We start from the raw sequence: 57671 nt of genomic DNA, 5'->3' as shown, positions 1-57671 counted from the left end.
TGCCTCGACGGTATGCCGCCGGGCGCTCGGGTTCAACGTCGGGAAGATGTACGGGTGTTGGTCGTGGCGACAACGTGAGGGTGGCGGCCGGGACGACGACGTAGGGGCGTGGCCGGGGGTGACGACGCAGGGTTCGTGGTGGTGGCGGCGGCCACGCCGGGGTCGTGGCCGGTGCGGCGTAAGGAGTGTGGCCGGAACGTGTCGCCGTCCGGGCTGCCGGTGTCAGTTGGCCCGGAGGCGCTCCTCGTCACTCCGGTTCACGTCCCGCAGCAGGCAGGTCAGCCGCGCGCTGCACACGCGCCGCCCCTGCTCGTCGCTGATCACGATCTCGTACGTCGCCGTCGAGCGCCCCCGGTGCAGGGGTGTGGCCACGCCGGTGACGAGGCCGGAGCGGACGCCGCGGTGATGGGTGCAGTTGAGGTCGACGCCGACCGCGATCTTGGAGCTGCCGGCGTGCAGCATCGACCCGACCGACCCGAGCGTCTCGGCGAGCACCGCGGAGGCGCCGCCGTGCAGCAGCCCGTACGGCTGGGTGTTCCCCTCCACCGGCATGGTCCCGACGACCCGCTCGGCGGAGGCTTCCACTATCTGGACACCCATGCGGGTCCCGAGGTGTCCGGCGGAGAACAGGGCCGGCAGGTCGACGCCGAGCGCGGCGTACTCGTCGATGACCTCTTGCGGGAACTTCACGTGCTGCTGCTCGCCCATGGGCCGGCTCCGTTCGTCGTGCTCCGTCGGTACGGGTCGACTGAGCAAACGCTCAGTCGGTGGCCGATTGTTCCAGACGCACGACGACGGACTTGCTGGCCGGGGTGTTGCTGGTGTCCGCGGTGGCGTCCAGGGGGACCAGGACGTTGGTCTCCGGGTAGTACGCGGCCGCGCAGCCCCGGGCCGTCGGATAGTGCACGACCCGGAAGCCGGGCGCCCGCCGCTCGATCCCGTCCTTCCACTCGCTCACCAGGTCGACGTACGAGCCGTCGGCGATGTTCAGCCGCTCTGCGTCCTCGGGGTTGACCATGACGACCCGGCGGCCGTTCTTGATGCCCCGGTAGCGGTCGTCGAGTCCGTAGATCGTGGTGTTGTACTGGTCGTGCGACCGCAGGGTCTGCAGCAGCAGCCGTCCCTCGGGCACCTTCGGGTACTCGACCGGAGCGGCCGTGAAGTTGGCCTTGCCCGTAGCGGTCGGGAAGCGGCGCTCGTCGCGCGGGGCGTGCGGGAGCGTGAAGCCGCCCGGGCGGGCCACGCGCGCGTTGAAGTCCTCGAAGCCGGGGATCACGCGTGCGATGCGGTCCCGGACCGTCGCGTAGTCCTTCTCGAACTCCTCCCAGGGCGTGCGGCTGCTCTCGCCCAGCACGCGGCGTGCCAGGCGGCAGACGATGGCCGGTTCCGACAGCAGGTGCGGGCTCGCGGGCTCCAGGCGGCCCCGGGAGGCGTGCACCATGCCCATGGAGTCCTCGACCGTCACGAACTGCTCGCCGCTGCCCTGGAGGTCACGCTCGGTGCGGCCGAGAGTGGGCAGGATCAGCGCACGCGCACCGGTGACCGCGTGGCTTCGGTTGAGCTTCGTCGACACGTGCACGGTGAGCCGCGCGCGTCGCATGGCCGCCTCGGTGACGTCGGTGTCCGGCGTGGCGGAGACGAAATTGCCGCCCATCGCGAAGAAGACCTTCGCCTCGCCGTCGCGCAGCGCGCGGATGGCCCGTACGACGTCGTAGCCGTGCTCGCGCGGCGGCGCGAACCCGAACTCCTTCTCCAGGGCGTCCAGGAACGCCGGGGCGGGCCGCTCGAAGATGCCCATGGTGCGGTCGCCCTGCACGTTCGAGTGACCGCGCACCGGGCACACGCCCGCACCCGGGCGGCCGATGTTGCCGCGCAGCAGAAGGAAGTTGACGACCTCGCGGATGGTCGGCACGGAGTGCTTGTGCTGGGTGAGGCCCATGGCCCAGCAGACGATGGTGCGCCGCGAGGCCAGGATCATGGCCATGGCCTTGTCGATGTCCGCGCGCGTGAGGCCGGTCGCGGTCAGCGTCTCGTCCCAGTCGGCGGCACGGGCGGCCGCGGCGAACTCCTCGTAGCCATGCGTGTGGTCGCGGACGAACTCCTCGTCGACGGCGCCCTCGGTTTCCAGGATCAGCTTGTTGAGGAGACGGAAGAGGGCCTGGTCGCCGCCGATGCGGATCTGCAGGAAGAGGTCGGTGAGGGAGGCGCCCTTGAGCATGCCCTGCGGGGTCTGCGGGTTCTTGAAGCGCTCCAGGCCGGCCTCGGGCAGCGGATTGACGCTGATGATCCTCGCGCCGTTCGCCTTGGCCTTCTCCAGGGCGGAGAGCATGCGCGGGTGGTTGGTACCCGGGTTCTGCCCGGCGACGATGATCAGGTCGGCCTTGTAGAGGTCCTCCAGCAGGACGCTGCCCTTGCCGATGCCGATGGTCTCGGAGAGGGCCGACCCGGACGACTCGTGGCACATGTTCGAGCAGTCCGGCAGGTTGTTGGTGCCCAGCTCGCGCGCGAAGAGCTGGTAGAGGAACGCGGCCTCGTTGCTGGTGCGCCCGGAGGTGTAGAAGACGGCCTCGTCGGGGGAGCCGAGCGCGGTGATCTCCTCGGCGACGATGTCGAAGGCGCGCTCCCAGGTGACCGGCTCGTAGTGCGTGCCCCCTTCGGGGAGATACACGGGGTGGGTGAGCCGCCCCTGCTGCCCCAGCCAGTAGCCGCTGCGGGTCGCGAGGTCGGCGACGGAGTGCGCGGCGAAGAACTCCGGGGTGACCCGGCGCAGGGTCGCCTCCTCGGCCACGGCCTTCGCGCCGTTCTCACAGAACTCCGCCTTGTGCCGGTGATCCGGCTCCGGCCACGCGCACCCCGGGCAGTCGAAGCCGTCCTTCTGGTTGACGCTGAGCAGCGTCAGCATGGTCCGCTTCACGCCCATCTGCTGCTGGGCGATGCGCAAGGTGTGCCCGATGGCCGGCAGCCCCGCAGCCGCGTGCTTCGGCTCGGCGACCTGCGGCGCGTCCTGAACCGGATCACCCTTGGGCGGCTTGGTGGCCATCGCGCACTCCTCTTTGTGTACACGTGTGAGGTACATCTCCGATCCTCGCACGTGGGACGGACAGCGAGGGGAGTGGGCAGGGGAGGGCGGACGGAGGAGGGCCGGGGGTTGTGGGGAGGGTGTGTAGGAGTGGGGGGCGGTGGTGGTGAGTGGGCGTCCCGATCGGGGAGATCAGCCGGGGGGCGCCGCGATCACCGCCCTCGCCCGCCGGGGTGCGGATGGTGACGGACGCCTGGACCCGGAGCCGACGGAGGAGAGGCGGGCGGCGTGCGCGCGATCCCGTCGGCGCCCGGTCACCACCGCCGTCCGCGCCTGCCCCGATCTTCGCTGCTGTACCTGCCCCGGCCTGCGCTGCTTCGGCGGCGCCGACCTTCACGGCTCTGCCCGCAGAGCCCGCGCTGCTCCGCTTCCTTCTGCGGCCTGCTCTTGCTCCGTCACTCTCTTTTCTTCCGCCGCGTCGGCGATCGACCTCACGGCGAAGCCGACGGAGCCCGCCGGAGTCCAGCCGTGCCCGACCGGACGGAACCCCCGATGGGGACCGACTGTCAGTGGGGCGTGGCAGGATCGGGGGCGTGGCAGAGACAGCATCGAAGCAGACCGACAACAGCCCCGGCGGCAGCCGGCCCCGCCTGATGCTCATGGACGGGCACTCGTTGGCGTACCGCGCCTTCTTCGCGCTGCCCGCGGAGAACTTCACGACGGCGACGGGCCAGCCGACGAACGCGATCTACGGCTTCGCGTCGATGCTGGCCAACACGTTGCGTGACGAGGCGCCCACCCACTTCGCCGTCGCCTTCGACGTGTCCCGCAAGACGTGGCGCTCCGAGGAGTTCACGGAGTACAAGGCGAACCGCTCCAAGACCCCGGACGAGTTCAAGGGCCAGGTCGAGCTGATCGGCGAGCTGCTCGACGCGATGCACGTCTCGCGGTTCGCGATCGACGGCTTCGAGGCCGACGACGTGATCGCCACGCTCGCCACCCAGGCCGAGGCCGACGGCTTCCAGGTGCTGATCGTCACCGGCGACCGCGACTCCTTCCAGCTGGTCAGCGAGCACACCACGGTGCTGTACCCGACGAAGGGCGTCTCCGAGCTGACCCGGTTCACGCCGGAGAAGGTCTTCGAGAAGTACGGATTGACGCCCGCCCAGTACCCCGACTTCGCGGCCCTGCGCGGCGACCCGTCCGACAACCTGCCGGGCATCCCGGGCGTCGGCGAGAAGACGGCCGCGAAGTGGATCAACCAGTTCGGGTCGTTCGCGCAGCTGGTCGAGCGGGTCGAGGAGGTCAAGGGCAAGGCCGGCCAGAACCTCCGCGACCACCTGGAGGCCGTCAAGCTCAACCGCCGGCTGACCGAGCTCGAGCGCAATGTCGAGCTGCCCAAGACCGTCGCCGACGTCGCGCGCGTGCCGTACGACCGCAAGGCCGTCGCGATGATCCTGGACACGCTGGAGATCCGTAACCCGTCCCTGCGCGAGCGGCTCTTCGGCGTCGATCCCGGGGCCGAGGAGGCCGAGGCCACCCCGATCTCGACCGACGGCGTGCAGCTGGACGGCTCGGTGCTCGGCACCGGCGAGCTGGCCCCCTGGCTCGCCGAGCACGGCGGCGAGCGGCTCGGCGTCGCCACGGTCGACGCCTGGGCGCTGGGCACCGGCTCGGTCGCCGAGGTCGCGCTCGCCGCGGCCGGGGGAGCGGCGGGCTGGTTCGACCCGTCACAGCTGGACGAGGCCGACGAGAAGGCGTTCGCGGCCTGGCTGTCCGACGCCGACAAGCCGAAGGTCTTCCACAACGCCAAGGGCGCGATGCGGGTCTTCGCCGAGCACGGCTGGAGCATCGAAGGCGTGCGCATGGACACCGCGCTCGCCGCCTACCTGGTCAAGCCGGGCCGCCGCTCCTTCGACCTGGACGCGCTGTCCCTGGAGTACCTCCACCGCGAGCTGGCCCCGGCCGCCGCGGCCGACGGCCAGCTGGCCTTCGGCACGGACGACGGCGCCGAGGCCGAGGCACTGATGATCCAGGCCCGCGCGGTCCTCGACCTGGGCGAGGCCTTCGAGAGCCGCCTCGAGGAGGTCGGCGCCGCCGATCTGCTCCGTGACATGGAGCTGCCGACCTCGGCCCTGCTGGCCCGGATGGAGCGGCACGGCATCGCGGCCGACCGGGCCCACCTGGAGGCCATGGAGCAGATGTTCGCGGGCGCCGTCCAGCAGGCCGTGAAGGAGGCGCACGCGGCGGCCGGCCACGAGTTCAACCTGGGCTCGCCCAAGCAGCTCCAGGAGGTCCTCTTCGGCGAACTTGCCCTGCCCAAGACGAAGAAGACGAAGACGGGCTACACGACGGACGCCGACGCCCTGGCCTGGCTCGCCACCCAGACCGACAACGAACTGCCGGTCATCATGCTCCGCCACCGCGAGCAGGCGAAGCTGCGCGTCACCGTCGAGGGCCTGATCAAGACCATCGCGACGGACGGCCGTATCCACACGACCTTCAACCAGACGGTCGCGGCGACGGGCCGCCTGTCCTCCACGGACCCGAACCTGCAGAACATCCCCGTCCGCACGGACGAGGGCCGGGCGATCCGCCGGGGCTTCGTGGTCGGCGAGGGCTTCGAGTCCCTGATGACCGCGGACTACAGCCAGATCGAACTGCGCGTGATGGCCCACCTGTCCGAGGACGAGGGCCTGATCGAGGCGTTCACCTCGGGCGAGGACCTGCACACGACGGCCGCCTCGCAGGTGTTCGCCGTGGAACCGGCCGCGGTGGACGCCGAGATGCGCCGCAAGATCAAGGCGATGTCGTACGGCCTCGCCTACGGCCTGTCGGCCTTCGGCCTCTCCCAGCAGCTGAACATCGACGCGGGTGAGGCCCGCGCCCTGATGGACGCCTACTTCGAGCGGTTCGGCGGCGTACGGGACTACCTGCGCCGCGCGGTCGACGAGGCACGGGCGACGGGCTACACGGCGACCCTCTTCGGCCGCCGCCGCTACCTCCCCGACCTCAACAGCGACAACCGCCAGCGCCGCGAGGCGGCCGAGCGCATGGCCCTCAACGCCCCCATCCAGGGCACCGCGGCGGACATCGTCAAGATCGCCATGCTCAAGGTCGACCAGGCCCTGCGCGAGGCGAACCTCACCTCCCGCATGCTCCTCCAGGTCCACGACGAAATCGTCCTGGAAATCGCCCCCGGCGAACGCGAGGCCGCGGAGGAACTGGTCCGCCGGGAGATGTCCAACGCCGTCCACCTCAGGGTCCCCCTGGGCGTCTCGGTGGGAGTGGGCCCGGACTGGGAGTCGGCAGCGCACTAGCAACTCCGGCGGCTGGGCCGTATGGGGAGCTGAGTGCCGGGTGAACCGTTGGCGAACCCGGCACTCAGCGTGCCGAGGCCGAGTGATCGGTGCAGACAGGCGTGGGGAGCTGTAGCTCCCCAGGGGCGCGGGGAACTGCGCGACCAGCCACGGACAAGCCCGCAGCCCCGAAGCCACAGCAACCAGGCAGACGCTCAGGCACTCAGCCCCCACCACCCGCAGCCCCGAACACCACCGCAACCCGGCACACGCAGAGGCCCGGCCCCACCCCCGGAGGGACCCGTCACTCGCGTGGCCCCCGCAAAAGCGCCCCCGGCACCCGCCGCCCGTAAGGATGGCGGGCATGGGTATACGCACGCTCCACCCCGGGACGGCCCCGGCACAGGCGAACGTGAGCACCGAAGACGCCCTCTCCACAGCGCCGCCCTCGGTCCCGCCCTTCGCCGAAGGCGCCGGCACCGCCCGCCTCCCCGCCGATCTGATGGGGACACTCCAGCACACGGCGAGAACGCTCCGGCACCGCCTCGCCCACCGGGCGCAAGGACTGGCCGAACTCACCCGCAGCTACCTGGCCCTCGCCCTCACCGCGCTCCCACGCCCCCGCCCCGTGCGCACCGTCACCGTGTTCGCCGCCGGCGCCGCGGGCCCCGTCACCGAGCCGCAGGCCGGCTCGACTCCCGACCGGCCCCACCCGCAGCCGCGTCCGCATCACCAGGGCCCGGCACCGGACGCCACACCCTGACCCCCACGGCGTACAGCAGCAGCCCCAGCACGAGCCCCGCGCCCGCCCCGAAGCACAGCGTCGGAATCAGCTCCCAGTACTTGGCGGTCGACCCCCAGTACTCCCACCACCGCGAGGCCCGCTGCACGGCCGCCACCGCGGCGATGCCGCCGATCACCGCCAGGGCCCACCACCGGTCCCGTACCGAAAGCACCGGAACCCCGACCGGCGTGACCGCGGGGGCCCGCCGTAGCGCCACGACCACGAACGCGGCGATGACGACCGCCGCCACCGCCGAACCGCCGTACTGCAGATACCAGTACAGCGGCGACCCCGCGATCTCCTCGCCCAGTACGGGAAACACCCGCATCCCCCAGCGGTCGAGATGCGTGAACGCGTCCCACACGACATGCGTCAGCGCGCCGAGCGCGGCCGAGACGTACCACCGCACCGCGAGCGACGGCCGTACACGCGCGCGTGGCGCCCCGCAGCGCAACAGCGTGGCCACCCGCGCCTGTCGCCGTGGCGGCAGCAGCGCCACCAGTGGTTCGCGCAGCAGGAGCCACAGGCCCACCAGCGCCCAAGCGACGACCACGTCGACCGTGAACACGCCCGCGAACGAGTGCGTGACGTCTCCGAACTCCATCGCCCCGGGCAGGACACTCGCCGCGTAATAGGTCATGTCGGGAGAGAAGGAGCCCGCCACCAGGACGGCCGGTACGAGTGCGCCTCGGCCGGTTCCGTCGGTGCGTACGGCAGGCAGTACGGCCGCCGCATGGCTCAGCGTGAACGGCAACGGGGCTCCTTGTGCGGGGTGTTGGCGGGATCGGTGGTCTCGGTCGCCGACCAGGATCGCATACGGCCAACTGGTAAAAATCGGGCACCAACGGGTGCCGGTGCAAAGGAAGTTGTCGTAGGGTCGCCTGGGTCACCGCGCGCGGCGCGCGGTCGAACACGCGAACAGCGCATGAAAATGCGCCGCGGGGGCAACTGTCGCGGCGAGTCGATCGTCACAACAGGGGCGGGCTCATCACGCCGAGCCCGACAGACAGAGACGGGCGCTCGGGCGTCCACGGGAGGGGTTCACTCTATGGCGGCGCAATTCGGCAGGCTGCGCAAGGGGGCGGTGAACACCACGGTGGCCGCGGTCGTGGTCGCGGCACTGGCCGCGTCACAGGCTCCGGGAGTGACGACCGACGACGCCGGCAGAAGAGTCACCACCGGAACCCAGCCCTCACCGGACACGCCCGCCGAGGACAGCGCGACCGGCAACTCGCCCTACTACACGGACCTGCCGCCGCTCAACAGCCCCAGCCCCTCGCCGTCCGCCGATACCCCCGTCAACCCGGGCACCGGCGAGGCGGGCATCCCCGCGACCGTGCTCGACGCCTACAAGAAGGCCGAGGCCGCGCTCCGGGAGGCCAAGCCCGGCTGCAACCTGCCCTGGGAACTCCTCGCCGCCATCGGCAAGGTCGAGTCCGGCCAGGCCCGCGGGGGTCGCGTCGACGCGAACGGCAACACGCTCTCGCCGATCCTCGGCCCGCAGCTCAACGGCAACGGCTTCGCGAGTATCAGCGACACCGACGGCGGTGCCTACGACGGGGACAGCGCGTACGACCGTGCCGTCGGCCCCATGCAGTTCATCCCCTCCACCTGGGCGTGGGCCGGCCGTGACGGCAACGGCGACGGCGAGAAGAACCCCAACAACATCTACGACGCCGCGCTCGCCGCCGCCCACTACCTGTGCCGCAACGGCTGGGACCTGTCCACCCAGGGCGACCTCGACCGCGCGATCCTCAGCTACAACAACTCGCAGGACTACCTCAACCTCGTCCTGTCGTGGCTGGAGTACTACCGCAAGGGCACCCACGAGATCCCCGACGGCACCGGCTCCCTCCCGTCCGGCCGCAGCGACGACAACGCCGGGGCCAGTCCCTCGCCGTCGCCCACGCCGCCCAAGAAGCCGACGACGCCCAGCACCCCCGCCAAGCCCGGCGGCAACGGCGGCGGTTCCACGAGCCCCAAGCCGACGCCGCCGCCGAGCACGACCCCGCCGAGCACGCCCGCGCCCACCCCCACCGACACGGTGGACCACCTGGAGGACGCGGGCACGGCGAAGCTCACGGCGATGGCGGGCGACGCCTTCACCGAGAAGGTCAGCGCCCGCGCCGAGACCAAGGCCGGCAAGGGCGTCGCCAAGGTCCGGATCCGCTTCACGGTCATCGGCGACACCGACGCCGCCTTCAGCACCGGCGAGAAGTACGCCACCGCCCTCACCAACAGCGCCGGTGAGGCAGTGGCACCGGCGCTCAAGGCGGGCGAGAAGACGGGCGAGTTCGTCGTCCGGGCCACCGTCGTCGGCCGTATGATCGCCGGCCTCGACTACACGGCCACGGTCACCGAGCGCGCCGCCGACACCCTGACCCGCACCAGCGACACAGCGCTGACCTGCACCCCGGGCGGCGAGTTCGCCGACCAGGTCGAGGTCAAGGCGACCTACAAGGGTGCCGTCGCGGACAAGGTCGCGGCCACCGCCACCCTCATCAAGTCGGCGGACGACCCGGCCGAGAACGACAAGGGCCCGTACTTCAAGGACGCCGACGGGAAGGCCGTACGCACCCTGACCGGCCTGAAGACGGACGCCAACGGTCTGCTCAAGCTGCCGAAGCTGTACGCCGACGACACCGCCGGCACGTTCCTGCTCCGCATCAACACCGCGGGCGGCGCGACGCTGACCGTCGAGCTGAAGGTCGCGGCGGCCGAGACGTCGCCCAGCCCGACCCCGTCGGAGTCGACGTCCGGGTCGGCATCGCCGAGCCCGACCGCGTAGGCGCGGCACGACCGACGAAGGGCGCCCTTCCGCCACGGCGGGCCGGGCGCCCTTCGTTGTGTGTGCAACGTGTTCTCATCTCGCCCGCCCGTTGCTACGGTGCCGAACCTGACGATGTATCAGTTCCGGGTTCCGGGAGGCCCGTATGCGCGCCCTGATCGCCGCCGCGACCGGACTCGCCGTCGCGCTCGCCCTCGTGTTCACCCTCACCGCACTCGGCAGCCCGGCCGGAGAGACATCCCCCAAGCCGCTGCTGACAACAGTGCCCGCACACCCGTAACCGCGTCCGCCCGTCCGGGAGGGAGGCCGAGATGCGCCGCAAGGCCGGTCTGATCCTGCTCGCCCTCGCCGTGTTCTTCACGGCCCTGTCCCCGCTGCTGCGCTGGTACGCCTTCCCGCGCCTGGCCAAGATCCCGGCGAACCAGTACCAGGACATGGTCCTGGAGGCCAAGGACGCGACCCTTCTCGACTACGGCACGATGAAGGCCCGCAAGGTCCCCAAGGTCACCATCGTGCAGACGCTCAAGGGCAATGTCGAAGCCTCGGAGAAGATCGAGAGGACGGCCGGGAGGGACGTGGTGGTCTGGGACGGCCTGTCGTACGTCGTCGGCCCCGACGGCAAGATGGTCTCCAGGATCCCCGAGCGCTACATCTTCGACGCCCACACCCAGGAACCCGTCCACGCCACCGGCGAGGCGGTCGACGGCGATCCGGTGAAGCGGGAGGGCATCGAGTTCAAGTGGCCGTTCCTGACGGAGAAACGGGACTACGAGTACTTCGACGCCCAGACCCGCACCAGCGCGCCGATCCACTACAAGGGCACCCAGGACTTCCGCGGCGTCGAGGTCTACTACTTCGAGCAGACCGTCCCCTGGACCAAGGTGAAGTTCCCCAGGACGATGCCGGTCAAGGGCATCACCCCGGAGTCGGTGGCCAAGACCGGCACCACCCGCTGGTACACGACCGTCCGCAAGTTCTGGGTCGAACCCCTCACCGGCGCACCCGTCTACGGCGAGGAGATCCACAAGGAGGAACTGCGCGGCGGCACCCTCCTCGGCGACCGCGAGAAGGTGACGGCGTTCGCGGGCCACGTGAAGATGCGCGAGGACTACATCGACCACACGGTCGACCTGGTCAAGTCGAACCGCACCCTGGTCCTGCTGATGACGTCGTACCTGCCCTGGGGCTTCCTGACCCTGGGCGTGCTGCTCCTGTCCCTGTCCCTCTACCTGGAGGCACGCGGCCGCCGTCCCGGCGACCCGACGCCGGCCCAGGACGCCGAACCGGAACCGGTCACCGCCTGAGCCGGGCGTTGGTGTGCCGGGTCGGCTCGGCGGTGGCGGGGTCCTCGGGCCACGGATGCCGGGGATAGCGGCCGCGCAACTCCGCCCGTACGCCCTTGTAGCCGTCCTTCCAGAAGGAGGCGAGGTCGGCGGTGACGGCGGCGGGGCGCCCGGCGGGGGACAGCAGATGGACGAGGAGCGGCACCCCGGCGACGCGGGGCGACTCGTGCAGCCCGAACATCTCCTGCAACTTCACGGCGAGGACCGGCTGTTCGGGATTGCCGTAGTCGATCCGGATCCTGGACCCACTCGGTACGGCGATCCGCTCCGGGGCGAGCTCGTCCAGCCGCCCGGCGTCCCCCGAGGTCCACGGGAGCAGCCGGGCGAGCGCCTGCCCGGCGTCGATCCGCCCCAGGTCGGCCCGCCGCCTGGCTCGGCTGAGCTCGGGCTCCAACCACTCGTCCACGCGCGCGTGGAGAGCGGCGTCGGAGACGTCGGGCCAGGGCTCGCCGAGGTGGCGGCGCAGGAAGGCGAGCCGCTGCCGCAGGGCGACGGCGTCGGGCGACCAGCGCAACAGGCCGAGCCCGTCCTGCCGCAGGCCTTCGAGGAGGGCGTCGCGTACGAGTACGGGGTCGGGGCCGGCCGGGGGCCGCACGGCCAGCTCGACGGCCCCGAGCCGCTCCACTCGCCGGGCGACGACGTCCCCGTCGGCCCAGTGGATCTCGTCCCGCTCGTCGAGCAGGGCCCCGGCCGCGTACCGGGCGACCTCCTCGTCCACGACGGCTGCAAGCCGCACGCGCGCGTGCCCTTTGCCGAGTGGCCGATCGGCCACGGCGACGGCGATCCAGGGGGCACCGCGGAGTCCGGTGCCTTCGGCGAGCTCGGCACGGGTGCCGGAGACCATGAGGTACGAGCCGCCGTCGGCCTTCGCGACACGCTCGGGGAAGGCGAGAGCGGCGACGAGCCCGACGCGGCCGTCCTCCCCGGCGCCCGCCCGACCCGTACCGCCACCCGCGGCGCCCGGCGAGGCTCCGACGTTCACTTGTGGGGAATGAGAGCCAGGGGAATGAGAGTCACGGGTGGGCGGGTGGGCGAACTCCGCGGCGACGGCCCGCAGCCGCCGCGTCTCCGCCCGCCACCGCCCCGCGTAGGCGTCACCCCCACGCCGAGCGGCCCGCAACGCACCGGCGAGATCGTCCCCGTACTCCCGCGGCGCTTCCTCACTCAGCAGTGCCACAACCTCCGCGGCCTGGTCCACGCCGACCAACGGAGCCGAGTCCATCAGCGCCCGCCCCAACCGAGGGTGCAACCCCAGCCGAGCCAACCGCACCCCTCGCTCCGTCGCCCTCCCGGCCGAGTCCACCGCGCCCACGCCGGCGAGAGCGTCCCTCGCCGCCGCCATCGCCCCGCCCGGCGGCGGATCCAGCAGGGCGAGCCCGGTGGCCTCCGGATCACCCCAGCACGCCGTCTGCAACGCGAACGCCGTCAGGTCGGCCACCTTGATCTCCGGCGCGGGGAAACGCGGCAGACGCGCGTCCTCGGCCTCCGCCCAGCACCGGTACACCGCACCCGGCGCCTCACGCCCGGCCCGCCCCGCCCGCTGCCGCCCCGCCGCCTGCGAGGCCCGCACGGTCGTCAGGGCGCTCAGCCCGCGCGCGTGGTCGACGCGAGGTTCCCGTGCGAGCCCCGAGTCGACGACGACCCGCACTCCGGGAACCGTCAGCGACGACTCGGCCACGGCCGTCGCCAGCACGACCCGTCGCCGCTCCCCGCCGGCCAGCACCGCGTCCTGCACGGCGGCCGGCGCCCGCCCGTGCACCTGGAGCACCTCGACATCACCGAACTCCGCCAGACCCCCCAGCTGCCCGGCCACCCGCGCGATCTCCCCCACGCCGGGCAGGAAACACAGCACGTCCCCCGCCCGCTCGGCCAGTGCCCGCCGCACTGTCGACGCCACGTGCGTCAGCAGCGCCGGATCGACACGCATGCCGTGCGGCGGCCGTACGGGGCGTGTCGGCGGCGCCCACACGACCTCCACGGGGTGCGACACGCCCGCCGCCTCGACCACCGGCGCGTCGCCGAGCAGCCGGGCCCACCCCTCGGCGTCGGTCGTCGCGGACGCGGCCACCAGCCGCAGCTCCGGCCGCAGCGTCTGCCGTACGTCCCACAGGAACGCGGCCACCGCGTCCGCGTCCAGATGCCGCTCATGGCATTCGTCGACCACCACCACGTCGACGCCCGCGAGCTCCTGGTCGCGCTGCAGCCGCTGGAGCAGGACACCGGTCGTGACGACCTCCACGCGCGCGTGCCGCCCGACGACCCGCTCGCCGCGCACGGTGTAGCCGACGCTCTCGCCGACCTTCTCGCCCAGCAGCCACGCCATCCGCCGCGCGGCGGCCCTGGCCGCGATCCGCCGCGGCTCGGCGACGACGACCCGCCGGGCCGGCCCCTCGCCGAGCAGCCCCGCCAGCACGAGCGGCACCAGGGTCGTCTTACCGGTGCCGGGAGGCGCGACGAGGACGGCGGTGCCGTGGCCTTCCAGGGCGTCGTTCAGACCGGGCAGGGCACTGCGTACGGGCAGTGCGTCCAGGGCGTCGTAACGGATCACGCTCTCAGTCTCGTACGCACACGAAGATCGCCGTCCCCGGGATCAGGTTCCCGCGCAGCGGCGACCAGCCACCCCACTCCGAGGTGTTCCAGGCCGGCCACTCCGGCTCGACCAGGTCCACCAGCCGCAGGCCTGCCGCCACGACGTCCCGCACCCGGTCGCCGATCGTCCTGTGGTGCTCGACGTAGACCGCCCGGCCCACCCCGTTCTCGATGTACTGCTCGACGTACGGCGTCCGGTCGAAGTACGAGGCGGAGACCGACAGGCCCTCCGGGCCCGGCTCGTCCGGGAACGCCCAGCGGATCGGATGCGTCACCGAGAAGACGAACCGCCCGCCCGGCCGCAGCACCCGCCGCACCTCCCGCAGCACCAGCACCGGGTCGGCGACGAACGGCAGCGCGCCGTACGCCGAGCAGGCCAGGTCGAAGGAGGCGTCGGCGAAGGGGAGGGCGCCGGCGTCCGCACAGACCAGAGGGAACGATCCGCCGATGCGCAGGGCGTGCTGGAGCTGGCGGTGGGAGATGTCCAGGGCGACCGGGCGGGCGCCCTGCGCGGCCAGCCAGCGCGAGCACTGGGCGGCACCGGCGCCGATCTCCAGGACGTCCTTGCCCTTGAGGCCCTCCGGTGGGCCGAGCAGCTCGGCCTCGATCTCGTCCAGGCCTTCGGGGCCCCACACGAAGCGGTCGTCGCCGAGGAACGTGCCGTGCTCGACCTGGTACTCGTCCGCGTTGCGGTCCCACCAGCCCCGGTTGGCCCGGGAGCTCTCCACGACACCGGCGTCACGTCGGGTGGCTTCGGGTTCGAACGCTTCCGGCTCTTGGATGATCGGCTCCCTCGTCGTACTCTTCCGTCCAGCTCTTCCCGGTGGTGCCACGAAAGGGACGTCACGGCGTCTGCGTGGCCTCGGAAGACAGGACTTGTGCCGGGTATGCGGCGATCCGCCCCGCGTGGGCGGCTTCGCGCATTGACCATGTCCGGCTGCCCCCGTATGCTACAAGTTGCGCTGCGGGCCTGCGCACCTCAGACGTAGCAGGCTGCGCTCGCATCTGTTGTATGTCCCCTCGGTTGTCGAGGCGCCACCAGGATTTTCGTGTGGCGCTTCCTTGGCTGTCCGGCTTCTGCAGAGCGAAACGGGCTCCCGGCGTAAGCAGTACCTACGACTTCAATGTCCGTACCGGAGCCCTTTCCCACATGACGAGCAGCACCGAGACCACCGCCACCACCCCGCAGGTAGCGGTCAACGACATCGGTAACGAGGAAGCCTTCCTCGCCGCGATCGACGAGACGATCAAGTACTTCAACGACGGCGACATCGTCGACGGCGTCATCGTGAAGGTCGACCGGGACGAGGTCCTGCTCGACATCGGTTACAAGACCGAAGGCGTTATCCCGAGCCGCGAGCTCTCGATCAAGCACGACGTCGACCCCAACGAGGTCGTCGCCGTCGGTGACGAGATCGAGGCCCTTGTTCTCCAGAAGGAGGACAAGGAAGGCCGCCTGATCCTCTCGAAGAAGCGCGCCCAGTACGAGCGTGCCTGGGGCACCATCGAGAAGATCAAGGAAGAGGACGGGATCGTCACCGGTACCGTCATCGAGGTCGTCAAGGGTGGTCTCATCCTCGACATCGGCCTCCGTGGCTTCCTCCCGGCCTCCCTGGTCGAGATGCGCCGCGTTCGCGACCTCCAGCCCTACGTGGGCAAGGAGCTCGAGGCCAAGATCATCGAGCTGGACAAGAACCGCAACAACGTGGTCCTGTCCCGCCGTGCCTGGCTGGAGCAGACCCAGTCCGAGGTCCGCCAGACGTTCCTCACCACCCTCCAGAAGGGTCAGGTCCGTTCCGGCGTCGTCTCCTCGATCGTCAACTTCGGTGCCTTCGTGGACCTGGGTGGCGTCGACGGTCTGGTCCACGTCTCCGAGCTGTCCTGGAAGCACATCGACCACCCGTCCGAGGTTGTCGAGGTCGGCCAGGAAGTCACCGTCGAGGTCCTCGACGTCGACATGGACCGCGAGCGTGTCTCCCTGTCGCTGAAGGCGACCCAGGAAGACCCGTGGCAGCAGTTCGCCCGCACCCACCAGATCGGCCAGGTCGTGCCCGGCAAGGTCACGAAGCTGGTTCCGTTCGGTGCGTTCGTCCGCGTGGACGAGGGCATCGAGGGTCTGGTCCACATCTCCGAGCTGGCCGAGCGCCACGTGGAGATCCCGGAGCAGGTCGTCCAGGTCAACGACGAGATCTTCGTCAAGGTCATCGACATCGACCTCGAGCGTCGTCGCATCAGCCTCTCGCTGAAGCAGGCCAACGAGTCCTTCGGTGCCGACCCGGCCTCGGTCGAGTTCGACCCGACCCTGTACGGCATGGCCGCGTCCTACGACGACCAGGGCAACTACATCTACCCCGAGGGCTTCGACCCCGAGACCAACGACTGGCTCGAGGGCTACGAGAAGCAGCGCGAGGAGTGGGAGCGCCAGTACGCCGAGGCGCAGGCCCGCTTCGAGCAGCACCAGCAGCAGGTCATCAAGAGCCGCGAGGCCGACGCTGCCGCTGCCGCCGAGGGTGGCGACGCTGCCGGTGCGGCTCCGGCCGCGGGTGGCGGTTCGTACTCCTCCGAGGGTGCGGACACCTCCGGTGCGCTGGCCTCGGACGAGGCGCTTGCCGCGCTGCGCGAGAAGCTGGCGGGTGGGCAGAGCTGACGCCCACTGAGCTCTAGCTCTTGACTGAGGGGCCGCACCTTTCGAGGTGCGGTCCCTCAGGCGTTTGTGCGTTGTCTTTCGGCTGCGGGCCGGTGGGGGCTTGTCGCGCCCATGCGGCGGAGCCGCATATCGATACAGTCCCGCGCCCCTTGGCGGCGTTGTCCGACCCGGCAAGATCACGAGCCGCTCTTCTTCGGGAATGCCCACGCCCGTAAGGGCGTTGTCACGTACGGACACGAGGAGGAGCGGTCACAGTGCTTGATCCGCAGGGTTTGTACACGTGGGAGCCGAAGGGGCTGGCCGTCGTCGACATGGCGCTGGCCCAGGAGTCGGCCGGTCTTGTCATGCTCTACCACTTCGACGGATACATCGACGCGGGTGAGACCGGCGACCAGATCGTCGACCGGATTCTCGACTCGCTGCCCCATCAGGTCGTCGCCCGCTTCGACCACGACCGGCTGGTGGACTACCGTGCCCGCCGCCCGCTGCTGACCTTCAAGCGGGACCGCTGGACCGATTACGAAGACCCCGCCATCGAGGTGCGGCTCGTGCAGGACGCCACCGGGGCGCCCTTCCTGCTGCTGTCCGGGCCCGAGCCGGATGTGGAGTGGGAGCGCTTCGCCGTGGCCGTGAAGGAGATCGTCGAGCGGCTCGGCGTACGGCTGTCGGTGAACTTCCACGGGATTCCCATGGGTGTCCCGCACACCCGTCCGGTCGGCCTCACCCCGCACGGCAACCGCACCGACCTCGTCCCGGGCCACCGCAGCCCCTTCGAAGAGGCGCAGGTGCCCGGCAGCGCGGAGTCCCTCGTCGAGTACCGGCTGATGGAGGCCGGGCACGACGTCCTGGGCGTCGCCGCGCACGTGCCGCACTACATCGCCCGCTCCCCGTACCCGGACGCGGCCCTGACCGTCCTGGAGGCCGTCACGGCGGCGACCGGGCTGGTCCTGCCCGGCGTCGCGCACTCCCTGCGCACCGACGCCCACCGGACGCAGAACGAGATCGACCGCCAGATCCGTGAGGGCGACGAGGAGCTCACCAACCTCGTCGAGGGCCTCGAGCACCAGTACGACGCCGTCGCCGGCGCCGAGACCCGGGGCAACATGCTCGCCGAGCCGGTGGACATCCCGTCGGCGGACGAGATCGGGCGCGAGTTCGAGCGGTTCCTGGCGGAGCGGGAAGGCGACAGCTGAGGGCCGACCGGGCCTGCCGGGTGGTGATGTCAGTGGCAGGCCCTAAGCTGCGGCTCATGTTGAAGGTGGGCCTGACCGGCGGCATCGGCGCCGGCAAGAGCGAGGTGTCGCGGCTGCTCGTGGAGCACGGGGCCGTGCTGATCGACGCGGACCGGATCGCGCGGGAGGTCGTCGCGCCCGGTACGCCCGGTCTCGCCGCCGTCGTCGAGGCGTTCGGGGAGGACGTGCTCACCGAGGACGGCAGCCTGGACCGGCCCAGGCTGGGCTCGATCGTCTTCGCCGACCCCGAGCGGCTCGCCGTACTGAACTCGATCGTGCACCCCCTCGTCGGCGCCCGCTCCCGCGAGCTCGAAGAGGCCGCCGCCGAGGACGCGGTCGTCGTCCACGACGTCCCGCTCCTCACGGAGAACGGCCTGGCGCCGATGTACGACGTCGTGGTCGTGGTCGACGCCAGTCCCGAGACCCAGCTCGACAGGCTCGTCCGGCTGCGCGGTATGACCGAGGCGGACGCACGCGCGCGGATGGCCGCGCAGGCGACGCGGGAGAAGCGCCGGGAGATCGCGGACATCGTCATCGACAACGACGTACCGCTGGAGGCGCTCCAGCGGCGTGTGAAGGACGTGTGGGAGGAACTCGTGCGCCGGGCCCACGGGGCACAGGGGAGCCCGCAGCCCCAGTCGCCCCAGGAATAGCTGCACGCCGTTCGCGCGTTGAACCGCTGCAGTGAGGGAAGGACTTTGCCGTGCCCGAGACCAGCGGTTCGACCGGACGTACTCCGGAGACGCATGTCATCGACTTCCGCGCCGCCGAGCAACTGCTCGCCGCGCGGGACCCGCGGGGTGCGGTGAAGCTGCTCGACGGGGTCATCGCCGCGCACCCGGAGAACACCGCGGCCCGGCTGCTGCGCGCGCGTGCCTTCTTCGCAGCGGCCCAACTGCGTCCCGCCGAGCTGGAGTTCACCATCGTCCTGGAGCGCGAGCCGGACAACGCCTTCGTGCACTTCGCGCTCGCCCGGACCTATCAACGCCAGGGGCGGCACGACCAGGCCAAGCGCCACTTCCGGCTGGCGGCGGCGCTCGACCCGAACCCGGAGTACGTCAAGGCGGCACGGTTCGACGTGTGAGCGGGGTCGGCGACCGGGGGTGACGGTACTCCGGTGCGCCTAGGGGTGGCGGTTCCGCGGCGGCGGGCGATAGGGGCGGTTCTCGGGCGGGCGGTACGGGGGTATGTCGCGGCCCGGCTGGTAGTGCGGGCCCTGGCGGATGTGCCGGAGGACCATGGCCATGTCGATCGTGATCACCAGCCACAGCACCCCGCAGGCCACCGCCCAGCCGGGGCGGCCCGCGAGCGCGAAGGCGACGGTGCCGAAGACCGCCCAGACCACGCCCCACACGCACAGCCAGAAACGGGCGCGCAGTGCACTGCGCGCTGTCGTAGGCTCACTGCCCGTACGCATCGGAATCACCACTCTTCCTTGAAACGTACTCCTCGTACTCCTCGCAGGGGGCTCCGTGCTGCCGGACACCGATGACCTGGCCGAAGTGCTGCTCGACCTCGGAGTACCCCACGAGGACATCAACGACCTCGTGCGGATGGGCCGGCGGGTGACGGACGACCCGGAGCTGCGGCAGTTCCTGGAGGCCTCGGTCGAGGAGCTCGTCCGGCGGATGGGCGAGCTCGGCGGCGACCCGGTCGACCTGCCTGAACCCGACTGGGCGTCGGGCCCCTTGCAGCGCTGTTTCCCCGTGTACGTGTTCGTCGCGACGCTGCCGTACACGCGCGCCTACCACCGGGAGCGGGGCGTCCCGGCCGACGTGTCCCGGCGCACCTTCGCCGACCTCGGACGGAACATGGCCGTGCACCGCAGGCGGTACGGCCGGGCGGGCGTGCAGTCTCCGCGGTGGCTCACCCATCATTTCCGCGGAGCGCTGTACCAGCTGGGACGGCTGCAGTTCGAGCGGACGCGGTACGGGCCGTGGAACAGGCGGACGCTGGTGGCGGCCGGACTGGACGCGGCCTCCGGCACGCCCTGCCTGGGTCTCCACATTCCCGACTTCCTCGGTCCACTGTCACCGGACTCCTGCGACCGCGCGCTCGCCCTGGCCGGACAGTTCTTCGCCCGGCACTTCGCGGAGGATCGGTACCACGCCGTGCTCTGTCACTCCTGGCTGCTCGACCCGCAACTGAAGGAGTACCTGCCCGGGAACTCCAACATCGTCCGGTTCCAGGAGCGTTTCCGGGTGGCTCCCCAGGACCCGGAGCCGGCCGACACCGAACCGGTCCAGTTCGTGTTCGGCGACCCGGAGTTGCCCGTCGAGAGCCTGCCGCGCCGTACGGCAGTGGAGCGGGCTGTCGGGGACCACCTGCGGGACGGCGGCCACTGGTACATCGGGCACGGGTGGCTGCCGTTCGAGCGAAGTGGATGAAAAGCCTTCGCGCAGCGATGAGTTCCGGAGCGGGCCCCGGTCTACCTCTGTGACAGCACCACGGACCACTGCTTCACACAGGAGAACCCCATGTCCGAGAGCACCGTCCCCGTCACGTCCGCCTCCGTCTCCACCGGCGCCGTCGTCGCCGGGTCCACGACCACCCGCGGGCGCCGGGCCCGTATCGCCCTGCGCGGTCTGCAGGTGCTCCTCGCACTCTTCATGGGCATCGCGAGCGCCCTTCCCAAGCTGATCGCGCACTCCTCGGCCGCAGACATGTTCGACGAGCTCGGCTGGGGCAGCGCGGGCATGTACACCATCGGTGTCCTCGAACTGGCCGGAGCCGTCGCCCTGCTGATTCCGGTGCTGCAGTCGGTGGCTGCCATGGCGTTCATCGGGCTGATGGTGGGCGCGTTCGTCGTCCAGATCGCCGCCTTCGACGCACAGTACGCCGCGACACCGCTCATCCTGATCGTGCCGTTCGCTCTGATCGCCTGGGCGCGGCGCGGTTCCAACGCGGAGTTGCTCCGGCTGCTGCGCCGACGGGACTGACGGGTCCGTACTCGCTGAGTGGCGTCCGGTGGGCCAAGCGGCCCGGGCCGGACGCCACCGTCGTATGTCACTGTCCGCGCGGTAGTCCCCCGCCGCCGCCCATGATTCCGCGCAGCCGTTCCATCTCGCGGCGGTCCCGCTTGGTCGGCCGGCCCGTGCCGCGGTCGCGGATGCCGGCGGGGGCGACGGCCTCGCGCGGCGGGGGAGGGGGCGAGTTGTCGACGTAGCACTGGACGGCCACCGGTGCGCCCACCCGCTTGCGGATGAGCCGCTTGACGACGACGATCCGCTCCCGGTTCTCCTGCCGCAGCCGCACCTCGTCGCCGATGCGCAGGGCGTGGGAGGGCTTCACGTTGTGGCCGTTCACGCGCACGTGCCCGCCCTTGCAGGCGGTGGCGCCCATGGAGCGGGTCTTGACCAGGCGTACGGCCCAGATCCAGCTGTCGATCCGTACGCTCTCGCCGTTCTGCGGACCGGCGGCCTCGGCGGCGGCCAGGGCGGCGGCGATCTTCGGGTCGACAGTTTCCTCCGTCGGGCCCGCGCCCGTCTCCGCGTCCTGTTGCGCCGCGTCCGTCGTTCGCTCGGCCGTACTGCCGATCTCGTCCTCACTCCCGGAAGCCATGCCCCGACCTTAGTCTCCGTTCGGCACCGACGCGGCCGTACGGTGGACTGATGGACGCCCTCGCTGATCTCGACCGACGGATCGCGGGCTGCCGGGCCTGTCCGCGGCTGGTGGCCTGGCGGGAAGAGGTGGCCCGCACCAAGCGCGCCGCCTTCGCCGACGAGACGTACTGGGGACGGCCGGTGCCGGGGTTCGGCCCGCCCGACGCCCGGCTGTTGATCGTCGGGCTCGCCCCGGCGGCCCATGGCGGCAATCGCACCGGCCGGATGTTCACCGGCGACCGGTCCGGAGATGTGCTGTACCAGGCGCTGTACGACGTGGGCCTCGCCTCGCAGCCCACGTCGGTCGCCGCCGACGACGGCCTGGCGCTGTACGGCGTCCGCGTCACGGCCCCCGTGCACTGCGCCCCGCCCGCCAACAAACCCACCCCGGGGGAGCGGGAGACCTGCCGGTCCTGGCTCGTGCAGGAGCTGAGGCTGCTGCGGCCGACGCTGCGGGCGGTCGTCGTCCTGGGCGCCTTCGGCTGGCAGGCGACCCTGCCCGCGCTGGCGGAGGCGGGGTGGCGGGTGCCCCGGCCGCGGCCCGCGTTCGCACACGGGGCGCGGGTCACGCTGGACGGCCTCGAAGGTCACGACGGCTTCGAAGGTCGCGATGGCCTTGAAGGTCACGACGGCTTCGAAGGTCACGACGGCCTTGAAGGTCACGACGGTCTTGGAGGCCATGGCGGCCTCGCGCTCTTCGGCTGCTTCCACGTCAGCCAGCGCAACACCTTCACCGGCAGGCTCACCCCCGCGATGCTGCGGGAGGTGCTGGGCGCGGCGGCGGAGGCAGCCCGGCTGAAATGAGGGGACGGGGCGGTCGTACGGACGTTACGGTGCCCGGATGGCTGTCATCCACCACACCACGCTCAAGCCGACCAAGCTGGAACTGCTCACCTCCTGGCTGCCCACCCGCCCCTGGTACCGGGCAGGCGCGGGCGAACTCGAGTTGGTCAAGGCAGGCGGCTTCCGGCTGGACGACCCGGAGGGCGAGGTGGGGATCGAGTTCATGGTGGTCACCGATGCCTCCGGAGCCACTGTCCCCGAAGCCGTTCCCGCCGCCTACCTGGTGCCCCTCACCTATCGCGGCGCCCCGCTCGGCGACGCGAAGCACGCCCTGGTCGGGACCACGGAGCACGGTGTGCTCGGACAGCGCTGGGTCTACGACGGGTGCCACGACCCGGTGCTGGTCGCCCAGTTGCTCGCTCTGATCGAGGGCCGGGTCCAGGCCCAGGCGCAGAGCCTCAGCGACACACCCGACCGAGAGGTCGGCCGTTCGTACACCGGCGACGGCGCCGTCCCGTCGGACTTCACCGCCCCGGTCACCGACGACCAGGAGGCCACCGAACTGCGGGCACCGGACGGTGCCACCCTCCGCCTGCACCGGGTCCTGCGGCCCGCCCCCGACGGCTCACCCGTCCCGCCGCCGGGAGCGACGGGCCATGTCGCGGGCGCGTGGGACATGCCGGACGGCACCCGCGCCCGGGCCCTGTTCGCCGCCTTGTACGCCGCGCCCGGGTCCTGACGGCCGTCCCCTCGGTCGCCACCCCCGCATGGCCTCGTCGGCAGTAACCACAGGCGGGCCCGGAGAGTTGTCGGCAGCGTGCCCCAGCCGAATGACCACGCGCGTCCGATGTCCGATGCCGCCGCGGAGGGCTCCCTGCCCCTCGCCTCTCCCGCCCCGCCCGGGCCGGAGGCGCACGGCGGCGGAGCCGTCGCGGTGGTGGGTGTCGGGTTCCGGCTGCCCGGGGGGATCCGGTCGCTCGACGGGTTGTGGGCGGCGCTGGCGGAGGGCCGGGACCTGGTCGGGGAGGTGCCGGGCGACCGGTTCGACGTGACGCGGTTCGTGTCGGCGGACGGACGACCGCGCACAGGCCGCATGTACACGGCCGCGGGTGGCTTCCTGGACGACGTGGCCTCCTTCGACGCGGAGTTCTTCGGCATCTCGCCGAAGGAGGCCTCCCGGCTGGACCCGCAGCAGCGGCTGCTCCTGGAGTGCGCGGTCGAGGCGTTCGGTGACGCGGGCATCGATCCGGCGACGCTGGCCGGCAGCGACACGGCGGTGATCGTCGGCGTGTCCTCGCACGGGTACGGCGATCTGCAGCAGCGCCGGCCGCGCACGACGAACGCCTATTCCATGAGCGGCACGGCGGCCTGCAACACCGCGAACCGGGTGTCGTACGTCTTCGATCTGCGCGGGGCGTCCTTCGCGGTCGACACGGCGTGCTCGTCGACGCTCACCGCGGTGCACCAGGCCTGCCAGGAGCTGCGGTCGGGGCGCAGCGCGCTCGCGCTGACGGGCGGGGTGAACGTGCTGCTCAACCCGTGGGAGAGCGTCGGGTTCGCGCAGGCGTCGATGCTGTCGCCGAGCGGGCGGTGCCATCCGTTCTCCGAGCACGCTGACGGCTATGTCCGTTCCGAGGGCGCCGGTGTCCTCGTGCTCAAGCCGCTGACGGCGGCGCTGGCGGACGGTGACCGCATCCACGGGGTGATCCTCGGCAGCGGCGTCAACGCGGACGGCCGTACGGCCGGGCTGGCGCTGCCGAGCGCGCGCAGCCAGGCCGCGCTGCTGGAGCGGGTGTACGCCGAGACGGGCATCGGCGCGGACGAGGTGGCGTACGTCGAGGCACACGGCACCGGCACGCAGGCCGGGGATCCCGTCGAGTGTGCGGCACTGGGGGAGGTGCTCGGACGACGGCGTACGCCGGATGCGCCGCTGCCGATCGGGTCGGTGAAGTCGAACCTGGGGCACCTGGAGGCGGCGGCCGGTGTGCCCGGGCTGCTCAAGGCGCTGCTGGTGCTGCGGGAGCGGCGGATTCCGGCGACTCTGCGGACGGTTCCGCCGAGTACCCGGATCGACTTCGGCGGGCTGGGGCTGGAACCGGTGGTCGAGACGCGTGGCTTGTCGCAGAAGCGGCCGGTGGCCGGGGTGAACTCCTTCGGGTTCGGTGGGGCCAACGCCCATGTGGTGCTGGGCGCCGCCCCGGACGCGTACGGCCGGTCCGGTTCGGATCGCGCGGACTCCCTTCGGGACGACCGGTCGCGTTCCGGCTGCTGCGACGGCCCGCTCCCGCTCGTCGTGTCCGCCCGTACCCCGCAGGCGCTGGAGGCCGCCGCCGTCCGGTGGGCCGAGCACCTGGAGGATCTGGCCCCGGACGTCTTCTACGACACGGCCTACACGGCATGCCGTCGCCAGGCTCGGTACGAGCATCGCGTCGCGTTGCTCGCCGAGGACCCGCCGTCGGCGGCACGTGCGTTGCGGCGCGTGTCGCAAGGTGAGCCGGCGCCGGGCGCGGCCCGTGCGGTCGGTGTGGAGCGGGGCCGTATCGCACTCGTCTTCAGCGGCAACGGGTCGCAGTGGGCCGGGATGGGCGCGGAACTCCTCGGCGCCGACGGCCACTTCACGGCCGAGGTCGACGCCGTCGACGAAATGTTGCGCCCGCTGCTCGGCTGGTCGGTCCGCGAGGAGATGGCCGCGCCGCGCGGGCCGGAGGTGTGGCGGCGCACCGAGGTCGCCCAGCCGATGCTGTTCGCCCTGCAGGCCGGGCTGGTGGCGGCCCTCACCGCACGCGGGTTCGCTGCCGCCGCGGTCTGCGGGCACAGCGTGGGCGAGGTCGCGGCCGCCTACTGCGCCGGGGCCCTGGACCGTGCGGCCGCCTGCCGGGTGATCGCCGCGCGGAGCCGCGCCCAGGGCACGACCGCCGGGTGCGGGAGGATGGCGGCCGTCGGGCTCGGCGCCTCGGACGCCGAGAAGCTGATCGCCGAGACCGGGCAGGCGGAGCGGCTGGTCGTCGCCGGGATCAACAGCGCCCGGGACGTGACCGTCGCGGGGGACGCCTCGGCGCTCGCCGCGCTGGGTGAAGTGCTGGGCGAACGGGGCGTGTTCTTCCGTGACCTCGGGCTGGACCACGCCTTCCACAGCCCGGCCATGGACGCGTTGTGCGGGCCGCTCGCAGCCGCGCTGTCCGGGCTGCCGGCGCGGCCCGCGCGCATCGCCCTGGCCTCCACGGTCACCGGGCGGCTGAGCGGTGACGCGGCCCTCGACGCCGACTACTGGTGGCGCAACGTCCGCGCGCCCGTACGGTTCGCCGAGGCGGTGGACGTCCTCGTCGGCGAGGCCGGCTGCGACGTCCTGGTGGAGATCGGCCCCCATCCCGCGCTCGGCGCGTATCTGCGGCGCGGGACGACGGACGCCGGACGGCCCGTCGCCGTGATCCCCACGCTCACCCGCACCGCCTCCGGCCCCGGCGCGCTCGACGGCACCGTGGCACAGCTGCTGGCGTGCGGAGCCGACACGGACTGGAGCATCCCGTTCCCGCGTCCGGGACGGGTCGTCGACCTGCCCGCCTATCCGTGGCAGCGCCAACGCCACTGGAACGGCGGTCCCGGTTGGTGGCCGGAGACCGTGGCCGAGGACGACGGCGAGCCGGGACAGTCTCCCCACGCCCTGCTCGGCGTACGGCTGCCGGGGGCGCGGCCGGCCTGGCAGCAGGAGCTCTCCTCCGGCGTGCCGGTGTGGCTGGCCGACCACCTCGTCGGGGAGACGGTGGTCGTGCCGGCGGCCGGGTACGCCGACATGGCCCTGACCCTCGGCCAGGCCGTGCACGAGGCGCCCGTCGAGGTCCTCGGTCTGTCGATCGGCCGTGCGCTGAGCCTGCCGGGCGACGACGAGGACCGCACCGTGTCCGTCCACACGGCACTGGAACGCGACGGCGCCTTCACCGTCTCCAGCCGTGACGGTGGCGGGGGTCGTGGCGGTGGCGGGGGTGGCGGTGCAGGTGGTGGCGGTGCAGGTGGTGGCGGTGGCGGTGCATGGACCGAGCACGCCCGCGGCAGAGTGCGGCAGCTGCTGCGCGCATGCCCGCCCGGCGCCGACCCGCACGCACTGCGCACCCGGCTGCCCCGCGAGATGAGCGCGGCCGACCACTACGCCCTCTGCGCCCGCGCCGGACTGCCCTACGGCCCCGCGTTCCGCACCCTGACCGGCCTGCGCACCGACACCGGCGACGGCCGTGAGGTGCTCGCCTCCTACGCCGCCACCGTCGACCCCGCCGACGCCCCCATCGCCCACCCGACGCTTCTCGACGGCGCAATCCAGGCGGGGCTCCCACTGCTCACGGCAGCGACGGACCGGGAAGGGGCCGGCACCGACCGCGCCCCGGCCGCCTTCCTCCCCGTCGGCATCGACGCCGTGCGCTGCTGGCAGCCGCTGCCCCGCACCGGCCTGATCCATGTGCGCCTGCGCAGCCGTACCCCACGCGAAGCCGTCTGGGATCTGACCGTCATGGCCGACGACGGCACTGTCGCCCTGGAAGCGCTCGGCTGCCGACTGCGCCGCTTCGACGCCACCCGCACCCCGGCCCCTCAGCAGCTGGCCGAGGTCCTGCGCGCCGCCCCGCTGCCCACGAGCCCCGCCACCCCGTCGCCCTGGCCCGCACCCGCGGACACCCTCGCCGCCTGCGCGGACGGACTGGCACGGGCCGAGCGCAGATGGCGGACCCACCCGTACGGCCGCGCCCGCGCCGAGGCCCTGCGCCTCAACGCGCACCTGACCGCGGCCGCCGTACGCGAACTCCTGCCGGAAGCAGGCGAGTTCACGCTGGACGATCTGATCGCGGCCGGAGTGCGGCCCCGTCATCGCAGGCTGCTCACCGCTCTGCTCGAGTACGCCGTACGGCAGGGCGTCCTGACCGCCGAGGGGGACGGCCGGTGGCGGGTGGCCGAGGAGCCGCAGCCGCACCGGCTGTTCCGGGAAGGGCTCCTGGCCTTCCCGGCCGAGGTCACCGCCGCGCAGATCTACGGTGTCTGCGGGCTGCATCTCGCGGACGTGCTGCGCGGACGCACCGACCCGCTCGCGCTGCTGCTCGCCGAGCCCGACGCCCTCGCCGCGCGCTTCTACGACAGCACGCCCGTCATGCAGCACCACTACCGCGTCGCCCGGCTCCTGCTGGCCGCGGCCGTCGCGGACCGGCCCGAGGGGCGGCCGCTGCGGGTGCTGGAGGTCGGCGCCGGAACCGGCGGGCTGACGGCCGCGCTCCTGCCGCTGCTGCCGGCCGACCGTACGCACTACACCTACACCGACGTGTCCTCCGCCTTCTTCCCGGCGGCCCAGGACCGCTTCGCCGACCACGACTTCGTCCACTACCGCTGCCTCGACCTCGACGCCGACCCCGCCGCCCAGGGCTTCACGCCCGCCTCCTACGACCTCGTCGTCGCCGCGAACGTGCTCCACGCCACCCGGGATCTGCGGCGTGCCCTGCACCGCATCGGCGACCTGCTGGCCGACGGCGGACAACTGCTCGCCGTGGAGAGCCACGACCCGGCCGGGCTCACTCCGGTGTTCGGGCTGCTGGACTCCTACTGGAGTGCCGAGGACACCGATCTGCGGCCGAACGGGCCGCTGCTGGCGCGTGACCGGTGGCCCGGGCTGCTGGAGGAGTGCGGATACACCGGCACCGTGCAGCCCGGCGACGCCGCACAGCCCGGGTACGACGACTACTCCGTCATCCTCACCGCCCGGGTCCCTCGCCCCACGCCGGCGACCGCCTCGCCCGGGCCGCGTCCCGTACGCCCGCCCGCGGTGGCCGACCTGACGGGCGGGCCGCTCGCCACCGCGGCCGCGACGGCCCTGGGCGCTGACGTCCGTCCCGCGAGCGACAGCCCGCAGTCGTGGTCCGAACTCCTCGCGGAGTCGGATGACTTGGTCCTGCTGGCCGAGGGAGGCGGCCCCGATGGCGCCGCGGCCATCCTCACGGAGACAGCCGTACGGCACTGTGCCGTACTGCGTGCGCTCGCGACCGCCACCCGGCAGCTGCCCGAGGACCGGCAGGTCACCGTCTGGGTCGTCGCGTGCGGTGCCCGCGGCATCCCGCCGACCACCGCCGCCGCGGCCTTGTGGGGAGCAGCCCGGAGTCTGGGCAACGAGCAGCCGCGGCTGACCGTCCGGCGCATCGCCCTCGCGTCCGGCGCCGAGGACAGGCTCGCCGAGGAGCTGACCGCCCGCCCGGCCGACGACGAGGTGCTGCTGACCCGGGAGGGGCGGTTCGTGACGCGGCTGCGTCCCTACGCTCCGGGTCCGGTTACGCCGTCGACGGCAGGGACGTACACCCCGTACACCCTGACCGTCGACGAGCCCGGTCTGCGCTACCGGCTCGGCTGGCGTCCGGCGCGGATGCCGCGGCCGGGAGAGGGCGAGGTCGTCGTCGAGGTCGCGGCCGCCGGGCTCAACTACCGCGATGTCATGGCCGTCACCGGACTCGTACCGCCGCCGCAGGCGCCGCACGGGCTCGACGCGGAGCCGATCGGCCTGGAGTGCGCCGGCACGGTCGTCGCCGTGGGCGCGGGTGTCGAGCACATCGGTGTCGGTGACCGCGTGGCCTGTCTGAGCCTCGGCTGCTACGGCTCGCATGCGCGGGCCCGCGCCGACCGGGTGGTGCCGCTGCCGGACGGCATGGACTTCACCGAGGCCGCCACACTGCCGACCGTCTTCCTGACCGTCCAGCACGCCCTGGGCCACCTGGCCCGGCTGCGGCCCGGCGAGACGGTGCTCGTGCACGGCGCGGCCGGGGGTGTGGGCCTCGCCGCCCTGCAGTACGCCGGGCACGTCGGCGCCCACGTCATCGCCACCGCCGGTACCCCCGCCAAGCGTGACCTTCTGCGGCTGCTCGGCGTCGAGCACGTCCTCGACTCGCGCACCCTGCGCTTCGCCGACGAGATCGACGCGCTCACCGAGGGCCGCGGCGTGGACGTCGTCCTCAACTCCCTGGCCGGCGAGGCCATGGACCGCAGCCTGCGGGTCCTGGCGCCGCACGGCCGGTTCGTGGAGCTCGGCAAGCGGGACTTCCTCGCCGACAACTCCCTCGCCCTGGCGCCGTTCCGTGCCAACCTCTCCTTCCACGGCGTGGACGTGGCCGCTCTGCTCACCGAGGCGTCGTCGCTGGCCGACACCCACCTGACGGACATCAGCCGGGCCGTCCACGCGGGCACCTACCGCCCCTTGGCCCATCGCGTCCACCCGGCCACGAGGATCCGCGAGGCGTTCGCGGCCGTGCAGCACTCCCGGCACATCGGGAAGGTCGTCGTCACCTTCGACACCGGCGACCCCGTGCCGGTCCGCCCCGCGGCCACCGACCTCGTGCTGGACCCGGAGGCGAGTTACCTGGTCACCGGCGGGCTCGGGGGCTTCGGCGCCGCCACCGCCCGCCACCTGGCCGCCCGCGGGGCCCGCCATCTGACGCTGCTCGGCCGACGCGGCGCGGGCACGCCGGGCGCGGACGGGCTGACCGCCGACCTCGCCTCGCTCGGGGTGCGCGTGAACGCGTACGCCGCCGACGCGGCCGACCGGGAGGCGATGCGCCGCATCCTCGCCGGCCTCGACGTCGAGGGGCGTCGCCTCGCCGGAGTCGTGCACGCCGCGATGGTGCTCGACGACGCCCCGCTGCACGAACTGGACGACGCACGCGTACGGGCCGTACTCACCCCCAAGATGACGGCCGGGCACGTGCTGGACGAGCTGACCCGTGACCGCCCGCTCGACTTCTTCGTCGTCTACAGCTCGGTCGCCGCCGTCGCCGGCAACCTCGCGCAGTCGTCGTACGCGGCCGCCAACCTCGCCCTCGAAGCCCTCGTACGCGACCGGCGCCGGGCCGGACTGCCCGGGCTCGCGGTGCAGTGGGGCGCGATCGCCGGAGCCGGCTATGTGCATCGCACCGAACGCGACGACGAGATGACGGTGCTCGGCCTCGGCGGACTCGCCACCGCCGACGCGTTCGCCGCCCTCGACCGGCTCCTCGCGGACCCCGACGCCACGGTGGTCGCCGTGGGCCACGTCGACTGGGGACGACTGCACCGCTTCCTGCACACGCTCACCGCACCGCGTACGGCCGCGCTGCTGCCCCCGGCCGAGCACACCGACGCGGCGGAGCGGCTGCGGCAGGCGCTGGAGGAGGCCACGTCCGACGAGGCCGCCGTCCTCGTCGAGGACGTCCTGGCCGAGTTGCTCGCCCATGTCCTGCAGACCACGCCCGACCGCGTCGACCGGACCCGGCGCCTGGACCAGCTCGGCGTGGACTCCCTGCTGGCCGCCGAACTCGCCACCCTGCTGCAGCAGCGGCTCGGCTGCGAACTGCCCACCGTGGAACTCGCCGGCACACCGAACCTCGCCGCCCTCGCCCGGAGGGTCCTCGCCCGCCTCGACTCCACTCGGCGACCCGTCTGATGAGTACGGCTCAGCTGGTGACCGGGGTGGTGGGGGTGGGGGGCTCGTCGACCGCTGTGGTGACGGCCGTTCGTTCGCCGGTCAGCTCCGCTCACCCCTCCCCGACGACCCCGATGAGGACCGCCCCCGTGCCCGAACTCGTCTCCCTCGCCCGCCGTCCCGAGGCCGCCGTACGCCTGTATTGCCTGCCGCCCGGCGGTTCCGGGCCGGAGGTCTACCAGCCTTGGGGCGACCTGCTGCCGGCCGCAGTCGAGCCGTACGCCGTCGCGTTGCCCGGTCGCGGCAGCCGCCGTGACGAACCGTCGTCGACCGACCCGCGCGCTCTCGCCGCCGCGCTCGCCGCCCTCGTCGACGACGCCGCCGAACCGCGGCCCTTCGCCCTGTTCGGCCACAGCCTCGGCGCCCTGCTCGCCTACGAGACCGCGCGCCGCCTGCGCCGCACCGGCCGGCGCGAGCCCGTACTCGTCGCCCTCTCCGCCCTGCCCGCACCCCACCGGGGCGACCTCGAACGGCTCCTGGCCACCCTGCTGACCTCGGGCCTCGACGCGTTCACCGACATGGTGGGACCCGTGCCCGCCGAGCTCCTCGAGGATCCGGTGACCGTGACGCGGCTGTGCACGCCGTTCCTCGCAGACCTGGTCCTCGCCCTGCACCACCGCCATCACGACGAACCGCCTCTGGAGGTGTCCCTGGCCCTGTACGGCGGCACCGCGGACCCCCTCGTTCCGCCGGACTGCCTGGAACGCTGGAACGACCTGTTCACCACACCCGCCACGCCCTGTCTCTTCCCCGGCCGCCACACCTACCCGCAGGACCCGGACCAGGCGCCGGCCCTGGTGCGGCAACTCGCCAAGGACCTGCAGACCGCGGCCCGATGACCCGCGACCGTGCGCGCTGGGCGGCCGCCGTCGTTGTCTGTCTCGGGCTGTTCCTGCTCGGCATGGACCTGACCGTCCTCAACGTCGCCGTGCCCGACCTCCAACGTGACCTGGGCCCCTCCATGGCTCAGGTCCAGTGGATCGTCGACGCCTACGCCCTGGTCCTCGGCGGTCTCGTGCTGACCGCAGGAGCCCTCACCGACCGGATCGGCCGGCGCCGCGCCTTCACGATCGGTCTGGCGGTGTGCGGCACCGCCTCCGCGCTCGGCGCCCTCGCCGAGGAACCGGGCCCGGTCATCGCCGCGCGCTGCGGCATGGGCGCCGGGGCCGCCCTGCTCATGCCCGCCACCCTGTCGATCATCGGCAACCTCTTCACCGAACCGGCGGCGCGGCGCCGGGCGATCGCCCTGTGGGCCGCTGTCCTCGGGCTGGGCGGTATGACGGGACCCGTGCTCGGCGGAGCCCTCGTCGAGGGCTTCTCCTGGCGCGCCGGGTTCTGGGTGAACGTCCCGTTCGTGGCCGTGACGCTGGTCCTCACCGCGCTGGTCGTGCCCGTTGTACCGGTCGAACCGGTCGTGCCGGGGACGGGGCCCGGCCGTACCGGGCGTCGTGACTACCTCCACGCCGAGGGCCGCTGCGGGCAGCGGGTCGACCTGCCCGGGGCGATGCTGTCGGCGTGCGGACTGCTCACGCTCGTCTGGGCGGTGATCGAAAGCCCGGTGAAGGGGTGGACGAGCACACCCGTGCTCACCGGGTTCGCCCTGGCCACCGTCCTGCTGACCGCGTTCGTCGCCCACGAGAAGCGCCGCGCCGGGCACGCGATGCTGCCGCTGCCCCTGCTGCGCCGGCCCGGCGTGCCGCTCGGCGCCGTGTCCCTGGCGCTGCTGTCCTTCGCGCTGTACGGGGCGCTGTTCGTCGTCACCCTCTATCTGCAGGGGGTCCTGGGCTACACACCCTGGCAGGCGGGCGTGCGCACGCTGCCCCTGGCCGCGGCCCTCGCCGTGGGCTCACTGGTCGCGCCGCGCATGCTGGCCCGCCATGACGAACGGACCCCGATCGCGGCCGGACTCGCCCTCGTCACCGTCGCGTTCGCGGTCCTGGCCCACACGCGGGCGGCCTCCGGCTACGGGCACCTGATGCTCTTCGAGGTCATCGCCGGACTGGGCGCCGGACTCGCCGCGGTCGCCGGCACGGAGTCCGTCATGGGCGCGGTTCCGCTGTCGCGCGCCGGACTGGGCTCGGCGGTGAACGACGCCACCCGCCAGGTCGGAGCCGCTCTCGGCGTCGCCGTCCAGGGCTCGGTCCTCAGCACGGTCGTGACCGACCGCCTCGGCGCCGCGGCCTTGAAGGCCGGCCCGACCGCCGTACTGCCACCGACGCCGGTTGCCCGGCAGGCGTTCGTCGACGGCCTCACGGCGACGGCGCTGACGGCGGGGGCGGTCACCTTGGCGGCCACGCTCGCGGTCATTCCCTGGCGCAGTGTGATGCCTCAGGGCACGACGTCCCGTGAGGGGCTCTGAGAAAGGCCGAACGTGTCGACGGGCCGAACGTGTCGACGGGCCGAACCCGTCAACGAGCCGAACGTATCGACGAGCCCAACCCGTCGACGGGCCGAGTCCTTCGCGGCTACGGCAGCTCCTCCGCCGCGGTCTCCCCGAACAACTGCCGTACCGTCGACCGGTAGTTGGTCCGCACGTGCGCGAGGGCGTGCGCACGGGCCCGGGCCGGGTCGCCGGACGCGATCGCCTCGTACAACTCCCGGTGCTCGACGAGCAGTTGGGGCCACTCCTCATTGCGCCGGGTCATCCAGCGCAGGCGGCCCGCGACCGGTTCCAGGGCCTCTATCAGCAGGCTGTTGCCCGCCATCGCCACGATGCGGTCGTGCAGCCGGCTGTTGACGTCCGTGATCACTTCCGCGTCCCCCGCCTCGGTGGCGGTGGCCGCCTGGTCGAGGAGCTGCTCGACCTCGGCCAGCTCCTCCGGCGTCGCACGGGACGCGGCGAGCCCGGCCGCGTACACCTCCAACGCCTCGCGCAGTTCGAAGAGCTCCTTGACGTCGGTCGGGGTGAGCCGCCGTACGACCGTGCGGCGTGGCGTCTCGAAGAGGACGAACCCCTCGGCGACCAGCGCACGGATCGCCTCGCGGACCGGCACGCGGGAGACGCCGAAGCGGTCGGCCAGCTCGCGCTCGACGAGCCGGTCGCCGGGGCGGAGGCGGCCCGCGATGATCTCCTGCCGCAGGGTGGCCAGGACGCGCTCGCGGATCGCGCCCAGGGGTTCGATCTTCGTCGTGGAGCTCATGGGGTCATCTTCGCCGACCCCGGGTCTGTTTTACGAAGCGTTAACAAGAGCGACATCGGTCAGAACTGTTGACGGCGGGACTATGTCCGCTGTTTGGTATACCAAACGCCCTCCACAAGAAGTCCCCGTCCCCCGGCTCCTGGAGGCCCCGTGTCCCTCGCCGACCGTGCCGAAGCCACCGGCACACCAGCGTTCGTCCCCGATCCCCGGCTCACCAACGAAGACCTCGCGCCCGCCGGCAAGCGGAACTGGAAGGTCTTCGACCTCTTCGCCATGTGGATGTCCGACGTCCACAACCTCGGCAACTACACCTTCGCCGCCGGTCTGCTGGTCCTCGGCATGAACGTGTGGCAGGTCTTCACCTCCCTGCTCGTCGGCTTCGTGCTGATCTACATCGGCATGAACTGGATGGGGAAGATCGGCCAGCGCCACGGCGTCCCGTTCCCGGTCGTCAGCCGCATCAGCTTCGGCGTCTGGGGCGCCAACATCCCGGCGCTGATCAGGGCCGTGATCGCCATCATGTGGTACGGCATCCAGACGTATCTGGCCTCGGTCGCCGTGAACGTGATGCTGCTGGCAGCCTGGCCCGGTCTGGAGTCCTGGACGCACAGCTCCTTCCTGGGCCTGCACGCGCTCGGCTGGGTCTCCTTCCTCTCCCTCTGGCTCATCCAGGCGCTGATCATCAGCCAGGGCATGGAGTCGGTGCGGAAGTTCCAGGACTTCTGCGGCCCGGCGATCTGGGTGGTGATGATCGCGCTGGCGGTGTGGATCCTCGCCAAGGCCGGCTGGACGATCTCGCTCACGACCACCCCTCACCCGGTGTCCGTCGGCGAGCAATGGAGGCAGTGGTTCGGCGCGATCGGCCTGATCCTCGCCACGTACGGCACGCTGATGCTCAACTTCTGCGACTTCTCGCGCTTCGCGCCCGACTACCCGACCGTCAGGCGCGGCAACTTCTGGGGCCTGCCCATCAACTCGACGGCGTTCGTGGTCGTTTCGGTGATCGTCACGGCCGGTTCGCTGGAGGTGTTCGGCGAGGCCATCACGGACCCGGCGGAGCTGGTCGCCAAGGTCGGCAACACCTGGGTCCTGGTCGTGGCGGCCCTGACCTTCGCCATCGCCACCATGGGCGTCAACATCGTCGCCAACTTCGTCTCACCGGCGTACGACCTGGCCAACGTCTGGCCGCAGAAGATCACCTTCAAGGTCGGCGGCATGATCAGCACGGTGGCGGCGCTGGTCGTGACCCCCTGGAACCTCTTCTCCAACCCGACCGTCGTGAACTACTTCCTGGGCGGCCTCGGCGCCTTCCTGGGCCCGCTGTTCGGCGTGATCATGGTCGACTACTACCTGGTCAAGCACGGCCGCGTGGACGTGAACGAGCTCTTCTCCGCCGCGCCCGGCTCCCGCTACTACTACCGCAGGGGCGTCAACCCCAAGGCGCTGTGGGCGTTCCTGCCGGCGGCGGGCGTCGCGGCGGTGCTGGCGCTGGTGACGACGTTCAGCGATGTGGCGCCGTACTCGTGGTTCATCGGGACGGCGATGGCGGCGGGGTTGTACCTGGTGCTGTGCCGCGGTGAGCGCGCCGAGTCCGCCACCGGGGCCGTCACGGAGGCCGCCGCTGGGTCCGCAACCGGGTCCGTGGTGCGGGAGGTCTGAAGGACGTGCGGATCGTCGTCACCAACTGCAACACCACGCAGGAGATGACCGAGGAGATCGTACGAGGTGCCCGGGCCGCGGCAGGCCCGGGCACCACCGTGCTCGGGCTGACGCCGCGGTGGGGGCCGGAATCGGCGGAGGGCTGGCTGGACAGCTACCTGTCGGCGGCTGCCGTGATGGACGCGCTGCGCACGTACGAGGGCCCTGAGTACGACGCGGTCGTCATGGCCGGCTTCGGGGAGCACGGGCGCGAGGGCGTCCGGGAACTGGTGGACGTACCGGTCGTCGACATCACGGAGGCGGCGGCGCATCTGGCCTGCCTGCTGGGACGGCGCTACGGGGTCGTGACCACGCTGGAGCGTTCGCGCGGGCAGATCGAGGACAGCCTGGAGCTGGCGGGCGTGGGCCGCAACTGCGTCGCCGTGATCGGCACGGGGCTCGGGGTCCTGGAACTGGAGGACGGCGAGCGCACGGAGTCCGCGTTCCTGGCGGCCGCCGAACGGGCGCGGGACGCCGGTGCCGAGGTCCTGGTGCTCGGGTGTGCCGGGATGACCGGGTTGCAGCGGGCGGTGGGGGAGAAGCTGGGGGTTCCGGTGGTCGACGGGGTGGGCGCGGCGGTGAAACTGGCGGAGTCGCTGGTGGGGCTGGGGCTGACGACTAGCCGGGCCGGCGGCTACGCCAAGCCGCTGCCGAAGCGGCGGACGTGGGGGCGGCCGCGGCAGGGGTGAACGGGGCCGCCTGGCCGCCAGGGCGCACGGGAGCCCTGGCGTCGTCGCGGGCGGGAGCCCTGTTGTCATTGCGGGCGGGAGCACCATCGCCACCCGCGACCGGGGGAGCCCTGTCACCGCCCGCGCCAGGGAGCTCTGTCACTGCCCGCGCCCGGCGGCCCTGTCACCACCAGCACGCCAGACGTACCGCACGTCCGGCTCGTGCTCCTCGTTCCCGCTGCCGTCCGTGTACTCGACGGCGACGAAGCCGTGCCGCTCATAGAAACGGTGGGCGGGCTTGTTGACCTGGAAGGTCCACACGCTCAGCCCGTCCGGGCGGCGCCCCTTCGCGAGGTCCACGAACCGGTCGCCGATGCCGCGCCCGCGCCAGTCGGGGTCGAGGTAGAGCTGGGAGAGCTGGGCGTCGTCGAGCACCATGAGACCGACGATGTGCTCGGCGGCCTCGGCCACCCAGGTCTCCTGCCGGGGAACCACCACCTCCCGGAAATACGCCCGTACCTCGTCATCGGTGTGCGCCCGGACGACCGCCGGCAGCGCGGCGGCGAACGACCGCAGCCAGACGTCCGCGACGGGACCGGCGTCGGTGAGGGTGGCGCGGCGGAGCGCGACGGAGGTCATCACCTGGAACCGTCTTCCGGTACGACGGCCGTGGTCGTGATCTCCACCAATTGCCCCGTGTATCCCAGGCAGGCAACCCCGAGAAGTGTCGACGAATGAGGACCGATGCTCAGCCCCGACGCCTCGACGACCTCCCAGACGGCGGACAGCACCGCTGTCTCACTGCTCACGACGTACACATCCGTCGACACGACGTGCGCCAAGTCGCTGCCGATGCCGCGCAGTTGCTCCTCCAGGTTGGCTATCACCTGCTCGGCCTGCCGTACGGGGTCCCCCTCACCGACGAGCTTCCCCTCGGCGTCGAGCGGCACGGCCCCGGCGAGGAAGGCGAGCTTCGTGCCGGCCTCGACGACGGAGGCGTGGGAGTAGGTGGGGGGTGGGAAGAGGGCAGGGGAGGTGACGCGCCGGATCATGAGGGCTCCTGGGTGTCCTGGATGTACTGGGTGTCCTGGGAGTTCTTGGGTGGTCGTACGACGGACAACTCGCCGATCATCCGGGCCCCGACCCCCGCCCGCATCCGAATTTCCCCCCGGCCCCGCGTACGGCATCACGCTGGTCCGCCATGCGCCGGTACTGCTCGGTCTCGCGCAGCCGCAGCCGCAGCCGCAGCCGCAGCCGCAGCCGCAGCCGCAGCCGCAACCGCCAGGCGCAATTGCGTAGAGGCACGCCACACGGCTCCGTACGCTGCCCCCATGGCCACCCCCGACGACACCGCCTTCCTCGACGCCACCGCCGACCGCCTCGCCGCCCTCCCCACTGTCCAGGCCGTCGCCCTCGGCGGTTCCCGGGCCCAGGGCACTGAACGCCCGGACAGCGACTGGGACTTGGCGATCTACTACCGAGGTGCCTTCGATCCCGCCGACCTGCGCGCGGTCGGTTGGGAGGGCGAGGTCTCCGAGATCGGCGGCTGGGGCGGCGGCGTCTTCAACGGGGGCGCCTGGCTGACGATCGAGGGCCGACGCGTCGACGTCCACTACCGCGACCTCGACGTCGTCGAGCGGGAGCTGGCGGAGGCGGAGGAGGGGCGGTTCCGGGTGGAGCCGCTGCTGTTCCATCTTGCCGGGATTCCCAGCTACTTGGTGGTGGCCGAGCTGGCCGTCAACCGGGTGCTGCGGGGCGAGCTGCCGCGGCCGGCGGGCTATCCGGAGAAGCTGCGCAGCGCGGCGAGCGAGCGCTGGTACGGCACCGCCCGAGCCACTCTGGCGTATGCCAGGGCCAACCACGCTGCGGCGGGCCGCACCACCGAGGTCGCCGGAGCCCTTGCCACGGCGGCCGCGCAGACGGGGCACGCCGTGTTGGCCGCGCGCGGGGAATGGGTGACGAACGAGAAGCGGCTACTGGAAAGGGCGGGGCTGCGAGGTGTGGACGACATCATCGCCTCATTGCCCGCGGGAGCACGTCCGGACGACCTGGCACAGGCGATCACGCAGGCCCAGGCCCTCTTCGAGTCGGCATGCCCGGAGCGGGCGAAGGGGCTCTGAGGGGGTTCTCCGGGGGTGAGACGGCATGATCGGTTCTTGAAGGCTTCTGATCGCGCCGACACGAGCCGGATGCCTCGGCATCACTGCTCCCTGGGTTGCGGAGGGTCGGTGGGGGCGAGCGTGAGCCACGCGGTCAGGGCGGCGTGCAGTTCGACGACCTCGTCACGGCGCAGCGTCGCTCCGTGGTCGAAGGCGTGCAGGCGTACGGCGTCTGTCGTGACCGAGTAGCCGACGGGGAGATTTTCTGGCCCGGTGATTCGTGCGCCCTTGGTCAGCAGGCGTCGTAGTTCGGCGGCGCGTGGTGTGAGGGTGGCGGGTGCCCGGCGTAGGGCGGGGACGGGGCCGCGGGGGCGGGTGGGGGCACCGATCGCGGTGTAGAAGGCGTGGATCGCGTCCTCGAGGTCCTGGGGCTTGGCAGGGGTGGCGCCGACGAACTCTGCGAGCAGTTCCGGGGCGGCGGGGTCCGGGAGGTGGATCGGCTTGTCGGGCAGCGGTGGTTCAACGGCCTCGAGCCGTACGCACGCAGGCGGGATCAGCACCTCGTGGTAACCACGGACCGTGTACGTGGCGTGCAGGTGCCGCAGGTCCTTCACCCGGGCGTGGACGGGGTTGTCGCCCACCGGCATCCTGGGCCGGGAGGCCCTGCCGAGCTGTCCGTAAGGCCCGCCGGCCACATGCAGCCGACCTGACTGGGTGACCAGTGCTGTGGTCTGGCGAGTGCCGTTGCCCAGCCGGTATCCGATCACCATCGTCGGCATCGACCCTCCTCTCGGCTCAGACCGTGACCGTACCGAGTCCTCCGGGGCCCGGACCTCGCTTCACCGAAGCTGACCATGTCGCTCAACGTCCAGCGCGTTTGCAGTCGCTTCCCACTCGACCTTTGGGCGCTTCCACGGCGTCAACGGTTCCGCACCCAGTTGGGGGCTCTACCAAATGGGCTCAAATGGTGCGAGAGTTTCGTTCACAGCAGTTCGTCTAGATCATTACGTGGGCAGTCGTGTCCACCCCCTCCTTCGGAGGGCTGCATGAGTCCCTCACCTCGCCCCGACCCGGACGCCTGGCGTCGACAGGTCGAGCCGCCGCGCCTACGGCGCTCTCGACTCCTCAAACACCCCTGGATCACCGTGGTCGTGGTGCTTCTCGGCCTCTTCGTCGGCTTCGGCGCCCTGGGCTCGCTCATGCAAGGAGAGGACCGCAAGCCCACCGCCTCCCGGAACGCCCCCACCGACGTCCCGACGGACAAGCCACCGACCCCCTCCACCACGCGGACACAGCCGTCGACCGCCCCCCGCGCCGCCACCGGGCAGCCGACCACGAAGCCCCCGGCCAAGCCGCCGCCGGGTGTGGTGGTGCTGCGCGTCATCGACGGCGACACCATCGAAGTGCGCGGCGACGGCCGCATCGTGCCGAAGGGTGACGTCGTCCGTGTGCGTCTGCTGGAGATCGACACGCCGGAGCGCGGCGACTGCTTCGCGGGTGCCGCGACCGCCCGCACCAAGGCACTTCTGCCGCCGGGCAGCAACGCCCGCATCGAACGCGATGCCGACCTGACCGACCGCTACGACCGCTACCTGCTCTACGTCTGGAACGCCAAGGGCGTCTTCGTCAACGAGTCCCTCGTCCGCAGCGGTCACGCCGAGGCGGTCCTCTACCCGCCCAACGACAAGCACTGGCCCAAGATCTCCCGCGCCGAGGACACCGCCCGGCAGTCCGGAGCCGGCCTGTGGACCGTCTGTGGCACCGACACTCCCGAACCGGCAGCACCGGACAACCCAGAGCCCGCGGTCCCTGACACGCCGACCAACCCCGGCCTGCCCGCCGGGCCTCCTGCTGGTGTCCCCGACGTGGACTGCTCGGACCTGTCCGGCCCTGTCTGGGTCGGCGACAACGACCCGCACCGGCTCGACCGCGACGGTGACGGCATCGGCTGCGACAGCAACTGAGCGACCCGGCCCCGTTCACCGACTTGCGTTCATAAAGAACGTGGCCTTTCCAAGCATCGTCACATCCCCGAAACACCAACGTCCCATCCCCTCCAAGACTCCTCCCTACCGTGGACACCACACCGCAGAGCCCGGCCACCGTCGCCCGATGGCACACCCCCGCCCTCGCCCCGACAGGAGCCCCGTGTCCCGCCCGGCCCGCCCCACCCGCACCGCCGCCGTCCCCCGACCGCACCTCCCGCCCTGGCTCGCCCACACCCTCCGCGCCCAGCGCGGTCCCGTCCCCTGGAGTGCGGTCACGCGGGGAGCGTTGGCCGCCGGCCCCCTGCTTCTCGGCGCCGTACTCACCGGCCACACCACCCTCGGCGTCGTAGCCGCCATCGCCGCCATGCTGGCCGGGATCAACGACCGTCCCGGCAGCCGCCGTTCCTCCGTCAAGCGGCTCGGGGTGCCCGCGCTGGCGGGCGCGGCGGGGCTGTTGGTCGGGACGTATGCCGGGGACCAGGTCGGGGCCGTTCCGCTCACCCTTCTTCTGACCGGCCTTGGGCTCTTCGCGGGTGGCATCAGTGCCGTCGGGCCGGTCGCCTCCGGTGCCGGTACGCAGCTTCTCGTCGCCGCTGCCATCGGGGCCGGGATGCCGTTGCCCGAGAGCGGGTGGCTGAGGGCGCTCGCGTACCTCGCGGGGGCGGCGTGGCTGCTCGCGTTGCGGCTCGTGCTGCCCACGCCGGGCTCCCTCGCCGGGGACTTCCGGTTCGACGGGGAGCGGGACGCGGTGGCGGCGGTGTACGACGCCGTCGCCGAGCTTCTCGATGCCGTGGGGACCGCCGGCGCCACCGCCCGCCGCGCCGCGCTCACCGCCGCCCTCGATCACGCGCAGGACGCCCTCACCGGGCCCCGGCTGCGGCGCTACGCCTCCTCGTCCACCGAGCGGCGGCTGCACGCGCAGTACGCCGCCGCGTTGCCGCTCGCCGAGGCGGCCACCGCGCTCGCCTGGGCCGGCGAACCGGTGCCCGCCCGGGCCTCGGAAGGCCCCCGGCGCCTCGCCGCCGCCGTACGCGACAACACGCACACCGGCCCTCTCCCCGCGCCCTCCCGTTCCGCACCAGCCCTGCGCGCCCTCGACGACGCCCTGCTGCGTGGCGCCGAGGCCTTCGACCGGGGCAGGGGCGACAGCGACGACCTGCATACCCGGCGTCGTACGGCCAAGGATCTCGTCCGTTCCGTGTTCGGGGCCGGCGGGCGGGAGTACGGGCTCCGGGTCGCCCTCTGCTTCGGAGCCAGCGCCGCCATCGCGCAGGCCCTGCACCACGCCCGGTGGTACGGGCAGCACGAGCACTGGTACTGGCTCCCGGCCACCGCCGTCTTCCTGGTCAAGCCCGACCTGGGGCCCCTCGCGTCCCGGGTGCTGTGCCGGGCCGCGGGCACCGTGCTGGGAGCCCTTGTCTTCGCCGGGTTCGCGGCCGCGCTGCCCCGGCCGGAAGGGCTCATCGCGCTCGTCGCCGTCAGCGGCGCCCTCATCCCCGTCGCCACGCGGCACTTCGCCGCCCAGACCGCCGTGGTGACGGTCCTCGTGCTCGCCCTGGTCATGGTGGGCGGGGAGCCGCAGGCATCCGTCAGCCGGATCGGGGAGACCCTGCTGGCCTGCGCGATCGTGCTCGTCGTCGGGCATCTGCCGATGCCGGGGCAGCGGGGAGGGGGAGTGCGGGCGCGGCTCGGCGCGGCCGGTCGGGCGGCGCACGCCTACCTCGCCCATGTGCTGAGCGAGTCCGACGACCGTGCCGCCCGCTGGACCCTGCGCCGGGAGGCCTACCGGGCGCTCGCCGAGGCCCGTACCGCCATCGCCGTCGCCTCCGCCGAACTGCCCGCGCTCGCCCGGCACGCGGAGGGCGCCGACGAGGTGGCCGCCCTGCTCGAACGGCTCGTCGACACCACTACCGCGTGCGCCGTGCACCTCGACGACACCGGCCGGCTCACGCCCCGGCACACCGAGCGGCTCGCCGAACTGCTGGATGAGCTCCACGCGCGCGGGGAGCGGGCCGGGGTACGGGTTCCCGACGTCCCTCAGGTGCGTCTCGCAGGCTGACGCCGCCCGCCCCGTCGCCTTCGCCCCTGTTCCGTCGCGTCAGTCGATCCGTATCCACACCGGCGCATGGTCCGACCCCGGCGTTCCGACCCGGTCCGTGGGGTCCTCGCCGACGGACGGGAGTTCGAGGGACTCCTCCTGCAGGGCGGGCAGGCCCGTCCCCGCACCTGACTCCTTGGGGAGGCGACGGGCGATCCGATGACTCACCAGGACGTGGTCGATCAGCTCGGCGCGCCCGAAGCTGATGCGGGAGAAGCGCCGCTTGGCGAGGATGCGCGGGGCCACGTTCCACAGCCGGAACGGATCGCCCAGGTCGGGCTTCAGGAACGCGCGTTCCCTGTCGAGCTCGGAGCCGGGAGGGCCGAGCAGGATCTGCGTGGTCGCGGCGTGCACCACGTCGTTCATGTCGCCGAGGACCACCACGTCCCGTTCGCGTCCGTCGCCGTCCAGCAGATCGTCCGCGAGGGCGCGCAGGGTCACCGCCTCGGCGGCCCGCCGGTAGAGGGCGTAGGCGCCGAAGCGGGCCCGTTCTGCCTCGTCGTGCGGATGGAAGCGCTTCTTGTCGCCGTTGGCCGGGTAGGTCAGCAGCTTCGACTTGAGATGGGCGACGGCCACCCGCAGGGGACCGCCGTCGCCGTCCAGCTCCACCGCCAGGAATCCGCGGCTGGTCTCCTTGTCGTGCTCGCCGGGCAGTACGCCGTCGTCGCTCTGCACGGGCCGCAGCTTGTCCGCGAACAGCCGCGTGTCGTGCGTGACGCGTATCGGCGTGCGGCTGATGAAGCCGACGCGGATGCCCCGACGGTCCCGGTGCCGGGAGAGGGCGGTGTGCCACTGGCCGCCCACGGCGTCGACCAGGTCGTTGAGCGCCTCCTTCTGCTTGACCTCCTGGACGCCCAGCAGCATCGGGTCGAGCGCGGTGATCACGGAGGCGAGGGCCTCCACCTTCGCCTCGTACTCGGCCTGGGACTTGGGGGCGCCCTGTTCGTCGCCCGGCAGCATCAGATTCTCGAGATTCCACGTACCGAGGAGCATGTGGGCCCCTTCCAGGAAGCCGTACGGCGGGCTGTGGTGAGGCCAGCGTGCACGTGCCCGCGTCGCCGGGACAGCGCGGCGACGGGATGCACGGTTCACCCCCTCCGAGGGCATGACCGCGCCGTACGGTGCGTGTATGACGCCTTCTCCCGCCGGTCTCATCATCACCCGATGCACGGTTCTCACGCACGACGATCATGAGCGGATCGGGTTCGCCGAGGACGCCGCGATCGTGGTGCGGGACGGGGTCGTCGAGGCGGTGATCAGCACTACGGAGGCCGAGGGCCTGCCCGCGGCCGAGCGCATCGACGCGCGCGGCCAGGTCGCCCTTCCCGGCCTGATCAACTGCCATACGCATGCCCCGATGGCCGCCCTGCGCGGGGTCGCCGAGGACCTGCCGACCGAGGAGTGGTTCAACGACGTTGTCTGGCCCGTCGAGTCCAACCTCACCGAGAAGGACGTCGAGTTGGGGGCGTGGCTCGCCTGCGCCGAGATGATCCGCGGCGGGGTCACCTGCTTCGCCGACCACTACTTCTCGATGGACGCGGTCGCCGCCGTCGTGGAGGAGTGCGGGATGCGGGCGCACCTCGGGGAGGCCTACTTCTCCTCCCAGGGTCCGCAGGGGCGGGAGCGGTCACTGGGGTTCGCGCTACGGCATCGCGGCGGCGCCGGCGGCCGTATCACCACCGCGCTCGCCCCGCACGCCCCCTACACCGTCGACGACGCCGACCTCGCCGCCACCGCCGAACTCGCCCGCGAGCACGGCCTCCCCGTCCACCTCCACGCCTCCGAGAACCGCGACCAGGCCGACACCAGCCTCGCCCGCCACGGCGTCACCCCCATCGAAGTCCTGGCACGGACCGGACTCCTCGACAACGACCTCCTCATCGCCCACGGCACCGGCATCCTCGACCGCGACCTGCCCGTCCTCGCCGGCGCCTCCGGCCGTATCGCCGTCGCCACCGCGCCCCGCGGCTACCTCAAGTTCGCCTGGCCCACCACCACACCCGTACGCGCCCTGCACGACCTCGGCATCCCCGTCGGCCTCGCCACGGACGGTGCCGCGTCCAACAACTCCCTCGACGTGTGGGAGTCGATGGCCCTCACCGCCCTCATCCAGAAGTCGACCACCGGCGACCCGCGCTGGCTGACGTCCCGCCAAGCACTGCACCACGCCACCCTGCAGAGCGCCCGCGCCGTCGGACTCGGTGACGTCGTCGGCAGCATCGCACCCGGCCGCCGCGCCGACATCATCCTGGTCGACCTCACGGGCCCGCACACCCAGCCCGTCCACGACCTCCCCGCCACCCTCGTCCACAGCGCCCGCTCCTCCGACGTCCGCACGACGATCGTCGACGGGCGGGTGCTGATGCGCGACAGGGAACTGCTGACGATCGATGTACCGGCCGTCGTAGGGGAGTTGGAGGAGCGGATGCCCGCGTTGCTGGACCGGAGTCACGGCAAGCGGATCCAGGACTACGACACATAGGCTGATCCCCATGGATCCCGCCGACGGCCTCCTCGACCACCCCCATGACGTGTACCGGCGGCTGCGCGACACCGCGCCGGTGCATCGCATCGCCGGCACCGACGGCAACCCCGCGTGGGTCGTCACCCGGTACCAGGACGTACGCGAGGCCCTGACCGACCCGCGGCTGTCCGTGGACAAGAGGCATGCGAAGGAAGGCAACTACCAGGGCCTGTCCCTGCCGCCAGCCCTCGATGCCAACCTCCTCAACATGGAGGCGTCCGACCACACCCGCATCCGCCGGCTGGTCGTCCGGGCCTTCACCCCGCGCCGTGTCGAACGGCTTCGCGTGCCCGTTCGTGAGACCGCCGACCGCCTGCTCGACGCCCTCGGCCCGCACGGCACCACCGATCTGATCGCCTCCTACGCGGCGCCCCTCCCCATCACCGTCATCTGCGACCTCCTGGGTGTCCCGGACCGGCACCGACGCGACTTCCGGGTGTGGACCGACACACTCGTGGCCCCCGACCCGACACGCCCGCAGGACGCGAAGCGAGCGGTGACGGCGATGCTCGGCTTCTTCGGCGACCTCCTCGCGGACAAGCGGAAGGAGCCCGCCGACGACCTGCTCTCGGACCTGATCGCGGTCCGGGACGAGGGCGACCGGCTGAGCGAGGACGAGCTGATGTCCCTCGCCTTCCTCATCCTCTTCGCCGGGTACGAGAACACCGTGCAGCTCATCGGAAACGCCGTGCTGGCGCTGCTCCAGCACCCCGAGCAGCTCGCTGCCCTGCGCGAGAACCCCGCGCGACTTCCCGCCGCCGCCGAGGAGTTCAGCCGCTACGAGGGCCCCGCCCTGCTCGCCATCCGCCGCTTTCCCACGGAGGACATCACCATCGGCGGCGTCACCGTCCCCGCAGGCGAGACCGTCCTGCTGTCCCTGGCCGCCGCCAACCGTGACCCCGCCCGCTTCCCCGACCCCGACCGCCTCGACCTCTCCCGCGACGCCTCCGGACATCTCGCCCTCGGCCACGGCATCCACTACTGCCTGGGCGCACCCCTGGCCCGCGCCGAGACCGAGATCGCCCTGGCCGCCCTCCTGGAACGGTTCCCCGAACTCACCCTCGCGGACAGGGACATCCGGTGGCGCCCCTCGCTGCGCGCGCGTGGCCTTCTCTCGCTGCCGGTGTCGTACTCCGGGAAAACCTCCTGAAATTCTCTCGCCCGGCGATGAGTTCCTCCCCTCCCACCGGTCACCACCCTGAACGGACCGTCGTACAGGAGGGGCCCATGTCGCTTCCGGAGATCGTCTCGCGCGAGCAGTGGCGGGCTGCACGCGAGGAACTGCTGGTCAAGGAGAAGGCGGCCACGCGCGCGCGGGACGCCCTCAACGCCGAGCGGCGCAGACTGCCCATGGTCGAGGTCGAGGAGGAGTACGTCTTCGAGGGCGGCGACGGCAAGGCCACGCTGCTCGACCTCTTCGAGGAGCGGCACCAACTCGTCGTCTACCACTTCATGTTCGCCCCCGAATGGGACGCCGGCTGCCGCAGCTGCTCCGGGTTCCTGGACCAGATCGGGCACTTGGCGCACCTCCACGCGCGCGGCACGACGCTGGTCGCCGTCTCCAGGGCGCCGTACCCGAAGATCCTGCCGTTCAAGGCGCGCATGGGCTGGACGGTGCCCTGGTACTCGTCGTACGGCAGTGACTTCAACCACGCCTTCGAGGCGACCCTGGAGCACGAGGGCGAGCTGGTGGAGCGGCCCGGCGTGAGCTGTTTCCTGCGGGACCGGGAGCGGGTCTTCCACACCTACTCCACCTACGAGCGCGGCCTCGACGGGCTGGGTTCGACCACCGGCTTCCTGGACCTCACCGCGCTGGGCCGGCAGGAGGAGTGGGAGGAGCCCAAGGGGCGCGCGTCGGCTCTTGGGGCGCCTGCGGGAAGTGAGCACATCCGCTATCACGATGAGTACGAGGACTGACACGACACGTAACGTTTGATCATCGAGAGTGAGCAAGTGCTCACACATCGCGGTGAACGAGTGTCAACTACGTCTCAGTCCCGTCACCGGGCGAGGCGTTTCCCCTCCGGCAGGCGTTAACTCCTACAAGTACAACGCCTACTGGAGGTGCGAGATGGTGAACGGGCGAACAGTGCTCGAACGCTTTCCCGCGGGCGGGCCGCGAGGATCGTGGCCGGCGGAGGAGTTCGCGCACGCGCGGCGGATGGAAGGTCTGCCCGCGGAGGTCGTCATGGACCTCGCGACGGACGCGTTCCTGGTGATCGTCCGCGGCGAGGCCACGGCTGACGCCGCCGCGTGAGACGAGAGCGGCCCGACGTGCGGTCGGGCCCCGGGGCTGCGGCCCGCCGTCCGGTCGGGCCCTGGGGCTGATCGGCCCGCCGCGAGCGCGGCCCTCGTGCCGACCGGCCCGCCTCAAGGCAGGGCCCCATCCTGATCAGCCCGCCTTCGGAGCAGGCACCCGTGCCGTGAACTGCTCCGCCTGGAGCGAGTACAGCTCCGCGTAGACCCCGCCGGTGGCCAGCAGCTCGTCCGGTGTGCCGGACTCCACGAGCCTGCCCTGGTCGAGGACGTGCACAAGATCGGCATGGCGTACGGACGCCAGCCGGTGGGTGATCAGGACGACCGTCTGACCGGCCGAGGCCAGGGCGCGGATCTTCTCGAAGACCTCCAGCTCGGCCCGTGCGTCCAGGGCCGCCGTCGGCTCGTCCACGATCAGGATGCGGCCGCGCCGGTAGGCGGCCCGGGCGATCCCGAGCCGCTGCCACTGCCCGCCGGACAGCTCGTGCCCGCCGCTGAACTGCCGGGCCAGCAGGGTGTCCAGGCCGCGCGGCAGATCGGCGACCACGTCCTCGGCCCCGGCCTCGGCGAGCGAGGCGGCCAGACGCTCCTCGGTGAGGGGTGCGGAGGAGCGGCCGACGGCGACGTTGACCCTGGCCGTGAACGGCCAGCGCTTGAAGTCCTGGGCCACCATCGCGATGCGTTCGGCGAGCTGGTGCCGGTCGGCGGTGGCCGCGTCGACGCCGTCCCAGAGGATGCGGCCCCGGTCCGGTGTGTAGAGGCCCGCCAGCAGTTTCACCAGCGTGGTCTTCCCGGAACCGTTCTCGCCGACCAGGGCGACGATCCGGCCGAGCGGAAGGGTGAGCGTGACGTCGTCGAGGGCGGGGCGGGCGGATTCGCCGGGGTAGGAGAAGCTGACGTTCTCGAAGCGGATCTCCTCCGGGTCCTCGGGCAACGGGGCCCCGCCGACCGGAATCGCCCGCTCGGCCGCCTCGACGTACAGCCGCTGCAGGTCGCCCACGAAGAGGGCCTCCTCGTGCAGGGCGTTGACCTCCAGGACCAGACTGTCGAGGCTCGACGAGCCGGTGCGGATGGCGATCACGGCCGTACCCGCCACGGAGAGCGCCATGGCGCCGGCGAGCAGCAGGCCGCCCAGCGTGGCGTACGTCGCGACGGTCGCGAGCCCCGTCCACACCGCCGCGATGAGCCCCGTACGCGCCGCCAGCCGGGCCAGCCGGGCCTGCTCCGCCTCCGCGGTCTCCGACATGGCCCGGTAGTGACGCAGCAGGAAGGGCCCGACGCCGTGGACCCGGATCTCGGGCGCGGCGGCGGGCTCGGTCAGCAGCCCGCTGATCAGATGGCCGGCGCGGGAGTGCTGCACCCAGGTGTGGAACGACTCGTAGCGGCGCCGGGCGTTGGTCAGGGCGCTCCAGGCGCTGGGCAGGGTCATGGTGGCGAGCAGGGGCAGCAGGGCGGGGTGCAGCACGGTGAGCACACCCGCGGCGGCGATGAGCGAGATGGCCGCGTTCACGACACGTGTGCTGTACGAGATCATGCGGCGGGCCGACGCTGCGCCGTACTGCGCGGTGTCCAGCAGCTTGTGGAAGGCGTGGTCCTCGATCGCGGCGAGCTCCACGGCCGCCGCCCGTTCCAGATACAGCTCGGTGGCGACCCGCTCCACCTTGGGCTCCAGACGCCCGGTGGCGTAGGTCGACGCTGCCCGCAGCAGCGTCGAGACCACCATCACGGCAGCCATGGCGGCGAGCGCGGGAACGGCACCGCGCAACCGCTCCTCCAGCGCCCCGCCTGCCATGATCCGCCCCAGCACACTGTTGACGGCGAGTAGCGCCACCGCCTGTGCCAGTCCCCGGACCACCTCGGCACCCAGCACGGTCCGCGCGGCACGCCGATCGGCCTGCCAGGCCAGCCGGAAGCTGGACGCCAACAGTGAGGGCAACCGCGTCACCATGGCCCGGAAGTTCAACTCCAGAAAGGCGTCCCGGTGCTGATTCCAGCCCATGTCGTACCGCAGGGCACCCCCGAACAACAGCCGCTCCGACTCGGACACCTCGGCCGCGACCTCACCGGAACGACGCTTCTTCCCCACCACTCGGCCTCCCCCGACCGTCACTCGTGACGGAGGGCCACTATGGCGGGGCGGGCCGGTTCGGGGGAGGGCGCGAGTGGGGGGCGGGGGTGCGCGCGGGCGTGCGCCGCGTTTCGGCGGACGGGGGAGGGGGAGCGCCGTCCGGGTTGCGGATGTCCTGCGGGTTGCGGATGTCCTGCGGGTGCGGGGCTGTGGGTGGTTGCTCGCGCAGTTCCCCGCGCCCCTTGGGGCGTTCGCGCGACGGGCCACTTTTCGGCGCCGGTCACGGCATTCCAGCCCTCCGAAGTTCGAGGACGAGCACAGCCATCCCAAACGGCCCCCGGCGGAGCCTCACGCGCTGAGCTGGCGCGACCAGGTCGGCGTAGTCCCCGTAATCCGGCACAGCGCCAGATACAGCGGGATCGGCGGCGTGTACGGCACCGTCCCGTCCGGCCGGTGGATCAGGCGAGGCGTGTCCAGGACCATGGCCCCCGTCGTGTACCGGACAGACTCCGGCCACTCCAACGCGTAGTCGGAGTCGGACGGCACGATCCACCACCAGTGCGACTCGTCGGCGTAGACACACCCCACGCGAGGCAACCGCGGCAGAACGAGAGGCCCGAAGCGGGCGGGAACCGCGACCGCGTCGCAGCCCAGAGGAGCCGTCATCCCGTCGGGGACGGGCAGCCGCCGAGGCCCGTCAGCGGTGCGCAGGCCACGACGGAGCCGGACCAGCGTGTCCAGGTTCAGCACCTGACCCACGCCGGAGGCGCGGCTCACAGCCATCCGGACCCCGTTCCCCTGCCGTACCGCCCCTGCGCCTCGTCCTCGTCACCGGAGTCCCCGGACGGCCCCGGCTTGGGCCGGGACCCCCATCCGAGGTCGTTGCACGGCTCGCCGCCCCGGTGAAAGTCGCCGCGGGAGGCCCCCCGGAACGCGGCCCCACGCGGCAGATCCACCCACACCACCAGCCCGGACCCCTGCTCATGAGCCCCCCACGCATGGCAGAGGGCGTCGACGAGGAGCAGTCCCCTCCCGTGCTCCTCCTCGGGCCGCGCCGCCAACGGGTGCGGCTCGCCCGGAGCGCACCCCTCGTCACGCACGGCTATACGCACCAGCTCGGCGCCGTCGTGCAGCTCGCACACGATGTGCTCACTGGCGGTGTGCACGATCGCGTTGGTGACCAGCTCGGACACGACGAGAGCCGCCGTGTCGCAGGTGTCCTCGCACACCGACCAGCCGCCCAGTCGAGCCCTGGTCAGGCGTCTGGCCTGCGCGGGAGAACCCGGATGCGCGGCCAGTTCGAAGCGGAACCGGCGCTCGGCGGCGGTGCCCCGCTGGGGCCCGACTGCCGGGGCGGCACCGAGGTCGTGGGGGACCGCGGCGGCGTCTGTTCCTAAGGGCGGGGACGGAATCACGCTTGCCACTATCGCCCCGTCGTGAACACTTGGCAAGAGTCACTCTGAAAATTGCAGAGTGCTGTGTGACTCTCTGGAAGGCCGTGGCACACTGCTCGCAACAGCATGTCGAACGGCGCCAGTTGGGATCACCGAAGATCCACCCGCGATCTTCGAATAGGTCTTCGAATGGCGCCGTCGGTCTGTCAGGGTTCAGTTGGCCTGTAAAGGTCGGTTGGCCTGTCAAGGTTCAGCCGGTTGGCCAGGATTCAGTCGTCTGTCGGGATTCATCGTGGAGGTGGAGCGTGAGCGAGCCGCGGTCCGCGCCGACGGTCGGTCAGGTCGTTCTCGGTCGGCGCCTGCTGGACCTGCGGGAACGCGCCGGACTCAAACGCGAGGAGGCGGCCCGCATCCTCCGCGTCGCCCCCGCCACGGTCCGCCGTATGGAGACGGCCGAGGTCGCGCTCAAGATCCCGTACCTCCAACTGCTCCTGAAGGCCTACGGCATCGCGGACGACGAGGCCGAGGCCTTCGTGCAACTGGCTGAGGAGGCCAACAAGCCCGGCTGGTGGCAGCGGTTCCACGACATCCTGCCCGGCTGGTTCTCGATGTACGTCAGCCTGGAGGGCGCGGCCGCGCTCATCCGGTCGTACGAACCACACTTCGTGCCCGGCCTGTTGCAGACCGAGGACTACGCGCGCGGAGTGCTGCGGTCGGGCGCCATCGGCCAGACCAGCCCGGACGACATCGAGCGCCATGTCGCTCTGCGCATGCAACGCCAGCAACTGCTCACCCGTGACGACGCGCCCCGGCTGTGGGTGGTGATGGACGAGACCGTGCTGCGCCGCCCGGTGGGCGGCCCGGAGGTGATGCGTGCCCAGGTCGACAGGCTGCTCGAGGCCACGAAGCTGCCCAACGTGACGTTGCAGGTGGTCCCGTTCGCGAACGGGCCGCACCCCGGCACGTACGGGCCCTTCGCGCTGTTCCGATTCGCCATGCCGGAGCTCCCGGACATGGTCTACATCGAGTACCTGACCGGCGCCGTCTACCTCGACGCGCGCGTCGAGGTGGCGACCCATCTCGAGGTCATGGACCGCATGGCGGCGCAGGCCGCCACGGCACATCGCACGAAGGAGATCCTCCGGGGTCTCCGCAAGGAGCTGTGAATGGATCGCATCAAGCCGCGCATACGCGTCTACAACGGCATGCCCGCGCGGGACTTGGGCAGCGAGGGCTGGCACAAGCCGTGGAGCGGCGGAAACGGCGGCAGCTGCCTGGAGGCGATGAAGCTCGCCGACGGCCGGATCGCCGTCCGTCAGTCGACCGACCCGGACGGGCCGGCCCTGATCTACACCCCGGCCGAGATGACGGCGTTCATCGAGGGCGCCAAGGCGGGGGAGGCGGACTTCCTGCTGTCCTGAACCCGGCGCCGTGTCCGGACTTGTTGTTCAGCCACTTCTGCTGCCCCAGTTCTTCTGCCGGCACTTCCCTTGTTCGGTACTGAGTTGATCACCAGCCACCGCAGACACTTATGGAGTTCGTCATGACCGGGCGAAACCGTTTCATCGAGATCGACACCAGCAAGCCGCATCCCGCGCGCATGTACGACTGGTATCTCGGCGGCAAGGACAACTACCCGGTCGACGAGGCCATGGGGCAGCAGATGCTCGCCCTCGACCCGCGCGTCCCGGTGATGGCGCGGGTCAACCGCGCGTTCATGCACCGCGCCACCCGCTGGCTCGCCCGGCAGGGCGTCCGCCAGTTCCTGGACATCGGCACCGGCATCCCGACCGAGCCGAACCTCCACCAGGTCGCCCAGGAGATCGCGCCGGACGCGCGCGTCGTCTACTGCGACAACGACCCCATCGTGCTCGCGCACGCGGCGGCCCTGCTGCGCGGCACCGAGGAGGGGACGACGGAGTACCTGCAGGCCGACGTCCGCGACCCCGGCGCCATCCTCGAAGGCGCCAAGCGGATCCTGGACTTCGGCGAGCCGGTGGCCCTGTCCCTCGTCGCGCTGCTGCACTTCGTCTCCGACGAGGACGGTGCGCACGACCTGGTCGGCCGGCTGCTGTCCGAACTGCCCTCCGGCAGCTACCTGGTGGTGTCCCACGCCACCGCCGACTTCACTCCCGAGGAGTCCGCGGCGGCCACCGAGAAGCTCAAGGCGGCCGGCGGCACGCTGGCCCTGCGCTCCCGCGAGGAGTTCACCCGCTTCTTCGCCGGCCTCGAACTCGTCGAGCCCGGCGTGCAAGTGCCCCACCACTGGCACCCCGAGCTGGGAGAGCCGGTACCCGGGCAGGACGACGGGGTCATTCCCGGGTACGGGGCGGTGGGGCGTAAGCCGTAGCGGGGCGTGGTCCTGCGGCTCCCAAGTAACCGTGGCCGTAGGCCCGTTGTCCTATGGCCTCACAAGTGCCTTACAGGTACGACATGATGCGCCGCGGAGCGTCCACCAGGCGGCTGACGACCACCACCGGCAGCGGAGGCTGCTCGGCCTTGGCGGGGCTGAGGTTGAGCCCGTAGTAGATCTGCTCCAGCGACGGCGGTCCGACCGCGAGGTTGCGCCGGACGGCCTGCGACGGCGACTCCTCGCCGGTCTTCACGAGGTACGCCGCGACCATCGCGCCCGTACGGCCGACGCCCGCGCCGCAGTGCACGAACACCGGGCCGGACGACGAGGAGACGACGTCGAGGAAGCGCTGCACCTGGTGCGGTGACGGCGTCTGTCCGTCGCGGATCGGCAGGCGTACGACGCTCAGCCCGGCCTTGCCCGGTTCGGCCAGCTGGGCCGCGCTCATGTCCTCGGCGCGCAGGTCGACGACGGTGGTGATGCCCATGCCCGCCAACGCCCGGTAACCGGCGGGGGAGGGGGCGGAACCGCGCCACAGCCTGCCTTCGGTGTCCACGGGCTGGAAGTGGTTCACGCCCTGGACGGAGCGCGTTCCGGCAGGCGCCGGCGTCTCCTCACGGGCCCAGAACGACGCGCCCAGGATGCTTCCGGCGCCCACTGCCCACAGGGCGATGTAGCCGATGACGATGCCGAGAAGGATCCGCAGGGCGCGCCTGGAGAGCGGCCGCTTGCGGACGGCAGGGCGGGGCAGGGTTGCGGAGAGAACAGCCATGGGCGACCTGGGGAACTAGGGGACGAGGACGCCTTGGAAGAGTACCCCCAGGTCTGTGATCAATGGGATGCTACGTCCGATTCTGTGTGCTATGTCTCATTTGTCATGCTCTGTCGCCAACCCGTGCCCTGCTCTGTCGCCAACCCGTGCCCTGCCCTGCCGCCAGCCCGGGCCCTGCCCTGTCGCCGACCCCTGCCATGCCTTGTTGCTGATCCCCGCGATCACCGTGAGTCGTCGCCCGACTCCACGTCGGAGACGCCGACCACCGTGAGGTGGGCGCGCTCCAACGTCGCGTCCTCCAGGCAGCCGCGCAGCCGCCTGACGTCATGATCGGTGAGCGCGGGCCGCACGACCCCGGCGAACATGCCGTTCCCGAGGTCGCCGAGTGGGGCGTTGCGCAGGGGCGCGGCCGTGGAGTGCCGGCAGCTCTCCCAGATCTGGTGCGCGGCGAGCGCCTTCCCGTCGGACGACACGTCCGGGCTCCGCAGGTCGATCCGGACGAGCACCGAGGTCGCCTCGTGCTCGTTGGCCTCCTCCGCCCTGGTCTGGGTGAGGTCGGCGAGACCCACGACCAGCGCGGCGAGCAGGGCGACGCTGAAGACCGCGGCCGTCGTCACGCGCGCGGTACGGCCCCGGGAGGCCCCGGCGCCGAGCTCCGGCAGGTCGTCCAGGTCACCGGGTGCCGCCGGATCGGGCGCGGCGAGGACGGCCAGCCGCCCGGCCAGGCGGCGCTCGGCGGGTCTGGCCGTGGCCGACGCGACCTTCTGCACCACCCAGGCGAGCCCGGACAGCAGCACTCCGGCGACCATGAGGACCGGGACGAAGACGTATGCCCGGTCCGCCGGGTCGTCCAGCCAACGGAACCGTGTCTCCTCGCGCGTCACGGCCGGCTCCCGCAGCCGGGTCAGCACGTCCTCCTGGCGGGCGTCCAGCTCCCGCTGCCGCCGGTCGGTGTCCCGCAGCCGCTCCTCGATCCGGTTCAGCCGCCCCAGTGTCACCAGGGCGAACAGCATCACCTCGACCACCAGCAGCAACACCCCGCAGATCATCGCCCGCTGCCACTGCCAGCGGTACAGATAGACGACGAGGTAGGTGCCCGCGCCGGTGGCGGCCAGCGCTCCGAAGACGTACGCGATCTTTCTCATGACGCGTCCCCCAGTCGTACGTCACCGGCGGTCCCGTCGACGGTGAGCCGGGAGCCCGGCGGGAAGCGGCGTACGGCGTCGGTGGCGCCGACCACCGCGGGGAGCCCGAACTCCCTCGCCAGGACGGCCAGATGGGACAACGGGCTGCCGGTCTGGGCGACCAGGCCGGTCAGGCCGGGCAGCAGCGGGGCGAGCGCGGGGTCCAGGGTGCGCACGACCAGGACGGCGTCCGTCGGACGGGGCCCCGCCCCGTCCCATACGGTCCCGACGACGCGCCCCGCGGACACGCCCCGCACGCCGTCGCCCCGGCCCGCCGCGCGCTCGGCGACGACGACCTGGCCGTCCGCCAGCCGGAAGGCGTCGGGCAGCGGCGGCGACTCGGCCTGCGGCACGCGCGCGTGGAGATCGCCGGGCAGGGCCGCGCCGTCCAGCACGGCGGCCAGTTCCACCCACCGCAACAGCCCGACGCGCTCCACGCCGACCCCCAGCCGCCGCGCCACGTCCCGCACGAGCCGCACCTGCAGTTCCTGCACCCAGCGGATGCGGAGGCGGAGGGCTTCGCGGGGTGGGAGCGGGGTGAGGCGTGCGGAGGGAGTGGGCGGTGTGATCAGTGGGGGAGCGCTGGTCGGGTTGGGGGTCGTCGCTTGCGGGTGCTGGTGCGGGTGTGGTTGCGCATCGGTCGGAAGTGCTTGCCGGGGCGCGGTGACCGGGATCGTGTGGGGGGTGGGGGTGCCGGCTTCGGGGCGGGGGGTGGGCTGAGCGGCGCCGGTGTAGGGGGTGGCGTAAGCGGCGACGGGTGTGTCGGCCGGGGTGGCACGCCGAGGCGGTTCGAGGGCCGGCGGACGTGGGGAGGGCGGGTGACTGCGGTGACCGTTGCCGGTGGATGCCGGTTGCATGGTCCGGGTCGGCGGCGCTTGGGGGCGGGTGGTGCCGTTGGTCTCCGGGTGTGTTGTCGGTCGACCGGCGTCGGTGGCATCCGGGGCGGGTGTGGTCGTGGGCTGTGGTTGTCCGTGCTGCTCCGCCGTCGCGGCCGGGCGGGAGGCCGTCGTGGTCGTCGGCTGGGGTGTTGCCGTAGCGCCCGGCAGTCGTTCATGGCCGCACAGGCTCGGGGCGGTGAGGGCCAGGATCACGGGGTCAGCGGCGACGATCCGGTCGTCGGGCACGCCCCGCGCGCGGGCCTCGGCCAAGGCGGCGAGGGCCGTGCCGGCCGCGGTGGGGCTCTTGGACGGTTCGTCGAGGAGGGCCCCGGCGAGGGCTTCCTGGGCGTGCAGGGAGACCAGGACCCGGCGGGTCCAGCGGAGCTCCGCGGCGAGGGCGGAGCCGGAGAGCCCGACGGGCGACGGGATCTCGGCGAGGCGGCCGTCGACGTCGGCCACGAGATCGGCCGCCAGCCCGGGCAGGGAGGACGCGAGGCGGCCCACCCGCCAGGCGGCGGCGAGCCGACGCGCGCCGGGCGCCGGATTGAGCCACGCGAGCAGGCGATGCCGCGGCGGTACGGCGCCCAGGAGGCGCAGGTCGGCGGCGGCGCGTCCGGCGACCGTCGTGACGACGGGCACCGACTTCAGCAGCCGGCGCGGCGCGGTGCCCCCGATGTCGAGCGCGGCGGCGAGCCCACGGGCCATCGGCGCCACCCACAGGTCCTCCTCCAGCGGTCCCAACTGCTCCGGCAGCGTCTCCGCCACCGGACCGGGCCCGAGCAGCCGCGCCCCGCGGGCCGGCCGCGCCGCCATCGCCGTGATCGGCCGGCTCTGGAACAGCCACAGCCGCCCGTCCGCGTCGAACCCGAACTCCACGTCCTGCGGCCCGCCGAAGACCCGCCGGACCTGCCGCGCGAGCCGCGCCAGCCGGAACAACTCGGCCCGCGTGAGCAGCGAGCCGCCCTCCGCGGACGCGGCGTGCGGGTTCCCGGAGGCCATGGAGGCCAGGGCCTGCGGACCACTCGAACCCCTCGGGGGCCTCCTCCGCGGGTCCCCTGAGTCCTCCGCGGTCCTCGGCTCGCCCGAACTCTCCATCCGCAGCAGCCGTCCTTGCTTGCTCAGCCAGTAGTCGGTGCCGGCCCGCGCCCCGCTGACCAGGCTGTCCGGTCCGCCGCGTACGGCGCTGACCAGCAGCCGGTCGGCCCGCCCCTCGACCGGGTCGGCGCCGAACATCACGCCGCCGACCCGTGCCGTGAGCATGGGCTGCACCAGCACCGCCATCGGCGCCGTCGACCCGTCGGACATGTGCGCCGAGTCGAGCACGGTCTGTACAGCCGTACGGAAGCCGCGCCAGCCGCGCACGTCGAGCACCGAGGCGAACTGGCCCGCCAGAGAGGACTCCTCGGTGTCCTCCTGCGGCGAGGAGGACCGTACGACGAGCGGGCGGGTGCCGCCGTCGGAGAGCTCGTCCCAGGCGCGCCGCAGGGACACCATGTCGCCGCTCGCCCGGTGCGGGATCACGAACCCGGGCAGGACGGGCAGTCCGGCGCGGGCCGCGCGGGCGAGGTTCGCGGCCTTGGACCCTATGAGCCGGGGGAGAGCGGCGTCGGGCTGGTCGAGCGGGACGACGGCCGGGCCGTACGCCTCGACCTGTCCGGGGGCGATGTCACCCCGGTGCTCTTCCCCGTCGCGGGCTGCTTCTCCATGACGTTCATCGAGCGTCGTCATCGAACACCCTCCAGGACCGACCGCCAACAGGGGGGACGCGCGGGGGTGGCCCTGCGCCTGACGACGGAACGAAGGATGGGGGCGAGCCGCTACCGACCCGGCCCCGGGTGCGACGACAGCACGCCTCCTGCTCCGATGATCCCACTCCTGTTCGGATACATGTAGTCCAGAAGCCACATTTCGGACACATGGGAGAACAAATCGGAATGCGGCGGTATGCCGGGACGGGACGACTCGTCCACCAGAAGCAGTCCCCGGCTCCTACCC

Annotated in this window: 48 protein-coding genes (1 of these 48 cut by a window edge); 28 read left to right on the top strand and 20 right to left on the bottom strand. The window is 72.1% G+C overall.

The genetic code is table 11. The features are described from left to right. The 3 genes from ACZ7L6_RS25975 to ACZ7L6_RS25965 form a co-directional block, all read right to left on the bottom strand. Position 1, bottom strand: partial view of a hypothetical protein gene (locus ACZ7L6_RS25975; protein ID WP_471927794.1) — a 1-nt sliver only. The gene continues 413 nt to the left of window position 1, outside the view; only 1 of the gene's 414 nt is visible here; the start codon is cut by the window's left edge — 1 of its three bases falls inside, at position 1; the stop codon falls past the left edge of the window. A gap of 221 nt (positions 2–222) precedes the next feature. Then, positions 223–708, bottom strand: a complete 486-nt coding sequence (locus ACZ7L6_RS25970; protein ID WP_471927792.1) for a hotdog fold thioesterase — start codon at positions 706–708, stop codon at positions 223–225. A gap of 52 nt (positions 709–760) precedes the next feature. Continuing rightward, a complete protein-coding gene (locus ACZ7L6_RS25965) occupies positions 761–3040 on the bottom strand; it encodes an FdhF/YdeP family oxidoreductase (protein ID WP_471927790.1) in 2280 nt (759 codons plus the stop codon). A 572-nt stretch (positions 3041–3612) separates the two neighbouring features. On the opposite strand from ACZ7L6_RS25965, the gene polA reads away from it, so the two are divergent. After that, on the top strand, positions 3613–6339 hold the full coding sequence (gene polA / locus ACZ7L6_RS25960) for a DNA polymerase I (protein WP_471927788.1): 2727 nt from the start codon (positions 3613–3615) through the stop codon (positions 6337–6339). A 343-nt stretch (positions 6340–6682) separates the two neighbouring features. Further along, positions 6683–7081, top strand: a complete 399-nt coding sequence (locus ACZ7L6_RS25955) for a hypothetical protein (protein WP_471927786.1) — start codon at positions 6683–6685, stop codon at positions 7079–7081. Here the strand turns inward: ACZ7L6_RS25955 and ACZ7L6_RS25950 are convergent. Next, positions 6990–7856, bottom strand: a complete 867-nt coding sequence (locus tag ACZ7L6_RS25950; RefSeq protein ID WP_471927784.1) for a DUF4184 family protein — start codon at positions 7854–7856, stop codon at positions 6990–6992. The genes ACZ7L6_RS25955 and ACZ7L6_RS25950 overlap by 92 nt on opposite strands. A 294-nt stretch (positions 7857–8150) precedes the next feature. Here ACZ7L6_RS25950 and ACZ7L6_RS25945 point away from each other — a divergent pair, with 294 nt between their 5' ends. The 3 genes from ACZ7L6_RS25945 (at position 8151) to pgfA (ending at position 11194) form a co-directional block, all read left to right on the top strand. After that, positions 8151–9890, top strand: coding sequence for a lytic transglycosylase domain-containing protein (locus ACZ7L6_RS25945; RefSeq protein ID WP_471927782.1), 1740 nt, complete (start codon positions 8151–8153; stop codon positions 9888–9890). 145 nt (positions 9891–10035) lie between these two features. Beyond that, positions 10036–10170, top strand: a complete 135-nt coding sequence (locus ACZ7L6_RS25940; RefSeq protein ID WP_186285679.1) for an SPW_0924 family protein — start codon at positions 10036–10038, stop codon at positions 10168–10170. 31 nt (positions 10171–10201) lie between these two features. After that, positions 10202–11194: a cell envelope lipid trafficking protein PgfA gene (gene pgfA, locus ACZ7L6_RS25935; RefSeq protein ID WP_471927780.1), complete on the top strand. Its 993-nt coding sequence runs from the start codon at positions 10202–10204 to the stop codon at positions 11192–11194. On the opposite strand, the gene hrpB is transcribed toward pgfA, so the two are convergent. Both hrpB and ACZ7L6_RS25925 read right to left on the bottom strand, forming a co-directional pair. Further along, positions 11184–13781: an ATP-dependent helicase HrpB gene (gene hrpB / locus ACZ7L6_RS25930; RefSeq protein WP_471927778.1), complete on the bottom strand. Its 2598-nt coding sequence runs from the start codon at positions 13779–13781 to the stop codon at positions 11184–11186. The genes pgfA and hrpB overlap by 11 nt on opposite strands. A 4-nt stretch (positions 13782–13785) precedes the next feature. Continuing rightward, the gene (locus ACZ7L6_RS25925) at positions 13786–14655 is read right to left on the bottom strand and encodes a class I SAM-dependent methyltransferase (protein ID WP_471927776.1); all 870 of its coding nucleotides are present in this window, start codon (positions 14653–14655) and stop codon (positions 13786–13788) included. A 317-nt stretch (positions 14656–14972) separates the two neighbouring features. Here ACZ7L6_RS25925 and rpsA point away from each other — a divergent pair, with 317 nt between their 5' ends. The 4 genes from rpsA (at position 14973) to ACZ7L6_RS25905 (ending at position 18785) form a co-directional block, all read left to right on the top strand. Then, a complete protein-coding gene (gene rpsA / locus ACZ7L6_RS25920; RefSeq protein ID WP_471927774.1) occupies positions 14973–16469 on the top strand; it encodes a 30S ribosomal protein S1 in 1497 nt (498 codons plus the stop codon). A 254-nt stretch (positions 16470–16723) separates the two neighbouring features. After that, complete coding sequence (locus ACZ7L6_RS25915) at positions 16724–17662, top strand: PAC2 family protein (RefSeq protein ID WP_471927772.1); 939 nt, start codon at positions 16724–16726, stop codon at positions 17660–17662. A gap of 56 nt (positions 17663–17718) precedes the next feature. Then, a complete protein-coding gene (gene coaE / locus ACZ7L6_RS25910; protein WP_471927770.1) occupies positions 17719–18354 on the top strand; it encodes a dephospho-CoA kinase in 636 nt (211 codons plus the stop codon). Positions 18355–18404: 50 nt separating this feature from the next. Continuing rightward, a complete protein-coding gene (locus ACZ7L6_RS25905) occupies positions 18405–18785 on the top strand; it encodes a tetratricopeptide repeat protein (RefSeq protein WP_471927768.1) in 381 nt (126 codons plus the stop codon). Between the two features lie 39 nt (positions 18786–18824). Here ACZ7L6_RS25905 and ACZ7L6_RS25900 read toward each other — a convergent pair whose 3' ends face one another. Further along, on the bottom strand, positions 18825–19118 hold the full coding sequence (locus tag ACZ7L6_RS25900; protein WP_471927766.1) for a DUF6343 family protein: 294 nt from the start codon (positions 19116–19118) through the stop codon (positions 18825–18827). Between the two features lie 55 nt (positions 19119–19173). Here ACZ7L6_RS25900 and ACZ7L6_RS25895 point away from each other — a divergent pair, with 55 nt between their 5' ends. Next, a complete protein-coding gene (locus ACZ7L6_RS25895) occupies positions 19174–20088 on the top strand; it encodes an acyltransferase domain-containing protein (RefSeq protein ID WP_471927764.1) in 915 nt (304 codons plus the stop codon). A gap of 90 nt (positions 20089–20178) precedes the next feature. Beyond that, positions 20179–20640 carry a DoxX family protein gene (locus ACZ7L6_RS25890; protein ID WP_471927762.1) on the top strand — a complete coding sequence of 154 codons (462 nt, stop codon included), beginning with the start codon at positions 20179–20181 and terminating at the stop codon, positions 20638–20640. Positions 20641–20707: 67 nt separating this feature from the next. Here the strand turns inward: ACZ7L6_RS25890 and ACZ7L6_RS25885 are convergent, their stop codons facing one another. Next, a complete protein-coding gene (locus ACZ7L6_RS25885) occupies positions 20708–21262 on the bottom strand; it encodes an RNA-binding S4 domain-containing protein (protein WP_471927760.1) in 555 nt (184 codons plus the stop codon). A 50-nt stretch (positions 21263–21312) separates the two neighbouring features. Here ACZ7L6_RS25885 and ACZ7L6_RS25880 point away from each other — a divergent pair, with 50 nt between their 5' ends. The 5 genes from ACZ7L6_RS25880 to ACZ7L6_RS25860 all read left to right on the top strand — a co-directional run bounded on the left by ACZ7L6_RS25880 (position 21313) and on the right by ACZ7L6_RS25860 (position 32915). After that, positions 21313–22107: a uracil-DNA glycosylase gene (locus ACZ7L6_RS25880; RefSeq protein WP_471927758.1), complete on the top strand. Its 795-nt coding sequence runs from the start codon at positions 21313–21315 to the stop codon at positions 22105–22107. Positions 22108–22144: 37 nt separating this feature from the next. Further along, on the top strand, positions 22145–22825 hold the full coding sequence (locus tag ACZ7L6_RS25875) for a maltokinase N-terminal cap-like domain-containing protein (RefSeq protein WP_471927756.1): 681 nt from the start codon (positions 22145–22147) through the stop codon (positions 22823–22825). A gap of 108 nt (positions 22826–22933) precedes the next feature. Continuing rightward, entirely contained in the window at positions 22934–30517 is a 7584-nt protein-coding gene (locus tag ACZ7L6_RS25870; protein ID WP_471927754.1) for an SDR family NAD(P)-dependent oxidoreductase, read from the top strand. Positions 30518–30645: 128 nt separating this feature from the next. Continuing rightward, the gene (locus ACZ7L6_RS25865; protein ID WP_471927752.1) at positions 30646–31395 is read left to right on the top strand and encodes a thioesterase II family protein; all 750 of its coding nucleotides are present in this window, start codon (positions 30646–30648) and stop codon (positions 31393–31395) included. After that, on the top strand, positions 31392–32915 hold the full coding sequence (locus ACZ7L6_RS25860) for an MFS transporter (RefSeq protein WP_471927750.1): 1524 nt from the start codon (positions 31392–31394) through the stop codon (positions 32913–32915). Before ACZ7L6_RS25865 ends, ACZ7L6_RS25860 begins: the two co-directional genes overlap by 4 nt. Positions 32916–33021: 106 nt before the next feature. Here ACZ7L6_RS25860 and ACZ7L6_RS25855 read toward each other — a convergent pair whose 3' ends face one another. After that, positions 33022–33696, bottom strand: a complete 675-nt coding sequence (locus ACZ7L6_RS25855; protein WP_471927748.1) for a GntR family transcriptional regulator — start codon at positions 33694–33696, stop codon at positions 33022–33024. A 150-nt stretch (positions 33697–33846) separates the two neighbouring features. On the opposite strand from ACZ7L6_RS25855, the gene ACZ7L6_RS25850 reads away from it, so the two are divergent. Next, on the top strand, positions 33847–35355 hold the full coding sequence (locus ACZ7L6_RS25850; protein ID WP_471927746.1) for an NCS1 family nucleobase:cation symporter-1: 1509 nt from the start codon (positions 33847–33849) through the stop codon (positions 35353–35355). Between the two features lie 5 nt (positions 35356–35360). Further along, on the top strand, positions 35361–36083 hold the full coding sequence (locus tag ACZ7L6_RS25845) for an aspartate/glutamate racemase family protein (protein ID WP_471927744.1): 723 nt from the start codon (positions 35361–35363) through the stop codon (positions 36081–36083). Between the two features lie 138 nt (positions 36084–36221). On the opposite strand, the gene ACZ7L6_RS25840 is transcribed toward ACZ7L6_RS25845, so the two are convergent. The 3 genes from ACZ7L6_RS25840 to ACZ7L6_RS25830 all read right to left on the bottom strand — a co-directional run bounded on the left by ACZ7L6_RS25840 (position 36222) and on the right by ACZ7L6_RS25830 (position 37367). Continuing rightward, a complete protein-coding gene (locus tag ACZ7L6_RS25840) occupies positions 36222–36701 on the bottom strand; it encodes a GNAT family N-acetyltransferase (protein WP_471927742.1) in 480 nt (159 codons plus the stop codon). Next, positions 36701–37114, bottom strand: coding sequence for a RidA family protein (locus ACZ7L6_RS25835; RefSeq protein WP_471927740.1), 414 nt, complete (start codon positions 37112–37114; stop codon positions 36701–36703). Before ACZ7L6_RS25835 ends, ACZ7L6_RS25840 begins: the two co-directional genes overlap by 1 nt. 76 nt (positions 37115–37190) lie before the next feature. After that, positions 37191–37367 (bottom strand): hypothetical protein, encoded by a 177-nt coding sequence (locus ACZ7L6_RS25830; RefSeq protein ID WP_471927738.1) that lies wholly within the window; start codon positions 37365–37367, stop codon positions 37191–37193. Between the two features lie 26 nt (positions 37368–37393). On the opposite strand from ACZ7L6_RS25830, the gene ACZ7L6_RS25825 reads away from it, so the two are divergent. Then, a complete protein-coding gene (locus ACZ7L6_RS25825) occupies positions 37394–38182 on the top strand; it encodes a nucleotidyltransferase family protein (protein ID WP_471927736.1) in 789 nt (262 codons plus the stop codon). Between the two features lie 80 nt (positions 38183–38262). On the opposite strand, the gene ACZ7L6_RS25820 is transcribed toward ACZ7L6_RS25825, so the two are convergent. After that, entirely contained in the window at positions 38263–38940 is a 678-nt protein-coding gene (locus ACZ7L6_RS25820) for a hypothetical protein (protein WP_471927734.1), read from the bottom strand. Between the two features lie 267 nt (positions 38941–39207). On the opposite strand from ACZ7L6_RS25820, the gene ACZ7L6_RS25815 reads away from it, so the two are divergent. After that, positions 39208–40125: a thermonuclease family protein gene (locus ACZ7L6_RS25815; RefSeq protein ID WP_471927732.1), complete on the top strand. Its 918-nt coding sequence runs from the start codon at positions 39208–39210 to the stop codon at positions 40123–40125. Between the two features lie 148 nt (positions 40126–40273). Next, entirely contained in the window at positions 40274–42208 is a 1935-nt protein-coding gene (locus tag ACZ7L6_RS25810; protein ID WP_471927730.1) for an FUSC family protein, read from the top strand. A gap of 39 nt (positions 42209–42247) precedes the next feature. Here the strand turns inward: ACZ7L6_RS25810 and ACZ7L6_RS25805 are convergent, their stop codons facing one another. After that, entirely contained in the window at positions 42248–43240 is a 993-nt protein-coding gene (locus tag ACZ7L6_RS25805; RefSeq protein WP_471927728.1) for an endonuclease/exonuclease/phosphatase family protein, read from the bottom strand. A gap of 136 nt (positions 43241–43376) precedes the next feature. Between ACZ7L6_RS25805 and ACZ7L6_RS25800 the strand changes: the two genes are divergently transcribed. From ACZ7L6_RS25800 to ACZ7L6_RS25785, 4 genes are all read left to right on the top strand, one after another. Next, entirely contained in the window at positions 43377–44729 is a 1353-nt protein-coding gene (locus ACZ7L6_RS25800) for an amidohydrolase (protein WP_471927726.1), read from the top strand. Between the two features lie 10 nt (positions 44730–44739). Next, complete coding sequence (locus tag ACZ7L6_RS25795) at positions 44740–45921, top strand: cytochrome P450 family protein (RefSeq protein WP_471927724.1); 1182 nt, start codon at positions 44740–44742, stop codon at positions 45919–45921. A 77-nt stretch (positions 45922–45998) separates the two neighbouring features. Next, positions 45999–46688 carry a DUF899 domain-containing protein gene (locus ACZ7L6_RS25790; RefSeq protein WP_471927722.1) on the top strand — a complete coding sequence of 230 codons (690 nt, stop codon included), beginning with the start codon at positions 45999–46001 and terminating at the stop codon, positions 46686–46688. Positions 46689–46842: 154 nt separating this feature from the next. Further along, positions 46843–47028, top strand: coding sequence for a hypothetical protein (locus tag ACZ7L6_RS25785; protein WP_398821326.1), 186 nt, complete (start codon positions 46843–46845; stop codon positions 47026–47028). 135 nt (positions 47029–47163) lie between these two features. On the opposite strand, the gene ACZ7L6_RS25780 is transcribed toward ACZ7L6_RS25785, so the two are convergent. From ACZ7L6_RS25780 to ACZ7L6_RS25770, 3 genes are all read right to left on the bottom strand, one after another. Beyond that, positions 47164–49026 (bottom strand): ABC transporter ATP-binding protein, encoded by a 1863-nt coding sequence (locus tag ACZ7L6_RS25780; RefSeq protein WP_471928113.1) that lies wholly within the window; start codon positions 49024–49026, stop codon positions 47164–47166. 417 nt (positions 49027–49443) lie between these two features. Further along, the gene (locus tag ACZ7L6_RS25775) at positions 49444–49878 is read right to left on the bottom strand and encodes a hypothetical protein (protein WP_471927720.1); all 435 of its coding nucleotides are present in this window, start codon (positions 49876–49878) and stop codon (positions 49444–49446) included. Then, entirely contained in the window at positions 49869–50519 is a 651-nt protein-coding gene (locus tag ACZ7L6_RS25770; protein WP_471927718.1) for an ATP-binding protein, read from the bottom strand. Before ACZ7L6_RS25770 ends, ACZ7L6_RS25775 begins: the two co-directional genes overlap by 10 nt. A gap of 275 nt (positions 50520–50794) precedes the next feature. Here ACZ7L6_RS25770 and ACZ7L6_RS25765 point away from each other — a divergent pair, with 275 nt between their 5' ends. From ACZ7L6_RS25765 to ACZ7L6_RS25755, 3 genes are all read left to right on the top strand, one after another. Further along, entirely contained in the window at positions 50795–51655 is an 861-nt protein-coding gene (locus ACZ7L6_RS25765; RefSeq protein WP_471927716.1) for a helix-turn-helix domain-containing protein, read from the top strand. Then, positions 51656–51910 (top strand): DUF397 domain-containing protein, encoded by a 255-nt coding sequence (locus tag ACZ7L6_RS25760; protein WP_398821318.1) that lies wholly within the window; start codon positions 51656–51658, stop codon positions 51908–51910. 110 nt (positions 51911–52020) lie between these two features. Next, the gene (locus ACZ7L6_RS25755; protein ID WP_471927714.1) at positions 52021–52839 is read left to right on the top strand and encodes an SAM-dependent methyltransferase; all 819 of its coding nucleotides are present in this window, start codon (positions 52021–52023) and stop codon (positions 52837–52839) included. Positions 52840–52909: 70 nt separating this feature from the next. Here ACZ7L6_RS25755 and ACZ7L6_RS25750 read toward each other — a convergent pair whose 3' ends face one another. The 3 genes from ACZ7L6_RS25750 to ACZ7L6_RS25740 form a co-directional block, all read right to left on the bottom strand. Continuing rightward, on the bottom strand, positions 52910–53614 hold the full coding sequence (locus ACZ7L6_RS25750) for a protein-tyrosine phosphatase family protein (protein WP_471927712.1): 705 nt from the start codon (positions 53612–53614) through the stop codon (positions 52910–52912). 221 nt (positions 53615–53835) lie between these two features. After that, positions 53836–54759, bottom strand: a complete 924-nt coding sequence (locus ACZ7L6_RS25745) for a hypothetical protein (protein WP_471927710.1) — start codon at positions 54757–54759, stop codon at positions 53836–53838. Continuing rightward, a complete protein-coding gene (locus tag ACZ7L6_RS25740) occupies positions 54756–57404 on the bottom strand; it encodes a PEP/pyruvate-binding domain-containing protein (RefSeq protein ID WP_471927708.1) in 2649 nt (882 codons plus the stop codon). Before ACZ7L6_RS25740 ends, ACZ7L6_RS25745 begins: the two co-directional genes overlap by 4 nt. Positions 57405–57671: the final 267 nt, after the last annotated feature.

The organism is Streptomyces sp. NPDC107522, assembly GCF_055657525.1.
Note: the sequence above shows the minus strand (reverse complement) of the source record. Positions and strands in the feature narration are given on the sequence as shown.

Bases quoted from the DNA above. Each gene is read 5' to 3' on its own strand.
- ACZ7L6_RS25810 (WP_471927730.1), top strand. From the start codon at position 40,274: ATGGCACACCCCCGCCCTCGCCCCGACAGGAGCCCCGTGTCCCGCCCG.
- ACZ7L6_RS25790 (WP_471927722.1), top strand. From the start codon at position 45,999: ATGTCGCTTCCGGAGATCGTCTCGCGCGAGCAGTGGCGGGCTGCACGC.
- ACZ7L6_RS25835 (WP_471927740.1), bottom strand. From the start codon at position 37,114: ATGATCCGGCGCGTCACCTCCCCTGCCCTCTTCCCACCCCCCACCTAC.
- ACZ7L6_RS25855 (WP_471927748.1), bottom strand. From the start codon at position 33,696: ATGAGCTCCACGACGAAGATCGAACCCCTGGGCGCGATCCGCGAGCGC.
- ACZ7L6_RS25890 (WP_471927762.1), top strand. From the start codon at position 20,179: ATGTCCGAGAGCACCGTCCCCGTCACGTCCGCCTCCGTCTCCACCGGC.
- coaE (WP_471927770.1), top strand. From the start codon at position 17,719: ATGTTGAAGGTGGGCCTGACCGGCGGCATCGGCGCCGGCAAGAGCGAG.
- ACZ7L6_RS25780 (WP_471928113.1), bottom strand. From the start codon at position 49,026: ATGGGCTGGAATCAGCACCGGGACGCCTTTCTGGAGTTGAACTTCCGG.
- ACZ7L6_RS25775 (WP_471927720.1), bottom strand. From the start codon at position 49,878: ATGGCTGTGAGCCGCGCCTCCGGCGTGGGTCAGGTGCTGAACCTGGAC.
- ACZ7L6_RS25760 (WP_398821318.1), top strand. From the start codon at position 51,656: ATGGATCGCATCAAGCCGCGCATACGCGTCTACAACGGCATGCCCGCG.
- ACZ7L6_RS25785 (WP_398821326.1), top strand. From the start codon at position 46,843: ATGGTGAACGGGCGAACAGTGCTCGAACGCTTTCCCGCGGGCGGGCCG.
- ACZ7L6_RS25875 (WP_471927756.1), top strand. From the start codon at position 22,145: ATGGCTGTCATCCACCACACCACGCTCAAGCCGACCAAGCTGGAACTG.
- ACZ7L6_RS25945 (WP_471927782.1), top strand. From the start codon at position 8,151: ATGGCGGCGCAATTCGGCAGGCTGCGCAAGGGGGCGGTGAACACCACG.
- ACZ7L6_RS25820 (WP_471927734.1), bottom strand. From the start codon at position 38,940: ATGCCGACGATGGTGATCGGATACCGGCTGGGCAACGGCACTCGCCAG.
- ACZ7L6_RS25970 (WP_471927792.1), bottom strand. From the start codon at position 708: ATGGGCGAGCAGCAGCACGTGAAGTTCCCGCAAGAGGTCATCGACGAG.
- ACZ7L6_RS25955 (WP_471927786.1), top strand. From the start codon at position 6,683: ATGGGTATACGCACGCTCCACCCCGGGACGGCCCCGGCACAGGCGAAC.
- ACZ7L6_RS25740 (WP_471927708.1), bottom strand. From the start codon at position 57,404: ATGACGACGCTCGATGAACGTCATGGAGAAGCAGCCCGCGACGGGGAA.
- ACZ7L6_RS25965 (WP_471927790.1), bottom strand. From the start codon at position 3,040: ATGGCCACCAAGCCGCCCAAGGGTGATCCGGTTCAGGACGCGCCGCAG.
- rpsA (WP_471927774.1), top strand. From the start codon at position 14,973: ATGACGAGCAGCACCGAGACCACCGCCACCACCCCGCAGGTAGCGGTC.
- ACZ7L6_RS25900 (WP_471927766.1), bottom strand. From the start codon at position 19,118: ATGCGTACGGGCAGTGAGCCTACGACAGCGCGCAGTGCACTGCGCGCC.
- ACZ7L6_RS25880 (WP_471927758.1), top strand. From the start codon at position 21,313: ATGGACGCCCTCGCTGATCTCGACCGACGGATCGCGGGCTGCCGGGCC.
- ACZ7L6_RS25815 (WP_471927732.1), top strand. From the start codon at position 39,208: ATGAGTCCCTCACCTCGCCCCGACCCGGACGCCTGGCGTCGACAGGTC.
- ACZ7L6_RS25840 (WP_471927742.1), bottom strand. From the start codon at position 36,701: ATGACCTCCGTCGCGCTCCGCCGCGCCACCCTCACCGACGCCGGTCCC.
- ACZ7L6_RS25750 (WP_471927712.1), bottom strand. From the start codon at position 53,614: ATGGCTGTTCTCTCCGCAACCCTGCCCCGCCCTGCCGTCCGCAAGCGG.
- ACZ7L6_RS25745 (WP_471927710.1), bottom strand. From the start codon at position 54,759: ATGAGAAAGATCGCGTACGTCTTCGGAGCGCTGGCCGCCACCGGCGCG.
- ACZ7L6_RS25825 (WP_471927736.1), top strand. From the start codon at position 37,394: ATGGCCACCCCCGACGACACCGCCTTCCTCGACGCCACCGCCGACCGC.
- ACZ7L6_RS25885 (WP_471927760.1), bottom strand. From the start codon at position 21,262: ATGGCTTCCGGGAGTGAGGACGAGATCGGCAGTACGGCCGAGCGAACG.
- ACZ7L6_RS25755 (WP_471927714.1), top strand. From the start codon at position 52,021: ATGGAGTTCGTCATGACCGGGCGAAACCGTTTCATCGAGATCGACACC.
- ACZ7L6_RS25860 (WP_471927750.1), top strand. From the start codon at position 31,392: ATGACCCGCGACCGTGCGCGCTGGGCGGCCGCCGTCGTTGTCTGTCTC.
- ACZ7L6_RS25940 (WP_186285679.1), top strand. From the start codon at position 10,036: ATGCGCGCCCTGATCGCCGCCGCGACCGGACTCGCCGTCGCGCTCGCC.
- pgfA (WP_471927780.1), top strand. From the start codon at position 10,202: ATGCGCCGCAAGGCCGGTCTGATCCTGCTCGCCCTCGCCGTGTTCTTC.
- ACZ7L6_RS25805 (WP_471927728.1), bottom strand. From the start codon at position 43,240: ATGCTCCTCGGTACGTGGAATCTCGAGAATCTGATGCTGCCGGGCGAC.
- ACZ7L6_RS25795 (WP_471927724.1), top strand. From the start codon at position 44,740: ATGGATCCCGCCGACGGCCTCCTCGACCACCCCCATGACGTGTACCGG.
- ACZ7L6_RS25870 (WP_471927754.1), top strand. From the start codon at position 22,934: ATGTCCGATGCCGCCGCGGAGGGCTCCCTGCCCCTCGCCTCTCCCGCC.
- ACZ7L6_RS25800 (WP_471927726.1), top strand. From the start codon at position 43,377: ATGACGCCTTCTCCCGCCGGTCTCATCATCACCCGATGCACGGTTCTC.